Below are 54,070 nucleotides of genomic sequence, written 5' to 3'. Positions count from 1 at the left end.
GGTGGCGGCGGGCTAACGCCCTCCGACATCGCTGTCTCGCTTAGCCAGCAACAGATCGACGAATTGCAGCGCCAATATGCGGATCGCTGACGTACTGCCGTTGACGCCCCTGCAGCAGGGGCTGCTCTTTCATGCCAGCACCGCGCAGGCAAGCGACGACGTGTATGCGGTGCAGCTCGCTATCGCCGTGACAGGTCCGCTCGACCCGCACCGGCTGCGCGATGCACTGCAGACGGTGATCACCCGTCATCCCCAGCTGGCGGCCCGTTTCTACGAACGGTACGACGAGCCGGTGCAACTCATTCCCGCCGATCCGGCGCCGGGGTGGCGGTACGTCGAGCTGGGAACCGGCGACGTCGATATCGACGAGCGCATCGACCAGCTGTGCGCCGAGGAGCGTGCCGCAGTCAGTGATCTGGCCGACCGGCCGGCATTTCGAGCCGCCCTGATCCGCACCGCGCCGGATCGGCACCGGCTTGTGCTGACAAATCATCACATCGTCATGGATGGCTGGTCGCTGCCGATCCTGGTGCGAGAAATATTCGCCAGCTATTACGGGCAGCGACTGCCGGCGCCCCCGCAGTACCGCAGCTTTGTCACCTGGCTGACCGGTCGGGACCGCGCGGCCGCGCAGGCGGCGTGGAGTGAGGTGCTGACCGGCTTTGACACCCCGACCCTGGTGGGACCGCCGGATCGGTTGAGGCAGGGGCCCCGTGTCGTCGAATCGTTTCGGGTGCCCGAGGATCTCACGCAGGCGCTTCGCGAGTTGGCCCGCACCCTCAACACCACCGTAAACATCGTGCTGCAGGGCGCCTACGCGCAGCTGCTGATGTGGCTGACCGGCCAACATGATGTCGCCTTCGGCGCAGTGGTCTCGACTAGGCCCGCCGAGGTGCTCGGCGCGGAATCGATGGTGGGGCTGTTCATCAATACGCTGCCGGTGCGGGCGAAGGTCATGCCGGCAACCACCGCCACAGACCTGGTCGCCCAGCTGCAACGCGCCCATAACGACACTCTCGAGCACCAGCACATCGCGCTCAGCGAGATCCACCGGATCACCGGCCTGGACACGCTGTTCGACACCCTGTTTGTCTACGAGAACTATCCGATCGACGCCGCCGCGGTGTCGGTGGCCCACGAATTGTCCATCGGCGAGGTCTCCACCCGCGAGCACAACCACTACCCGCTGACCGTGCAAGCGCAGCCGGGCCGCGAACTGGGCCTTCGCGCCGAATACGACACCGACGTTTTCGAAGCGGAAACCATCGAAATGCTCATCGAGCGGTTAACGCGGGTGCTGATGGCAATGACGGTGGACCCCACACGGCGACTGTCATCGGTCGATCTGCTCGATGAGCGTGACCACGCCCAGCTGCATGAGCTCGGCAACCGCGCCGCGTTGACCCTGCCCGGACCGGCTACGAAGTCGGTTCCGGTGTTGTTCGCCGCGCAGGTCGCCCAGACCCCGGACGCGGTAGCGATCAGCTGCGGTGAGCGCTCGTGGACCTACCGCGAGCTCGACGAGGCTGCCAATCGGTTAGCGCAGCTGCTGGCTGCCCAGTGTGAATGCCCAGGACAGTGTGTGGCGCTGCTGTTGGAGCGTTCGGCTGAGGCGATCGTGGCGATGTTGGCGGTGCTCAAGACCGGCGCCGCCTACCTCGCGATCGACCCTGGGCTGCCGGCGGCCCGGGTCGGCTTCATGATGGCCGATGCCGCGCCGATCGCCGCGATCACCAACGCCGATCTGGCCGACCGGCTCGACGTGCAGGACCTACTGGTCATCGATGTCGACGACCCCGCGATCCACAACTATCCGTGCACAGCGTTGCCGGCGCCTGCGGCGGATCAGGTTGCCTACATCATCTACACCTCCGGCACTACTGGGGCGCCCAAAGGAGTGGCGGTCAGTCACCGCAACCTCACCCACTTGGCGGAGACACAACCTCTACGGCTGCCGGCAACGCAGGTGTGGACGCAGTGCCATTCGTATGCTTTCGACTTTTCGGTGTGGGAGATCTGGGCTGCGCTGCTCGGTGGTGGGCGGCTGGTAGTGGTGCCCGAATCGGTGGCGGGTTCACCGGAAGACTTCCACGACATGCTGATTGGGGAAGAGGTCAGCGTGTTGACCCAGACCCCGTCGGCGGTCGGGGCGCTCTCGCCCGAGGGGTTGGGGTCGGTGGCGTTGCTGCTTGGGGGAGAGGCGTGCCCGGCGGAGGTGGTGGATCGGTGGGCACCGGGGCGGGTGGTGATCAACGCCTATGGCCCGACCGAGGCCACGGTGTATGTGGCGATGAGTGCGCCGCTGACGGCGGGGTCGGGGGTGCCGCCGATCGGTGCGCCGGTTTCGACCGCGGCATTGTTTGTGCTGGATGGGTGGTTGCGCCCAGTGCCCGCCGGGTTGATCGGTGAGTTGTATGTGGCCGGTCGCGGGGTGGGGGTCGGGTATGTGCGCCGGGCCGCATTGACCAGTTCGCGGTTTGTGGCGTGCCCGTTCGGCGGGCCGGGACAACGGATGTATCGCACCGGCGATCTGGTGCGTTGGCGCGCCGATGGGCAGCTGGATTATCTGGGCCGCGCCGACGAGCAGGTCAAGATCCGCGGCTATCGCATCGAACTCGGCGAAATCCAGACCGCCCTCGCGGAATTGGACGGGGTGGAGCAGGCGGTGGTGATCGCCTCCGAAGCCCGCCCCGGCGACAAACGCTTGGTCGGCTACGTCACCGGGACAGCGGATCCGGGCCAGCTGCGCCGGGCACTTCGCGAGCGGCTACCGGCCTACATGGTGCCGGCAGCCGTGGTGGTGTTGGATGCGCTGCCGTTGACTGTCAGCGGCAAGCTCGACACCCGCGCTCTGCCCGCAGCGGGATACTCCGCTAGCCAGCACCGCGAACCGGGCAACGCAATCGAGGGAATCCTGGCCGGCATCTATGCCCAAGTGCTCGCAGTCGAGCGGGTCGGGATCGATGACTCCTTCTTCGACCTTGGCGGCGACAGCATTTCGGCGATGCGCCTGATCGCCGCCGTCAATGCCGGCCTGGGTGCCCGTCTTTCGGTGCGGTCTGTGTTCGAGGCGCCGACAGTTGCCCAGTTGGCGCTCCATGTCGGCGGGGATGAGGATCGGCTCGAGCCGTTGGTGCCGGTTGAGCGGCCCGCGGTGATTCCGTTGTCGTACGCCCAAAACCGGTTGTGGATCCTCGAGCAGTTGCAGGGGCCGTCCCCGGTGTACAACCTGGCGGCGGCGTTGCAGTTGCGTGGCCGTCTTGATCCCGACGCGTTGGGTGCAGCGCTAGCCGATGTGGTGGGCCGCCACGAGAGCCTGAGGACATTGTTCCCGGCGCCCGAGGGAGCGCCCAGGCAGGTGGTGATCCCGGTGGAGCGGGCCGACTTCGGCTGGGATGTCGTTGATGCCAGCAGCTGGTCGAGGGCCCGGCTGGAGGAGGCAATCGGCGCGACGGCCCGCTACACATTCGATCTTGCCAGCGAGATCCCCTTGCGCGCCAAGCTTTTCCGCGTTTCCGACGACGAACACGTGCTGGTGCTGACGGCACACCATATCGCCGCCGACGGCTGGTCGATCACCCCGCTGACACGTGATCTGGGAGTGGCCTACGCCAGCCGGTCTGCGGGGAACGCCCCTGACTGGGCGCCGTTGCCGGTGCAGTACGCCGACTACACGCTCTGGCAGCGCGAGCAACTCGGTGAACTCGACGACAGCGCCAGCCCGATCGCCGCGCAGCTGGCCTACTGGCAGGACACCTTGGCCGGGATGCCCGAGCGACTGCAACTGCCCGCCGACCGGCCCTACCCCACGGTCGCCGATCAGCGTGGCGCCAGTGTGATGATCGAGTGGCCCGCCGAGTTGCAGCAGCGGGTCGCGCGGATGGCCCGCGAGCACAACGCGACCAGCTTCATGGTGGTCCAAGCCGCACTGGCGGCACTGCTGTCGAAGCTCAGCGCCAGTTCCGATGTGACGGTGGGCTTCCCGATCGCCGGACGCCGCGACCCGGCACTCGATGACCTGGTGGGGTTTTTCGTCAATACCCTGGTATTGCGGGTGGATCTGGCCGGGAACCCCAACGTCGCCGAGTTGTTGGCGCAGGTGCGAGCGCGCAGCCTGGCCGCCTACGAGCACCAGGACGTGCCCTTCGAAGTGCTGGTCGAACGACTCCGCCCCAGCAGAAGTCTGACCCATCACCCTTTGGTGCAAGTGTCCTTGGCCTGGCAAAACCTCCCCGGGCAACATAATCACCCCATCGCCGGACTAACTTTGGAAGCCCTCGATGTCACGCCGCTAAACATCGAAACCCATTCTGCCCGGATGGATTTGACGTTTTCGTTGGCCGAACGCTGGACCGAGACCGGTGCGCCCGCCGGAATCGGGGGAGCGGTGGAGTTTCGCACCGATGTGTTCGACGCGGCCAGCATCGAGACACTGATCGAACGGTTGCGGCGGGTGTTGGTGGCGATGACCGCCGACTCGACTCGACGGTTGTCGGCGATCGATGTGCTCGACGAGGGTGAGCGCGCGCGGCTAGATGAGGTCGGGAACCGCGCAGCGTTGACTCGGCTCACCGTTGCCGCGGTGTCGGTTCCGGTGTTGTTCGCTGTACAAGTCGAGCGCGCGCCGGAGTCGGTGGCGATCAGCTGTGGTGAGCAGTCGTGGACTTACCGGCAGCTTGATGATGCGGCGAATCGGTTGGCGCACTTACTGGTTCGCTATGGCGCCGGCCGGGGCGAGTGTGTGGCGCTACTGTTGTCACGCTCGGCTGAAGCAATCGTGGCAATGCTCGCGGTACTCAAGTCCGGCGCGGCCTATCTACCGATCGATGTAGCGGCGCCGGCGGCGCGCCTCGAGTTCTTGCTTGCCGATGCCGCCCCGGTAGCGGTGATCACCACGGCCGAACTGGCCGAACGGTTCGACGGACGCAAGCTGGCGATCATCGATGTCCACGATGCCGCTGTGTGGAACCAACCCGACACCGCACTGCCCGCGCCCGACCCCGACGACGTCGCGTATCTGATTTACACCTCGGGCACCACCGGAATGCCGAAGGGGGTGGCGGTCGCCCACCGCAACATCACGCAGTTGTTGGGGTCGTTGGATGCGGGATTACCGGTGGCCGGGGTGTGGTCGCAGAGTCATTCGTTGGCCTTCGATGTGTCAGTGTGGGAAACGTTGGCGCCGTTGCTGCGCGGTGGCCGGGTGGTGGTGATCCCGGAGTCGGTAACCGCTTCCCCGGAGGACTTCCACGACCTGCTGGTCGCCGAGCAGGTCGACGTACTGACTCAAACCCCCTCGGCGGTGCAAATCCTTTCCCCCGAGGGATTGGAGTCGACGGCGTTGGTGATGGCCGGGGAGGCGTGTCCGGCCGGCGTGGTGGATCGCTGGGCGCCGGGCCGCGTGATGGTCAACGCTTATGGGCCCACCGAGACCACCATGTGCGTGGCGATCAGCGCGCCGCTCAGCGCGGGCTGCGGTGTGGTGCCCATCGGTTCGCCGGTGGCCGGCGCGGCGTTGTTTGTGCTGGATCAGTGGCTGCGTCCGGTGCCCGCCGGGGTGATCGGGGAGTTGTATGTGGCCGGCGCCGGGGTGGCCTACGGCTATCAGCGTCGAGCCGCACTGACCGCGTCGCGGTTTGTGGCCTGCCCATTCGGAGAGCCAGCACAACGGATGTATCGCAGCGGCGATTTGGTGCGCTGGCGCGCCGATGGACAGCTGGATTATCTGGGCCGCGCCGACGAGCAGGTGAAGATCCGCGGCTATCGCATCGAACTCGGCGAAATCCAGGCCGCCCTAACCGCTTTGGAAGGTGTCGAGCAGGCGGTGGTGATCGCCCGCGAGGACCGTCCGGGCGACAAACGCCTCATTGGCTACTTCACCGGCACTGCGGATCCGGCGGGCATCCGTGAAAAACTTGCCGACCGGATACCGGCCTACATGGTCCCCGCCGCGGTGGTAGCACTCGATGCAATGCCGTTGACACCCAACGGAAAACTGGACACCCGCGCGCTGCCCGCACCCGAATACACGGCTGGTGAATACTGCGCCCCGACCGATGCGGTGCAGGAGATTCTGGCCGACATCTATGCCCAAGTTCTCGGGCTTGAGCAGGTCGGGGTCGACCAGTCGTTCTTCGACCTTGGCGGGGACAGCATTTCAGCGATGCAGGTGGTGGCGCGCGCTCGGGCGGCCGGGCTGAGCTGTCGGCCGCGCGATGTGTTCGTCGAGCAGACCGTGGCCGGGCTGGCCCGCGCGGTCACGGTGGTCGACGGCGGGGCCGGAGTGGTCGATGAGGGTATCGGCCCGGTGGTCGCGACCCCGATCATGCACTGGCTGCAAAACATTGGGGGTCCGACGGATCAGTTCAACCAGGCGGTGCTGATGCAGGCGCCCCCGGGGGTGACTCCTCCCGATGTGGTGGTGCTAATACAGGCGTTGCTGGATCGGCACGCCATGCTGCGGGCACGGCTTGACGACGACGGCGCGCTATACGTTGTCGAGCCCGGCTCGGTGGCTGCCGAAAGCTGCCTACACGTAGTCGATGTGCTCTCCGACGAGGCGCTGAACGCCGCGCGGTCTCGATTGAACCCGGCGGCCGGGGTGATGCTAAGCGCGCTATGGGTGAGCGACAGCAGCCAACTGGTGATGATCGTTCACCATCTGGCCGTTGACGCGGTGTCTTGGGGAATTCTGTTGGAGGACCTCAACATTGCCTGGGCCCAGCATCACAGCGGACAACCCGCACACCTGCCGACGACCGGGACATCGTTTGCCCGGTGGGCCGCACTGTTAGCTGACCATGCCGAGCGCCCTGCCATCGTGGACCACGCCGACATCTGGCGACAGACGTTGAAGATCCCGCCTGCCCTGCCGGCACCGCAACCTGAGGCCGATACCTATGAAACCGCAGGGCATTTCGCGGTGTCACTGGATGCCGACACCACCGGCATGCTGCTCGGTGAGGTCTGCCCGGCGTTTCACGCCGGGATCCACGAGGTTCTGTTGATCGCCTTCGGGTTGGCGATAACCGAGTTCACCGGCGCCGCGGCGGTCGGGATCGATGTGGAGGGTCACGGGCGCCACGAGGAGCTGGCCGCCGATGTTGACTTGTCGCACACGGTGGGCTGGTTCACCACCAAATACCCGGTAGCCCAGGCCGTGGGCAGGCTGTCCTGGGCGCAGGTGGCCACCGGGGACGCGGGCCTGGGAGCATTGGTCAAGAACGCCAAAGAACGACTGCGCGCACTGCCAGACGGCCTGACCTACGGCCTGTTGCGGTATCTGAACCCCGAGGTGGAGCTGCCCGGATCTGACCCGGTAATCGGCTTCAACTACCTGGGACGCGTGGGCGCGGCGCCCGATGCTGCGGCTGGTGAGGGGTGGCGGCTGTGCGCGGACGGCGCATTGGCTATCGGCGCCGTCGGCGCGGTACCCACGCCGTTGGCGCACACCGTGGAGCTCAACGCCGCCACTGTCGACAGCGGCGACGGCGCACAGTTGCACGCCAATTGGACGTGGGCAACCTCGGTCCTCACTCACGATCAGATCAGCGAACTGAGCCAGTTGTGGGTTGAGGCGCTGGCCGGTATCTGCGCTCACGTGCAAAGCGGTGGGGGCGGGTTGACCCCGTCTGATATCGCCCCGGCCCGGCTAAGCCAGCAGCAGCTCGACGAGCTGCAGCAGCAATACCAGATCGCCGATATTTTGCCGTTGACGCCGTTGCAGCAGGGACTGCTATTTCATGCGACCACCGCGCAGGGCAGTGACGCCGCTGTCTATGCGGTGCAGATACAGATCACGCTCAGCGGTGCCCTTGACCCCGGTCGGCTGCGCGCTGCGGTGCACAGCGTGATCACTCGCCATCCCAACTTGATGGCCCACTTCTGCGACCAATTCGACGAACCGGTGCAGCTCATCCCCGTCGATCCCGTCGCGCCCTGGACGTATATCGAGCTCGACGGCGATGGCGATGTTGGTGTCGATGAGCAGATCCAACTGATATGTGCGGGCGAGCGCGCCGCTGTCGGCGATCTGGCTCACCAGGCTGGATTCCGAGCGGCTCTCATCCGCGTAGCCGACGACCGAAACCGGTTGGTGCTGACCAATCACCACATCGTGCTCGATGGCTGGTCGCTGCCGATCCTGCTGCACGAACTGTTTGCGAGCTATCGCGGCGATCGCCTGCCCGCCACCGGGTCTTATCGCCGCTTCGTGACCTGGCTGGCCGAGCGCGACGTCGATGCCGCTCGCGCGGCCTGGCGTGATGTGCTCGCCGGCTTGGAGACCCCCACCCTGGTGGCCCCGCCGCACAAACTGGGCCTGGGCACCCGCGGCATCAAAACATGTCAAATGCCCGCGGCCACCACCCGGGCTGTAACCGAGCTCGCCCGCTCACAGCACACCACCGTCAACACCGTGCTGCAGGGCGCCTTCGCCCGAGTGCTGATGGGATTGACCGGCCAGCACGATGTCGTTTTCGGGTCCGCGGTCTCGGGACGGCCACCAGAGGTGGCGGGTGCGGAATCGATGGTGGGCCTTTTTATCAACACGGTGCCGGTGCGCGCGACCGTCTCCGCGGCAACCACCACCGTCGACCTACTCACACAGTTGCAGCATGCGCACAACAACACCCTTGAGCATCAGCACTTGGCGCTCACCGAGATTCACCGCGTCACCGGCCACGAACAGCTCTTCGACACCCTGTTCGCCTACGAAAACTATCCAATCGACGCGGCCGCATTGGTGCCGGGCAACGACGAGTTGGCGGTCACCGATGTCGATTTCAGCGAATCCAACCATTACCCGCTGACCGTGCAAGCCGTGCCCGGACCCGAATTGGGACTTCGCGTCGAATTCGACACCGATGTGTTCGACGCGGCCGACATCGACGGGCTGATCGAGCGGCTGGGCCGGATATTGCGGGCGATGATCGCCGAACCCGCCCGGCCCCTCTCGTCGATCGATGTGCTCGACGATGCTGGACGCGCGCGCCTCGATCAAATCGGCAACCGCGCTACCTTGACTCGGCACGCACCTGCGGCGGTGTCGATTCCGGCGGCGTTCGCCGCCCAGGTGGTCCGCGTCCCCGAAGCAGTCGCGCTGACCAGCGGCGCGCGCTCCTGGACGTATCGGCAGCTCGATGAGGCGTCGAATCGGTTGGCGCACTTGCTGGCCGCTCAGGGTGTGGGCCCCGGTGACTGTGTGGCGCTGTTGTTGTCCCGCTCGGCCCCGGCGGTCGTGGCGATGCTGGCGGTACTCAAAACCGGGGCGGCCTACCTGCCGATCGACCCGGCGCACCCGGCGGCCCGCATCGAGTTCATGCTCACCGATGCCGCGCCGATCGCCGCAATCACCAGCGCTGACCTATCCGGGCGGTTAGCAGGCCGCGCGCTACTGGTCATCGATGTCGATGATCCTGTTGTGGATGCCCAAACCAGCACTGCGCTCCCGGCACCGGTACCGGACGAAATCGCTTACCTCATATACACATCCGGCACCACCGGTGTGCCCAAGGGTGTGGGCGTCACCCACCACAACGTCATGCAGCTGCTGGAAACTCTGGACGCCGACCTGGAATTGGCCGGGCAAGTATGGACGCAGTGTCACTCGTTGGCCTTCGACTTCTCGGTGTGGGAGATCTTCGGTGCGCTGCTCTACGGCGGGCGGCTGGTCGTGGTGCCCGACTCGGTGGCCCGCTCTCCCCAAGAACTCCACGAGCTGCTCGTCAGCGAACAAGTAACCGTCCTGAGCCGGACCCCTTCGGCGTTTTATGCGCTGCAGACCGCCGACGCGCTATCAGCCGAACAGGCCCGCCAGCTGAAACTCGAGACTGTCGTGTTTGGCGGCGAAGCGCTTGAGCCCCAACGTCTTCAGACGTGGCTGCACAACCACCCGGGATCGCCGCGCCTGATCAACATGTACGGCATTACCGAGACCACGGTGCATGTTTCGTTCCGGGAAATCGCCGGCGCGGACGCCCACATCAATGCCAGCCCGATTGGGGTACCGCTGGCGCATATGGCCTTTTTTGTGCTCGACGGTTGGTTGCGACAGGTGCCCGCGGGTTTGGTCGGTGAGTTGTATCTGGCCGGTGCCGGGCTGAGTTGTGGGTATGTGCGCCGGGGCGGGCTGACCGCATCGCGATTTGTCGCCTGCCCATTCGGCAAACCCGGGCAACGGATGTACCGCACCGGCGATCTGGTGCGGTGGCGCGCCGATGGGCAGCTGGATTATGTGGGTCGCGCCGACGAGCAGGTGAAGATCCGCGGGTATCGCATCGAACTCGGCGAAATCCAGGCCGCCCTCGCGGGATTGGCCGGGGTGGAGCAGGCGGCGGTGATCGCCCGCGAGGACCGCCCCGGCGACAAACGCATCGTCGGCTATGTCACCGGCACCGCCGACCCAGCCGGGATACGCGAAACGCTGGGGCAGCGGCTACCGGGCTACATGGTGCCGGCCGCGGTGGTCGCACTCGATGCGCTGCCGCTGACGGTCAACGGGAAACTCGACACTCGCGCCCTGCCCGCACCAGAATTCGCCGATACCGATCGATATCGCGCGCCAGACAACGCTATCGAGGAAATCCTGACGGGCATCTACGCCCAGATACTCGGACTCGAGCGCGTCGGTGTTGATGACTCGTTCTTCGATTTGGGCGGGGATTCTCTCTCGGCGATGCGCCTGATCGCCGCGGTCAACACCGGCCTGGATGCCCGCGTTTCGGTGCGCACCCTATTCGAGGCGCCCACCGTCGCCCAGTTGGCCCCCCGCGTCGGTGGGGAAGCGGGCGGGCATCAGCCGTTGACGGCGCTCGAGCGGCCCGCGGTGATTCCGTTGTCATTCGCCCAGTCTCGGTTGTGGTTCCTCAACCGTTTCGAGGGCGGGGTGGCGACCTACAACATGCCGACCGCGTTCCGGATCAGCGGGCCGCTGGATGCGGAAGCGCTGGGCGCGGCCATCGATGATGTCATCGCCCGCCATGAGCCGCTCCGCACCATCCTTCCCGACATTGACGGCGTGCCGTTCCAGAAGGTGTTGCCGGCCCAGCCGGGGATGTGGCGGCGCGGGGACGCCTCGGTCGTGTCGTTGCCGGAGCAGGACGCGGCCCGCGAGTTGATTGCATTGGCGGGCTACCGGTTTGACTTGTCGGCCGAGATCCCGATCCGTGCGCAAATCTATTCGATAGCGCCCGATCAGCATGTGGTGGGAATTGTAGTGCACCACATCGCTTTTGACGGCTGGTCGCTGGCTCCGATGGTCAAGGACATCGGCGAGGCGTATCGGGCGCGTCGGCAGGGCCTGGCGCCGCAGTGGGCGCCGTTGGCGGTGCAGTACGCCGATTACACACTGTGGCAGCGCGGACGGTTCGGTGAGCTCGACGACGGCAGCAGCCCGATCGCCGCCCAGTTGGCCTACTGGGAACAGGCACTGGCCGGAATGCCCGAGCGACTGCAGCTGCCCACGGATCGGCCCTACCCGCCGGTGGCCGATTATCGGGGCGCCACCGTGGCGATCGACTGGCCGGCCGAACTGCAGCAGCGGGTGCGCGACGTAGCTCAAGAGCATAATGCGACCAGCTTCATGGTGATCCAGACCGCGCTGGCAGTATTGCTGTCTAAGCTGAGCTCGAGTCCTGATGTGGCAGTAGGATTTCCGATTGCCGGGCGCGGTGACCCCGGGCTCGACGAACTGGTCGGGTTTTTCGTCAACACCCTTGTGCTGCGGGTCGAGCTGGCCGGAGATCCCACCTTTGCCCAGCTGCTGACGGAGGTGCGACGGCGCAGCCTGGCCGCCTACGAAAACCAAGAGGTCCCCTTTGAGGTGCTGGTCGATCGGCTGAACCCCACCCGAAGCCTCACCCATCACCCGATTTTCCAGGTGATGTTGGCCTGGCAGAACTTCGCCGCAGCGGACAACAACCCCGCCGACGGGTTGGCTTTGGATGATGATCTCGATGTCGCACCGTTGCCGGTCGAAACCCGTACGGCCCGCATGGATTTGGTGTTCCACCTGGCCGAACGCTGGAGCCGGGCCGGCCATCCGGCCGGGATCAGCGGAGAGCTGGAGTTTCGCACCGACGTGTTCGACCCTGCCGGCGTCGAAACGCTGATCGAGCGGTTGCAGCGGGTGCTGGTGGTCATGACCGCCGACCCTGCGCAGCGGTTGTCGTCGATGGACCTGCTCGATCCCGATGAGCATGCCGGGTTGGACAGGTGGGGCAACGTATCGGTGTTGGCCCGGCCAGCAGCGGCACCGGTGTCGATTCCGGTGGTATGGGCCGCCCAGGTCGCCCGCGCTCCGGACGCGGTGGCGGTGACCTTCGAAGGCCGCTCGATGACCTATCGCGACCTGGAGGAGGCCGCGAACAGGTTGGCGCACCTGCTGGCTGTTCATGGCGCAGGCACGGGACACTGTGTGGCACTGCTGTTTTCGCGCTCGATCGAAGCGATCGTGGCAATGCTCGCGGTGCTCAAGGCCGGGGCGGCCTACGTCCCGATCGACCCGGCGCTGCCGACGGCAAGGATCGCCGTCATCCTCGCGGACGCTGCACCGATCGCCGTGATCACCACCACCGGACTGGTGGGCCGCCTGGACGGACATGACTTGCTGGTCATCGATGTCGGCGACCCCGATGTCCAGGCCCAGCCCTGCACCGCGATGCCGGTGCCGGGCCCGGACAATATCGCTCACATCATCTACACGTCGGGGACTACCGGTGTCCCCAAAGGGGTAGCCATCACCCACCGCAATGTGACCCAGCTGTTCGACTCACTCGACGTGGACCTGCCTGCGGCAGGGGTGTGGTCGCAGTGGCATTCCTACGGTTTCGACGTCTCGGTGTGGGAGATCTGGGGTGCGCTTTTGCGCGGGGGGCGGCTGGTGGTGGTGCCCGAATCGATGGCGCGTTCACCGGAGGACTTCCACGCCTTACTGGTCGCCGAACACGTCAATGTCGTGAACCAGACACCCTCGGCTGTGGCGGTGTTGTCGCCCGAGGGTCTGGATTCGGTGACCCTGCTGGTGGGAGGGGAGCCCTGCCCGGCCGAGGTGGTGGATCGCTGGGCGCCCGGGCGGGTGATGATCAACGCCTACGGCCCGTCCGAGACGTGGTACACGGCGCTCAGTGCTCCGCTGACACCGGGGTCAGGGATGGTGCCGATCGGTTCGCCGGTGCCGGGCGCGGCGTTGTTTGTGCTCGACGGCTGGTTACGTCCCGTGCCGGCCGGGGTGATCGGCGAGCTGTATGTGGGCGGTCGCGGTGTGGCGTGCGGGTATTGGCGCCGGGCCGGATTGACCGGGTCGCGGTTCGTGGCATGCCCGTTCGCCGGCGCGGACTCACCGGGGCAACGTATGTATCGCACCGGGGACTTGGTGCGTTGGGGCGCGGACGGGCAGCTGCTGTATGTGGGCCGCGCCGATGAGCAGGTCAAGATCCGCGGGTATCGCATCGAGCTCGGCGAAATCCAGGCCGTCCTAGCGGGATTGGACGGGGTGGAGCAGGCGGCGGTGATCGCCCGCGAGGACCGTCCCGGCGACAGACGTCTCGTCGGCTATGTGACCGGCACCGCCGACCCGGCCGAGATCCGCGCCCAGCTGACCGAGCGGCTACCGGCCTACATGATCCCGGCCGCGGTGGTGACGTTGGAGACGTTGCCGTTGACGGTCAATGGAAAGCTCGACCGGAAAGCTCTACCGGCACCCGAATACACCACCGGTGAGTATCGGGCGCCGCAGACCGAGACCGAGAAGACCGTCGCCGAGGTGTTCGCCGAGGTGTTGAGCGTCGATCGGGTTGGCCTAGACGGCGATTTCTTCGCCCTCGGTGGGGATTCCCTGATTGCCACTCGGGTGAGCGCGCGGCTGCAGCTGGCGTTGGGCAGGCAAGTGCCGGTGCGGTACCTGTTTGAGGCGTCCACTGTCCAGGGTCTCGCACAGCATCTGGACCGGCACCGTGGCGGTCCTGCCGGCCCGCCTTTGCGGCCCGTCGCGCGTCCGGAGCGGATCCCGTTGTCGTATGCGCAGAGCCGGCTGTGGTTCCTCGACCAATTGCAGGGGCCCTTGCCGATCTACAACCTGGCGGCGCCGTTGCGGCTGCGCGGCAGACTTGATGCCGACGCGTTGGGCGCGGCGCTGGCCGACGTGGTGGGCCGGCATGAGAGCCTGCGCACCCGGTTTACCGCGCCCGACGGGATACCCCAACAGGTGGTGGTGCCGCCCGAGCAGACCGACTTTGGTTGGGACGTCGTCGACGCCACCGGGTGGCCGGCAGGCCAGCTGAGTGAGGCCATCGGCGCTGCGGCGCGGCACACATTTAACCTGGCGACCGACATCCCTTTGCGGGCAACGCTTTTCCGCGTCAGCGACGACGACCACGTGCTGGTGATAGCGGTGCACCATATCGCCGCCGATGGCTGGTCCATCACCCCGCTGGCGCGTGACCTCAATGTGGCTTATGCCAGCCGCTGCGCCGGGCGATCGCCCGACTGGGCCGAGTTGGCGGTGCAGTATGTCGACTACAGCCTGTGGCAGCGCGCGCAGTTCGGTGATCTCGATGACAACCAGAGCCCCATCGCCGCGCAGCTTGGCTATTGGGAGGAGACCCTGGCTGGGTTACCAGAACGCCTACAGCTGCCCACCGACCGGCCCTACCCGCCGGTTGCCGACTACCGCGGCGCTGACGTGACGGTGGACTGGCCGACCGAGCTGCAGCAGCGGGTCCGCGACATGGCCCGGCAGCACAATGCGACCAGTTTCATGGTGATTCAGGCCGCTCTCGCGCTGCTGTTGTCCAAGATCAGCGCGAGCAGCGATGTGGCGGTGGGGTTCCCGGTCGCCGGGCGCCGCGATCCGGCACTTGATGACCTCGTCGGTTGCTTCTTCAACACCTTGGTGCTGCGAGTCGATCTGGCCGGTGATCCGACGGTCGCCGAGCTGCTGGCCCAGGTGCGCAGACGCAGCCTGGCCGCCTACGAGCACCAAGACGTGCCCTTCGAGGTTTTGGTGGATCGGCTCAACCCAACCCGATCGCTCACCCACTCCCCGTTGGTCCAAGTCGTATTGGCCTGGCAGAACTTCCCCTGGCAGCACAACGGCCCGGCCACCGGGCTGGCGTTGGGTGACCTGCACGTCAGGCCGATGTCGGTGGAAACCCGTACCGCCCGCATGGATCTGGCCTTTTCGCTTGGCGAACGGTGGACGGAAACCGGTGAGCCCGCCGGCATCAGCGGCACGGTGGAATTTCGCACCGACGTGTTCGACGCGGCCAGCATCGAGGCACTGATCGAGCGACTGCGACGAGTGTTGGTGGCGATGACCGCCAACCCGGCCGGGGCGTTGTCGTCGCTGGATCTGCTCGACGAGAGTGAGCACTCCCGGCTCGATGAGTTCGGCAACCGCGCGGTGCTCACCCTGCCCGCGGTCACGCCCGTTTCGATTCCCACGCTGTCCGCCGCGCAGGTGGCCAGCACCCCCGACGCGGTGGCGCTGGTCTGCAACGAACAGTCGTGGACCTATCGCGAGCTCGACGAGGCGGCCAACCGGTTGGCACACCTGCTGGCCGCTCATGGGGCGCGCCCGGGCGAATGTGTCGCGCTGCTGTTTTCGCGTTCGGGTGAGGCGATCGTGGCGTTGGTCGCGGTGCTCAAAACGGGCGCAGCTTACCTCCCGATCGACCCGGCGCAGCCGACCGCACGTGTCGGGTTCATGCTTGCCGACGCCGCACCGATCGCCGCAATCACCACCACGGATCTCGCCGACCGGTTCGCAGGCCATGACCTACTGGTCGTCGATGTAGACGATCCCGCTGTGACTGCCCAAGCCAGTACGGCCCCACCGGCACCGGAGGCAAACAACGTCGCCTACATCATCTACACCTCGGGTACCACCGGCGCCCCCAAGGGCGTTGCCATCACCCACCACAACGTCACCCAGTTGATGGCGTCGTTGCATCCGGGGTTGGCAGCACCGGGACAAGGCTGGACGCAATGTCATTCGTTGGCGTTCGACTTCTCCGTGTGGGAGATCTGGGGAGCGCTGCTACATGGTGGGCGACTGGTCGTGGTGCCCGAGTCGGTCGCGGGCTCACCGGTCGACTTCCATGCCCTGCTGACGCGTGAGGAAGTCGGCGTCTTGAACCAAACCCCTTCTGCCGTCGCGGTGTTGGCGCCGCAAGGACTGGACTCGGTGGCATTGGTGATCGGCGGTGAACCATGTCCGGCCGAGGTGGTCGATCGCTGGGCGCCCGGCCGGGTGATGATCAACGCCTACGGTCCGACTGAGGCGACGGTGTGGGTGGCGATGAGTGCACCGCTGACACCGGGCACGGGGATGGTGCCGATCGGTTCGCCGGTGCCGGGCGCGGCGCTGTTCGTGCTGGATCGGTGCTTGCGTGCGGTCCCGACCGGTGTGATCGGCGAATTGTATGTAGCCGGCGCCGGAGTGGGGTGCGGGTATGTCCGCCGGGCCGGGTTGACCGCGTCGCGGTTTGTGGCCTGTCCCTTCGGCGGACCCGGACAACGCATGTATCGCACCGGCGACCTGGTGAGCTGGGGCGCGGACGGGCAGCTGCGATACCTGGGCCGCGCCGACGAGCAGGTCAAGATCCGCGGCTACCGCATCGAACTCGGTGAAATCCAGGCCGCGTTGGCGGGGTGCGACGGGGTCGAGCATGCGGTCGTGATGGTCCGCGAGGAGCAGCCCGGCGACAAGCGACTAGTGGGCTATGTCACCGGGACAGCGGACCCTGCCGAGATACGCGCCTCGCTGGGCGAGCGGCTGCCCGCCTACATGATTCCCACGGCGGTAATGGCTTTGGAGACTTTGCCGTTGACGGTCAACGGCAAGCTCGACCGGAACGCTCTACCGGCACCCGAGTACATCGCCGGTGAATATCGGGCCCCGTCGGACGCGGTCGAGGAGATCCTGGCCGGGATCTACGCTCACGTGCTCGGCCTCGAGCGCGTCGGCGTCGACGACTCGTTCTTCGACCTGGGCGGGGATTCTCTGTCGGCGATGCGGCTGATCGCTGCGATCAACACCAGCCTGGAGGCCGGCCTGTCGGTGCGCACGGTGTTTGATGCGCCGACGGTCGCTCAGTTGGCGCCCCGTATCGGTAAGGATCGCCGGCTCCCGCGGTTGGTGGCTGGTGAGCGGCCCGCGGTGATTCCGTTGTCGTTCGCCCAAAATCGGTTGTGGTTCCTGGATCAACTGCAGGGCCCCTCACCGATCTACAACATGCCGGTGGCGGTACGGCTGCGCGGTCGGCTCGACGCCGACGCGCTGGGTGCGGCGCTGGCCGATGTGGTGGGCCGCCACGAGAGTCTGCGCACGGAGTTTACCGCACCCGAGGGAATACCTCAGCAGCTGATTGTGCCCGCCGAGCGGGCCGAATTCGGTTGGCAGGTCATCGATGCCACCGGCTGGCCGGAAAGCCGGCTGGCGGAGGCCATCGACTCCGTGGCGCGTCACCCGTTTGACATCGCCTCCGAGATCCCGCTGCAAGCAAGGCTTTTCACTTTAGACGAGGACGACCACGTGCTGGCGGTGGTGGTGCACCATATCGCAGCCGACGGCTGGTCGATCACCCCGCTGACACGTGATCTGGGCGTGGCCTATGCCAGCCGGTGCGCGGGGCGAGCACCCGATTGGGCGCCATTGGCTGTCCAGTACGTCGATTACACGCTGTGGCAACGTGCGCAGTTTGGTGATCTGGCCGACAGCGACAGTCCCATCGCCGCGCAGTTGGCCTACTGGGAGGAAACACTGGCGGGAATGCCCGAGCGGCTGCAGTTGCCCACCGATCGGCCCTATCCGCTGATCGCCGATCATCGCGGCGCCAGTGTGACGGTGGACTGGCCGGCCGAATTGCAACAACGGGTGGCGCGGGTGGCTCGCGAGCGCAACGCGACCAGCTTCATGGTGGTGCAGGCCGCTTTGGCGGTGCTGCTGTCCAAGCTCAGCGCGAGTTCTGATGTGGCAGTGGGGTTCCCGATCGCCGGACGCGGCGATAGCGCCCTCGACGAGCTGGTGGGATTCTTCGTCAACACGTTGGTGCTGCGCGTCGATCTGGCCGGTGATCCGACGATGGCCGAACTGCTGGACCAAGTGCGGACGCGCAGCCTGGCCGCCTACGAACGGCAAGACGTCCCCTTCGAAGTGCTCGTGGAGCGGCTCAACCCTGACCGAAGCCTGACCCATCACCCGCTGTTCCAGGTGCTGTTGGCCTGGCAGAACTTCGCGGGGCAGGATAACGCCGCCGCTGGGTTGGCCTTTGGGGAGCTGGAGGCGACATCGTTGTCGGTGGACACTCAGACAGCTCGGATGGATTTGACGTTTTTCCTGGGAGAACGTTTCACCGAAGCCGGTGAGCCGGCGGGGATCGGTGGGGCAGTGGAATTTCGCACCGACGTGTTCGACGCGACCAGCATCGAGGCGCTGATCGAGCGACTGCACCGGGTGTTGATCGCGATCACCGCCGACCCGAAACGGCAGCTGTCGTCGGTAAGTCTGCTCGATGAGGCTGAGCAGCTCCGGCTGGAGGGCTGGGGTAACCAGGCGGTGCTGGCTGGGCCAGCGGCCACCCGCGTGTCGATTCCGGCGCTGTTTGCCGCCCAGGTGGCACGCACCTCGGAGGTGGTGGCCCTGACTTGCGGTGAGTGTTCGTGGACCTATCGCGAGTTGGATGAAGCATCTAACCGGTTGGCGCACTTGCTGTCTAGCCACGGAGCAGGGCCGGGTGAATCTGTGGCGCTGCTGTTTTCCCGGTCGGCTGAGGCGATTATCGCGATCTTGGCGGTGCTGAAGACCGGGGCGGCTTACCTACCCATCGACGCGGCCCAGCCTGCGGCGCGGATCGGGTTCATGGTTGCCGATGCAGCGCCGGTGGTCGCGATCACCACTACTGAACTGGCCAGCCGGCTCGATAGGTGCAACCTGCCGATGCTCGAGGTAGACGGCCTTGCGCCCCAGGCTTATCCGTGCACAGCGTTACCCACACCTGCGCCGGACGATATTGCTTACATCATCTACACCTCGGGCACGACCGGAAACCCCAAGGGTGTGGCCGTCAGCCACCACAACGCCACGCGACTTTTGGAATCGTTGTCGGCAGACCTGCAGCGCGAAGGCGTGTGGTCGCAGTGGCATTCGTATGCCTTCGACGTCTCGGTTTGGGAGATCTTCGGCGCGCTGCTGTCCGGCGGGCGGCTGGTGGTGGTGCCCGAGTCGGTGGCCGCTTCACCGGACGACTTGCACGCGATGCTGGTCGCTGAACAGATAAGCGTGTTAAGTCAAACTCCCTCTGCCGCCGGGATGTTATCGCCCGAGGGGTTGGATTCGACGGCGTTGGTGGTGGCCGGTGAGGCGTGCCCGACTGAGGTGGTGGATCGGTGGGCGCCCGGGCGGGTGATGATCAACGCCTACGGCCCTACCGAGACAACGGTGTACGCCGCGGTGAGTAGGCCTTTGACACCGGAAACGGGGACGGTGCCGATCGGTTCGCCGGTGCCGGGGGCGGCGCTGTTTGTGCTGGACAGCTGGTTGCGCCCGGTACCGGCCGGAGTGATCGGGGAGTTGTATGTAGCGGGTTCCGGTGTGGGCTGCGGATATTGGCGCCGGGCCGGGCTGACCGCGTCGCGGTTTGTGGCCTGTCCGTTCGGCGGCACCGGCGAAAGGATGTATCGGACCGGGGATCTGGTGTCCTGGGGTGCCGACGGCCAACTGCGGTATCTGGGACGCATCGATGAGCAGGTCAAGATCCGCGGCTACCGCATCGAACTCGGCGAGGTGCGCGCGGCGTTGGCCGGCTGTGATGGCGTCGAGCAGGCCGTGGTGATTGCACGCGAAGACCGCCCCGGCGACAAACGCCTGATCGGTTATGTCACCGGTGTCGCCGACCCGGCCGGGATACGCGAAACGCTGGGGCAGCGGCTGCCGGGTTACATGGTGCCGGCTGCCGTGGTCGCACTCGATGCGCTGCCGTTGACGCTCAACGGCAAGCTCGACGTCCGCGCCCTACCTGAACCCGATTACAGCGCTCACCAGTATCGGGCGCCGGCCACGCCGACCGAAGAGGTCCTGGCTGGCCTCTACGCCGAGATACTCGGCCTCGAACGCGTCGGGGTCGATGACTCATTCTTCGATTTGGGCGGGGACTCGCTTTCCGCGATGCGCCTGATCGCCGCGATCAACGCCAGGCTGGATGCGAAGCTTCCGGTGCGCAGCCTGTTCCACGCTCCGTCGGTGAGAAGCCTCAGCCGGCAGCTGGGCAACTGTGCCGGCGACGTGGAAGTAGTTCCTGTCGAAGTTCTCAAGGAGGCTACCGGCGTTCCGCTGTTCTGCATTCATCCCGGCGGTGGAATAGGTTGGGCGTACCAGGTTCTCGGCAATTACCTGGACTGCCCGATTATTGGAATTCAACAAACCCTGCACGGCGACGAAGCAGAACCCGGGTCAATTCGCGAGATGGCGAAAAACTATGCCGACAGAATCCTGGCAGTACATCCCAGCGGCCCTTACAACCTCCTCGGCTGGTCCTTTGGCGGTGTCGTCGCCCATGAAGTCGGCATCGAGCTCCGGCGCCGCGGATGCGCAGTCGCACGCCTCATTCTTCTGGACGCCCAACCCGGTCTCGACGGCAGCGTCACCGAACCACGCCCTGCCGCGGACGAGAAGGACATGCTGGAAGCAGTATTGCGATTCTATGGTGTAGCCACTCCGGAACAGGATGCTCCGCTCACCTACGAGCAGCTAGAAGAACTGGTCCTAGAGCGCGAGGCCGTGGAATTTCGTCAATACCAACAGCTTCTGGATTTGCTCGGTCGCAACCTCGACAAAAACCTTGCGTTGCAACGAGCGCACAAACCCGGTGTCTTCGATGGCGACATGATCCTGTTTTCCGCCGCACCGGGTGAGAGCGATCGCAGTTCGTCTTCTGTGGGCAGCTGGCGGCCTTACGTTACCGGCGCCATCACGGGTTACGCGGTCGACTGCCGACACGAAGACATGTTGACGGCCGAATCACTCAGTCGCTATGGCCAACAACTCAAACTTTCCTTAGCTCTTGTGACCGCCAACAGCACTGCCGATCAGCATGGGCCAGCGCACTTTTCGTGCTCTACGAGTGCAGCGGTGTCGCGACTGCAGCCGTATGCGGCCCCGGTGTTCGCCGACATGCCGGCGCTGGCGGCGCGCACAGGCGCGGTGGACCTCGGGATCGGTTATCCCGACGAGGATGGACCACCCGCGATGCTGAAGGCCGCCCAAGACGCGATTGCCGAGGGCTTCAATCAGTACCCGCCGGGAATCGGCATCGCGTCGCTTCGGCAGGCCATCGCCGCGCAACGGAAGCGGCACTTCGGCGCGGATTACAACCCGGACAGCGAGGTACTGGTCACGGTCGGTGCCACCGAGGCCATCGCGGCGGCAATGCTCGGCCTGGTTGAGCCGGGCTCGGAAGTGATACTGATCGAGCCGTTCTACGACTCCTATTCACCGGCGCTAGCGATGGCTGGTGCGCGGAGGGTGCTAGTGCAGCTAGTGCCCGACGGTCGCGGCTTCGCTCTTGACGTCGACGCGCTGCGGCGCGCGGTGACGCCTCGGACCAGGGCGTTGATCGTCAACTCACCGCACAACCCGACCGGCATGGTGCTGACCGCGGATGAACTCACCGCCATCGCGGACATCGCACTGGACGCCGATCTGCTGGTCATCAGCGACGAGGTCTACGAGCAACTCGTGCACCCGTGGCCCGAAGGACGTCGCCACCTCCCGCTGGCTGGTTTCGACGGCATGGCCGAGCGGACGATCACCGTCTCGAGCGCGTCAAAGACGTTTAACTGCACCGGCTGGCGGATCGGATGGGCCTGCGGCCCAGCGAGGCTCATCGCCGGCTTGCGGGCGGCCAAACAGCACCTGACCTACGTGGGCGGCGCGCCCTTCGAGCATGCGGTCGCATTGGCGCTGAACACCGAGGACGATTGGGTCGCTACGCGACGAACCGTGTTGCAGTCGCGGCGAAACCGGCTGGCGACGGCATTGGCCGAGATCGGCTTCGGCGTGCACGACAGTGCGGGCAGTTATTTCCTGTGCGCTGACCCGCGTCCGTTGGGCTACACAGACAGCACGGCGTTCTGCGCGACGCTAACCGAGAAGGTAGGAGTGGTCGCGATGCCGATGTCGGATTACTGCGATCCGGCGGCCGACCATGCCGCAGTCTGGAATCACCTGGTGCGCTTCAACTTTGCGAAGCGCGACACCACCCTCGACGAGGCCATCAGGCGGCTTGCGATGCTCCCGGGCGGGCGTCGTTACCGACGGGCACATCCTTCGAACCGACTGTATGGCCGACACCGCACACTTTCAGTCGAGACTTAGGCGGAGGGAAGAGCCCATGGGGTTGATACCAAATTTCTATGAACTGAAGGAGACCGCCGAGGAATCCATCGAGCTCCTCAGGCGTGCAGTCGCCGCACTGGAAAAGCTTGCGGCAGAACAGAAGCGCACCAACGATCTGTACGCCGAAGTGAATCAGGTCTCCGTGGTGCATGCTCGCAACTCGACGGAGCTGTAGCCATGAGCTCATGCAGCTCGGCGTCGGCGTCGAGTGTTTACTCACGTTGCCAGATCGCGCTGCGCGTACCCGTACACTCCGATCCCGGCCAGGATCGCGGCGACGAGCAGAAAAATTGCGGCCGCCCCCCAATTAGGCGGTGTGCCGGGTACGGCGGCGAGGTGCGTCCACGGCGACAAGTTGGCAACCCAGCTAGGGGCTTTCGTGGACTGCATGATCACGTTCACCAGGAATCCGCCCACAACCGGCAGTGCACCGATCGCGGCGGCAGCGGATGGCAGCCACCCGACGCCCACTGCGGCCGCCCCGGCGGCGAGCAATGCCATGGGAAGGGAATTCAGCGCTCCTGCAAGCGAAGCGCTCAACTGCAGTGAGATGCCCGTGATCTTGGTGCCAAACCAAACGGCGACTGCGGCCGAGCAATGCAGTGCGACGACTCCCCAAACCGTGACCATGATCTCAGTGGACATCAGGTGTGCCCGCGAAATCGGTTGGGCGAGCAGCAAGGTCCATAGACCGGCTTTCTCGTCGGCGACCATCGTGGCGAGACGCAGTGCGGCGTACAACCCGGTGGGAACTGTGAGCAAGCTGAACAGAGCCGCGGCAACCACATGCACCATGTCATGGCCGCCCATCCCACCTGCCCTGGCGAGTTCAGCGAGCCGCGGGTTTGTCTGAAACAACTCGATAATCGATGCGAGCACCGCGCCGACCAGAAAGAAGTATGCGGCGATGCCCGCCGCCCACCCCGACGTGGTCCGCCCGGTCCGGCGAAGGGCGAACCCAGCAGTGCTGTGCAACAAACGAGGTCGTGGAGGACGGCTGTGGTGCAGCACCACGATCCCGTCGCCCAAATCGCGGTGGCGTCCCGCGACGAGTGCCGCACCGGCCAGCACGATCGGAAACGCACCCGACACGATCAGCGGGGCGATGCGGTTGTCGGCGTATGGCGCCGCGCGGCCAATGAGCCCGAAAGGCGTCGCCCACGCCAGCCATGCCAGTTGATGCGAGCCGTCGGCGATCATGCGCAGCATCAGGCCAACGCCCAGGGCCGCGACCGCAAGTCCGGTGGCGCCGGATCGCCTCGGCATGACCTGTGCCGCGAGCAGAGCGGTGGTCGCGAAAGTCAAACCAACACACGTGATCCCGGCTCCATAGATGATGGCTCCGGCCGGTTCGGTGCGGGCCGCCAATAGGCCCGCCGCGACGGCCATGCCGATCAGCGTCGCGGATCCCACTAGGGCGGTCAGGCAGCGGACAACCACATCGGCCATCCGCAGGCGTCCCGCGAGCAGCAGATCCCACCGCCGGCCATCCTCCTCACCGCGGGTAATACGTGTGGCGGCCAGTAGGATCCAGACACCAACCAGAACCGAAACGGCGGGGCCGGTGCGCCACACAGTGAAACCGCCGGGATCGTCGAGGGCGACCGGTGGGCCCGACAAAATCCTTACGGCGGGATTCTCGCCAAGTGCGCGCAGGCCTGGTTCATCCAGCAAGTCGCCGATCGGCCGGTATTCGCTGGCGACCATCGCCGAGATACCCCCGCAGATCAAGGCGACCGCCACGGCACCAAGGCGGATCTGGCGCACGGCCAGCCGGCTCACAGCGCGCCGTGGCGCGAGTTGCGGCCCAGTTGTCATCGTGCGGCGGCTCCGTAGTAGTCGAGAAAGATCTCCTCAAGCGTCGGTTCGTGCATCGCCAGCGCGGTGATGTCAGCTGTGGCGAGCGCTCGAAGCGCGGCCACGGGCGAGCCAGTCAGGTTGAACCGCAACCGTTCACCGTCCAACTGCTCGACACTTGACACGCCCGCAACATCCTCGAGGGAAGGCTGAGCGCCGCGGCAGGACACCTCGACGACGGTTCGGCGCAACCGGCGTAAGTCGGCGATGCTGTCAATTTCGACCAGTCGCCCGGCACGCAGAATTGCTACCCGGTCGCATACGGCATCTACCTCCGCCAACTGGTGAGAGCTGAGGAACACAGTCTGGCCTCGCTCACGTGCTTCTGCGATACAGCTGCGAAATACTCTCTCCATCAACGGATCCAAGCCACTTGTCGGCTCGTCGAAAACTAGAAGGGGGGCGCGTGTCGCGAAGGCAGCAACAAGAGCCACCTTCTGCCGGTTGCCGGTCGAATAGGTCTTGGCCGGCTTGTCGAGCTCGAGATCGAACCGGTCGACCAACTCGTCGCGGTAGCCCGCATCGACACCGGGGCCCAGGCTGCCAAGCAGCTCAAGGATTTCGGCGCCCGTCAGTTGCGGCCACAGCGCGACATCGGCGGGCACATATGCGATGTGACGATGGGACCGACGGACGTCACCGGCAGCGCAATCGAAGATCTTCGCACTGCCTGCCGTCGGGCGAATCAATCCGAGCAGCAGGCGAATCGTCGTCGACTTGCCGGCACCATTGGGGCCCAAGAAGCCGAACACCTCGCCAGGAGCGACGGACATGGTCAGGTCCTCGACGGCCACCACCCGGCCGAACCGTTTGGTCAGACCGTCGACCCGGATGGCCGGGCGGAAAGCACCGGGACAGGAGCGTTCCACTCCTGAAGGGTAGGTCACCCAACCTTCTCAACAGGTCTTTTGACGCCTCTTCTCGCCAACGAGGCGGATCGGAACGTGCTCGGCTACAGCGGCCGCGTCGAGGTGGGCGAGACGATCCCCAATCAAGCCGGGAAAGTCCAACTGGCGTAGGCACGCATTTTGGACGAGTCAACGCGTCAGTGGATCGGTGTAGTATCGAAAGTATGTTCGATATCGACGCATCGGGACAGGCCAGCAACTGTTTTGCTGATGCAGACGACGCCGGTGTGGTTGATGCGATCACCGCGGCCGCGCGGGCGCAGAACGCGATGTGCGCGCAGGAACTGGCGGCAATTGGTGAGTTGTACGCGCGGCGGGCCCCTGAAGACGACGTCGATCGGGAAAACTGGGTCATCGACGGACACGAGAATCTGGTCGCCGAAGTCGCTGCAGCATTGGGGATCAGCCGTGGCCGTGCCCGGGGGCGCCTGCGGTATGCGATTGCGCTGCGTGAGCGGCTGCCCCGGGTGGCTGAGGCATTCGCGTCGGGGGCCATCGACTTCCGGGTGATGGCCGCGGTGGTGTGCCGCACCGAGCTTGTCGAGGATCCGACACTGATCGCCAAGATCGATGCCGCGATCGCCCGGCACGGACACAGATGGATGCGGCTATCGGCACCCAAGCTGTTCGAACGAATCGACATGTGGGTGGTCCGATTTGATCCGGCCGCACAGCGCGTACCTGGGGAGCGCAACCAGGATCGCTATGTCGAAATCGGGCCCGTCGAAACGGGCTTGGCCGGAATCTGGGCCCAGGTTCAGGCTCACGACGGCGCTGCGTTGGATCACAAGCTCGATGCGCTGGCCGCCACAGTGTGCCGGAATGATCCGCGGACCAAGGCGCAGCGACGTGCCGATGCGCTAGGTGCCCTGGCCGCCGGATTAGACGTAATGCGGTGCGAATGTGGGTCAACGGATTGTGCTGCGGCAGCGCGGAACCCGGGCACGGACGTGGTGATCCATGTGTTCGCCGACCAGTCGTCCGTAAAAGGCGGCTCGCAAGCGCCGGGCTTTCTGCCGGGGTTTGGGCCCGTTCCGGCGCCGGTACTGCGCAACTTGGCGACTAGTGCCAAACTCAAGCCCGTTGTTAAGCCCTCCGCAGATCCGGAGACGGGCTATCGTCCTTCGGCGGCGTTGGCAGAGTTCGTCCGGCTGCGGGATTTAACGTGCCGGTTTCCGGGGTGCGACCAGCCGGCCGAGGTGTGCGACATCGACCACACGGTCCCGTTTCCATTTGGTCCCACGCATCCCTCGAATTGCAAGCTGCTCTGCCGTTACCACCACCTTTTAAAGACCTTCTACACCGGTCTCGGCGGCTGGGCGGATCGTCAGTTGCCAGATGGCACCGTCATCTGGACGGCGCCCACCGGTCACACATACACCACCACACCCGGCGGTGCCGTGTACTTCCCGATATTGGCCGATCCCACAGGCGAATTGGTGTTGCCGACGGCGATAAGCCAGCCTGGTGAAAACCGGGGGTTGATGATGCCTACGCGGAAGCGAACCCGCGCCGCCGAACGATCCTCCCGTGTCGCAGCCGAGCGCCGCGTCAACGAAGAGCGCCTTGCCGAAGAACGTCGAAAACGTGCCGCCTGGCAGGCCGCCAACTATGAGCCGCCACCCTTTTAATACGCGGTTTTGCTGATGTTTTCTCCTATCCGGTGGCCGCATGCTGGCTACCATGAGCGAACTGCCGCTGGACTGGAGCGAGTTGGGCGTGAGCGAACTGCCGACCGGAACGGTCACGTTACTGCTGGCCGACGTTGAGGGCTCCACGCGGCTCTGGGAAACCCAACCGGATGAAATGACTGCGGCGTTCGCCCGACTCGATCGCGCTTTGAGTGAGCTCGTCACCGCGCACGAGGGTGTACGGCCCGTCGAGCAAGGCGAAGGCGACAGCTTCGTGGTGGCGTTCTTCCGCGCCAGCGACGCCGTCGCATGCGCTCTGGAGTTGCAGCGTGCACCGCTGGCCCCCATTCGGCTACGCATCGGTCTGCACAGCGGCGAGACACAGCTGCGCGACGAAAACAACTACATCGGTCCCACCATCAACCGCACCGCACGAATCCGAGATTTGGCCCACGGCGGTCAGACCGTACTTTCTGGCATTACCGAGGCACTGGTCATCGACAGACTTCCCATCGACGCCTGGCTGACCGACTTGGGCAGCTATTCGCTGCGCGGTGTGCCGCGACCCGAACGCGTCGTGCAGCTCTGCCATCCCGACATCTGCAACGAATTCCCTCCACTGCGGACACCGACGACTGTTGCAACACAACATCTTCCAGCACAGCTGACGACATTCATCGGCCGCGAGGCGCAGATCGACGACGTGCGGAGAGTACTTGCCGAAAACCGTGTCGTCACCTTGACCGGCGCGGGTGGCGCTGGCAAAACACGTCTCGCCGTGCAGATAGCGGCAAAGATGGCTGACGAGTTCGACGACGGCGTTTGGTACGTCGATCTGGCGCCGATCACCGAGCCCGATCTGGTGCCCGTCGCCGCCGCGCGCGCATTCGGCCTACCCGACCAGCCCGGCCGCTCCACGATGGACACACTGATCCGATCGATCGGCGAGCGCCAGATGCTGGCGGTACTGGATAACTGCGAGCACCTGCTGGATGCGACAGCAGCGCTGACGATCGATCTCCTGGCCGCCTGTCCCAAGCTGACCCTCCTAGCCACCAGTCGAGAACCAATCGGCATCGAGGGCGAGGTGATTTGGCGTGTGCCATCACTGTCGCTGGTCGACGAAGCCATCGAGCTTTTCGCCGACCGGGCTCGTCGGTCCAACCCTGACTTCCGAAGTACCGACTCCGCCACCATCGAAGAGATTTGTCGACGCCTCGACGGCATGCCACTCGCCATCGAACTGGCAGCAGCGCAGGTGCGCGCCTTGTCCCTCGACGAAATCCTCGGCGGTCTACGTGACCGATTCCGGCTCCTCACCGGTGGCTCACGCCGGGCCGTGCGCCGCCAGCAGACATTGCACGCGTCGGTCGACTGGTCACACACCCTCCTAACCGAGCCTGAACGCGTACTCTTCCGCCGGCTCTCGGTCTTCATGGGCGGCTTCGACCTCGAAGCCGCGCAGACTATAGCCGCCGATGGCGATATCAAAAGCCATCAGGTTCTCGATCAGCTCGCACTACTTGTAGACAAGTCGCTCGTCGTCGCCGAAAACCCAACGGGGCGAACGCGATACCGGCTGCTGGAAATGGTGCGGCAGTACGCAATGGAGAAGCTCGCCGACTCCGGTGAAGCCGATGCCGTGCGCACCCGTCATCGCGATCACTACACACTCATGGCCGCCCATCTCGACAATCCCACGCGCGATGGCCACGAGCAGACGCTGGAGAAGGCAGAAATAGAAATCGACAATCTGCGGGCCGCCTTCGCGTGGAGCCACGAAAGTGGCGACATCGAACAGGCGTTGAGTTTGGCATCGTCGCTTCTCCCGCTCTGGCTCGCCCGCGGCCGCATCGTGGAAGGAGTGGCCTGGTTCGACGCCGCCCTGGGCGAAAGAAATGTGGACGAGGTCGCTCGACCGGTATACGCACGTGCGTTGGCCGACAACGCACTTCTCAATGCCTGGGGCCTTTCACTGGACAGCCTTGGCCAAGCCGAGGAAGCCGTCGTGATCGCGCGCGACATCAACGATCCGGCGCTGCTTGCCAGGGCGCTCACCGCCTGCGTCGCCATTGCTGCCTACAACACGGAGATGGCAAGACCCTACTTCGCCGAAGCGATCGAGCTTGCCCGCTCGCTGGGTGACTTTTGGAGGTTAAGTCAGATTCTCGGTTGGCAGACATATGCAGGCGCCGTGACGGGTGATTTAGTCGCCGCCTACACAACCGGTGAAGAAGGCCGCCAGCTGGCCGATTCCATTGGCGACCAGTTCAACTCGCGGTATTGCCGCAATTGGCAAGGGATGGCAATCTACCTGCAAGGTGATCTGGCCGGCGAAATCGCGCGATGTCGCAAGATGATCGCGGAGGCCGACGCCGCTGGAGATCTAGTCAATCGGTACCTCGGCCTACAGAACCTCGCGCTCGCGTCCCTGTTCCAGGGCGAGACGAGTCAAGCCCAAGACGCCGTGGACGGGCTCATTGAAGCCGGCGCCGCACTTAGCCCCGTGCACGAAGGGGTCGCCTACATGGCGTCGGGCCTCGCGGCCCTGGCTCGTGGCGACGTCGCGGCAGCCGCAACTGCACAGGAGCGCATGTGGGAGCATATCGGTACCTACCGCGAAATAGCGGCCATCTTCCGTTGGTGCAGAGCCGAGACTGCCGCAGCAGCAGGCGATCTTGGCAGCGCGCAGCAATGGGCCGACGAGGGCGTCGCAGCATCGACCGGGTGGTACCGGCTCATGGGACTGGTGCCGCGTGCGCGTATCGCCATTGCCCGAGGTGAACCCGAACGGGCAGAGCGCGACCTCCACGAGGCACTTGCTATCGCCGCCGAAATCAAGGCACAGACAGGGGTTCCCGAAGTCTTCGAATGTCTCGCCGCCGTGGCGTTCAGCGCCGACAGTTATCCCGAAGCGGCCCGCCTATTCGGAGCGGCAGACGGCATCCGGCAGCGCATCGACACGGCCCGATTCAAGATTCACGACGCCGACTACGAATCTTGGGTAACCTCCCTCCGTAATGCTATGGACCCCAACGATTTCGAGATAGCCTGGGCGGAGGGCGCGGCGTTATCCAGCGAGGAAGCGATCGCCTATGCGCAGCGAGGCCGCGGTGAACGCAAACGACCCTCCAACGGTTGGGCTTCACTGACTCCCACCGAACTCGACGTGGTCCGCCTCGTCAGCGAAGGACTGCCGAACAAGGACATTGCCACAAGGCTTTTCGTCTCACCCCGCACCGTGCAAACGCACCTCACGCACGTCTACACCAAACTCGGGCTGACGTCACGCGTGCAGCTCGCACAAGAAGCCGCCCGCCGTTCTACCGCCTGATCGTCGCCTCGTCGCGTACCAGAGCGCACAGCAGCCAAGGGCCCGGTACGCCCTTGAGTTCATGCATGCCGCGCTCGACGAACCTGCGCCGCGAGCCGGCCACGATGTCGCGCACTGTCGAGGACATCAGCACCTCGCTGGGGCCGGCAAGCGCCGCAACACGGGCACAGATGTGCACGGCCAACCCGGCGACGTCCGAGCCGCGCACCTCGACCTCACCGGCGTGAAGCCCTACCCGCACCTCGATTCCGAGCACCCGCACGGCGTCCACAATGGCGTCTGCACACGCGAGAGCGGCACTGGGGCTGGTGAACGTGGCGACGAATCCGTCGCCGGCCCTGTTGACTTCGCGACCACCGAACCGCTCGAGTTGATGACGAACGAGCGCGTCGTGATTGTCCAGCAGATCTCGCCACCGATCGTCGCCGAGCGCGGCGGCACGCTCGGTCGAACCGACGATGTCGGTGAATACGATTGTGGTAAGCACACGTTCGGCGTCGAAGCCCCCGCGCACACCGGTGAGGAACTCTTCGATTTCGTCGAGCATCGGCGCCGTGTCCCCGACCCAGTACAGGGCATCCACGCCCGGGAGCTCGACATAACGCGACCCCGCAATGTGCTCGGCGAGGTATCGACCGTGCCCGACGGGGATGAAGTCCGCGTCCGTGCGGTGCAGGATCAACGTTGGCGCACTTATCCGTGAGAGCGTGTCACGTACATCGGCTGCCATCACGACCTCGGTGGCGGCCCGGGCCATGCTCGGCGACGCAGCGCGGTTGCCGGCAAGGTCCCACCACGCGCGGAACGCCTCGTCATCGGCAACGCTGGGTGCGACGATGCCCAGGATGTCGAAACCCCGCTCGAGCGCGTCGGGCTCTATCCCGTCCGTGGCGAACCGGCTGGCCTCGCTGAGATCGGCGCCGATCGGATAGTCGGGCGCCGACACCACACGCGCCGCGCCGTTGACGATCACCAGACTGCGCACCCGCTCGGGGTAGTCGGCGGCGAGCACCAGGCCGGTCATCGCGTTGAAGCTCGGTGCGAAGATCGACACCTGCTCGCACCCGACGGCATCCATCACCGCGATGGCATCCTCGGCCCAGTACCGCGGACCCTGCACATCCCGCGACGGCAAGCGGGACGATAAACCCATTCCGCGGAAATCGAAACGGATCACCCGGCTGAACGAAGCCAACCGCCGGTGGTAGCGATACATGGACGGCTCGGTGTCGATGGTGTCGATCGGGATTGACGGGCCCGGCAGCAGGAGCAGATCGGTCGGACCCTCGCCGAAAACTTGGTAGGCGATGTCGATATCGCCGCACTTGGCGTACCGAGTTCGCTGAGCCTGCGCCACGCGCTCAGATTAATTCAGGTCACCGACAGCAGTCTGTTCGGTGCCGAACCGCACCCCGGTGGCGTCCTTGCCGATCGCCGTCAGGAGCGCGACCGCGAGCAAGACGGGTGTAATCGTCGCCGCCAGGGCAAAGGGATAGCCATGGGACGCGGCCAGCCGTTCTTGGATGGGCAGGTTGAACGCCGCCAACAAGTTGCCGAGCTGATAGGTCACGCCGGGATAGAAGCCACGGATGGCATCCGGCGACATCTCGGTCAAGTGTGCCGGGATGACGCCCCACGCGCCCTGCACCACGACCTGCATCAAGAACGCGCCAAGACACAGCATCCCCGCGGCACGCGAGTATGCGAACAGCGGCACGATAGGCAGGCCCAGCGCCGCACAGAACACCACGGTGTAGCGGCGGCCCAACCGTTGCGAGAGTGTGCCGAAGGTCAGGCCGCCGATGATGGCGCCGACGTTGTAGAGCACCACGATCGATTTGGTGGTCGCGGGGGACAGGCCGGCGCCGGCCGACAGGAATGTCGGGTAGACGTCCTGGGTGCCATGGCTCATCCAGTTGAACGCGGTCATCAACAGCACCAGGTAGACGAACCGGCGCACAATCGCAGCGTCTGCCACCACGTCGCGAATCCGCGTGTGGGTCAACCGCATTCGGTCCTGGGTTGCCTCCCACACCTCGGATTCCTTGACCCGGTAGCGGATGATCAGGCTGACCAGCGCCGGGATGATGGACAGGCCGAACAGCCACCGCCACGACAAGCCCAGCCAGTTCATCACCACCAGCGACGCCACCGTCGCCAACAGATAGCCGAACGCGTAGCCCTCTTGCAGCAGACCGGAGAAAAACCCGCGTCGCTGTACTGGAACCTTCTCCATCGCCAGCGCGGCGCCCAGTCCCCACTCGCCGCCCATGCCGATGCCGTACAGCAGCCGAAGGATAACTAGCACAGTGAAATTGGGCGCGAACGCACACAAGAAGCCGACGACGGAATAGAACGTGACGTCCACCATCAGCGGCAGCCGCCGGCCCACCCGGTCGGCCCACAACCCGAACAGCAGCGCGCCCACCGGGCGCATCACGAGGGTGGCCGTCGTCAGGAATGCGACTTCAGTCTTGGTGTGGTGGAACGTTTTTGCGATATCGGCGTAGACCAGCACCACCAGGAAGTAGTCGAAGGCATCCATCGTCCAGCCCAGCAACGCCGCGATGAATGAGTTGCGCTGGTCGGCGGTGAGCCGTTGTGCACTCACTTCTTTTCGGCGTCGTCCCACACCTCGATGATGGTGCGCAGAATCTCCTCGGCGCGGCCCAGCCCGGCCAGATGGCTTTCGCCGGGCAGGTGGTACAACTCGGCGTCGGGCAGCCGGGAAACGACGTGTTGGCCATGCGCGAACGGGACGATGTGGTCGCGGTCGCCGTGCCACCAGCGCACCGGCACCTTGACCTGGTCGAGCCGAAATCCCCAGTCCCGTGCGAACACCACGACATCGGCGAACGGGGCCGCCAGTTGCTTGCGGCTGCCGTTGAGCAGGTCGTCGAGGAACATCGCCTTGAACTCGGGCCGGACCAGCAGCCGCCGGTCGGCTTCGGGTGAGATACGCGCGTAGGCGTACAGCGCGGGCTCGGCCACCGGGCGGATCATCCAGATCAAGGCGACCGCGGCCAATCGGATCGGCAGACCGACCCGCTGGAGCAGCGGCGCCACCAGAGTTCCCAGTGCCATCACTCCGCCATGGGCGGCATCCGTGCCGACGGTCGGCGCAACGCCCCCGAGGACCCCGGCCACCACCACCCGATCCGGCATCGCCGCCGCGCAGCCCAGGGTGTAGGGACCGCCGCCGGACAGGCCGATCACCGCCATCTTGTCGATGCCCAGGGTGTCCGCGACGGTGCGCAGGTCGTCGGCGAACGCGACGACGGTGTCGTACTGGTAGGGCGTCGAGGAACCGATTCCCGGTCGGTCGACGCCGATCAGCCGAATGCCGTTGTCTTCGGCGTAGACACGGGCCTCGGTCGGGATTTGTCGGCGCGCGCCCGGGGTGCCGTGCAGCCAGAAGATGGCGCGGCCCTGCGGGTCGCCGAACTCGGCGAACCCGAGTTGACGGTCATCGCCGACGGCGATGTTGCCTTCCAGCTTGGGGCGGGCGATAGCGATAACCATGACGAGAGTGTTTCATGTGCGGAGTACGTCGAACCGCAGATTGCTGTAGGAGCGGAGCAAACATGCGAATCATCGACGCCGACGGCCACGTCGCCGAGAGCCCCTCGCTCGCGATCGAAGCGATGGAGCGCTGGCCGGAGCACATCACCGCCAGCGCCGACGGCCGGCCGCGGCTGCGAATCGAGGGCCGCTACTACCCGGAGGACCACGGGCCGGGTGCCGGAGTGCCCGTCGAGCACGGGCTGAGCACGGCGGCGGGCCTCAATTGCCGGTCGGCCGAGGGTGTGCTCGGCGACGCCGACCGCGACTACATCGACACGATGGTCCTCTATCCCAGCCTCGGCCTGTGCGCGCCGACGCTGGAGGATCCCGAGTTTGCCGCGGGGTTCGCGCGGCTTTACAACCAGTGGGTGGCCGACTATTGCGGCCCGACGAACGGCCGGTTGCGCGGCGTCGCGGTGACTCCGATCGAGCACGGGCAGGTGGCCGTCGACGTCATGCGTGAGGCCAAGGATCTGGGGCTGGCCGCCATGCTGCTGCCGCCGGCGCTGAAAACCCGCAACCTCGACCACCCCGACCTCGACCCGTTCTACGCCGCAGCCGTCGAACTTGAGATGCCGCTCGGCATACACGGCGTGCCCGGTTTCCATCTACCGAAGATCGGCGTCGACCGTTTCACGAATTACATTCAGGTGCACTGCATCAGCTTCCCGTTCGACCAGATGACGGCGATGACCGCGCTGGTTTCGGGCGGCGTCTTCGATCGGCATCCGGGGTTGCGGGTGGCGTTTCTGGAAGCGGGTGTGGGCTGGGTGCCGTTCTTCATCGACCGGCTGCACGAACACTTCGAGAAACGCGGCGACTGGATCGACGGTGGCTGGCAGCGCGATCCGCAGGAGTACGTGCAGGCCGGCAACATCTGGGTGACCTGTGAGCCGGAGGAGCCGATCCTGCCGGGGGTGATCGACGTGCTCGGCGCCGACTTCATCATGTTCGCCAGCGACTACCCGCACTGGGACGGCGAATGGCCGGAGAGCACCAAGCATCTGCGTACGCGGGCCGACATCAGCGACGACGCCCGGGCCAAGATCGGCGGACTCAACGCCCAGCGTTTCTACGGGCTCGATTAACCGGTTCGCCCGGTTGCGACACGGTCACGGATTCATACCTATCGCGGCTCAGTGGTCACAGGAACCACATTGATCACTATCGTCACATGAGCCAGCTGCGGATGCCAAGTCGGCGTCCTGCCACGCGGAAAGGTGTGACGTGTCGCCGGTTCCTCGAATCCTGTCGCTATCGGTGGTGTCGGCGGCCGTAGTCGGACTCATCCTTCCGGTAGGCCTCGCGCCGCCTGCGGCCGCGTTGCCCTGCAGCGCGCCCGAAGCGAACGTCGAGCCGCCTCCCATGACACCTCAGGTGCCGATGCCTGGGCCGGTCGTGCGACCGCCGACGGGGCGCAAGCCGCGCGGTGCCAATGAGCAGGCGCCGCTGCCCAGACTCGGACCGCTGATTTCGTCGTTGCTTCACCCCGGCGGCCGCGCGCCGGTGCGACAGCAGGCGGCGGTGGTCCCGCCCGGACCCAATCCACCGGGCAACCCGCAGCAGCCCAATGCGGTTCAACCGGTTCCGAATGCGGCCCCCGAGCAGGCGCCGCCGGATGCAGCACCGCCCGCCGGGATCGCAGGGGCTCCGACGTCGCTGGTCGAGTGGGTGACCGGGCCGAACGGCCCGAACCAGACCCTTCAACGTTTCGGCATCTCAGGCACCGACCTCGGAATCCTTTGGGACAACGGCGATCCTGCCAACCATCAGGTCTTGATGGCGTTCGGTGACACGTTCGGCTATTGCAGCGTGAAGGGCCAGCAATGGCGGTACAACACGTTGTTCCGCAGCGCGGACCGCAATCTGGCCGATGGAATTGCCGTGGCGCCAGGCGTAGTCAACGACAGATACTCCGGCTCGCCGGTATGGCAAACGGGGATGTCCAAACAGGTCATCAACAGCATCAAAGCGGCGCCGCACGAGACCGGGATCATTCCCACCGCAGGCATCTCCGTCGGCCGCACCCAGTACGTCAACTTCATGTCGATCAGGGAATGGGGCCGCGACGGCGAGTGGTCGACGAACTACTCGGCAATCGCGATGTCTCCCGACAATGGCCAAAGCTGGGGCGTCTACCCAGGGACCGTCCGCTCAGTCTCGCAGGAGAGCGTTCCGGGTGCCCGATACGTCCCTGGAAATGAGAATTTCCAGATGGGCGCGTTCATGCGTACCGGCGACGGTTACGTCTATTCGTTCGGGACGCCGTCCGGCCGCGGCGGTTCGGCGTATCTGGCGCGGGTTCCGCAAGGGTTTATCCCGGACGTCACCAAATACCAATATTGGAACGGCGACTCGAACTCCTGGGTCCCCAACAACCCGGGCGCGGCCACCCCGGTTATCCCGGGTCCGGTCGGCGAAATGTCGGCGCAATACAACAACTATTTGAAGCAGTACTTAGTGCTTTACACCAACGGTGCCAACGACGTGGTGGCGCGGACCGCCCCGGCTCCGCAAGGACCGTGGAGTCCGGAGCAATTGCTGGTGTCGTCATTCCAGGTGCCCGGCGGCATCTACGCGCCGATGATGCATCCGTGGTCGACGGGCAAGGACCTGTACTTCAATTTGTCGCTGTGGTCCGCCTACGACGTGATGCTGATGCACACCGAGCTGCCCTAGCCGCGGCGCGTCGTGTAGGGCGCTTGCCGGAAGGGTATTGCATGAGAACCGCTGACAAGAGGAACTCTCATGACGCCCGTTTCCACACCAGCACGACCATTGATCGACGCGCTCGAGCGCGCCGGCATTCTTGACGCTCCGGCCCAGGCCCTCGCTAAAAAGCTGCGTGAGTTATTCGCGCCGGAGCCCTTCAAAGACGCGATCAGCGGGACGTGGCTGGGTCACCCGGCTCACCCGCCGATGACAGATCTGGTGATCGGGTCGTTCCTGTCCGCGACGTTGTTGGATGTGCTCGCACCGCGCGCCGGTGCCCGCGCGGCGCGGCGGTTGATCGCGCTGGGTGTTGCCGCAGCGGCGCCCACGGCGGTGACCGGGTTCAGCGATTGGGCCGACACCGAGTTGTCCGACGAAGGTGTCCGCCGCGTCGGATTGGTTCACGCCCAGGCGAATGTTTCCGCGCTGCTGCTCTACTGCGCCTCGCTGCTCGCCCGTCGCCGGGGCGCACGCGTCAAAGGCACGCTGCTGGCGCTGGCGGGCGCCGGATTGCTCGGCGCCAGTGGCTATCTCGGCGGCCACATGGCCTATGTCCGCGGCGTCGGCGTCAACCAGACCGCCTTCGATCCCGGTCCGGGGGAGTGGACCGCGGTCGAGGGTGTCGAACTGGCCGAGGGACAACCACGTTCGGCGGACGTCGAAGATACGCCGGTGATGCTGGCCCGTCTCGACGGCCGCGTGTACGCGATCCACGATCGCTGCGGGCACCGCGGGTGTCTGCTCAGCGATGGCGATCTCGACGGTCACGTCGTCACCTGCTCGTGCCACGGCTCACGCTTCGATATCCGCGACGGCACCCTGCTGCGCGGTCCGGCGACGGTCAGCCAGCCGGCGCTCGAGGTGCGTGAAACCGACGGACGGATCGAGGTTCGCCGGGTCTCGCGCGGCTAGCGCAAAATCGGTACCGCATATTGTTGCCTCGGCACCCTTACCGATACTCTCGTCCGTGCAGTCGACGACGGACACCACACAGAATTGAGGGGCCATGGGCGAATTCGACCCGAATGAAGGCGAAGCGCAAGTCATTGTCAGTCTTGCCGAGGCCGCGATGCACATGTACCGGGCTGCCATTGATTCTTTGCCTTTTCCTGAGGACAAGAAGTTCCAGAAACGGGCCGAGGTGGTTCTTTCCGGTCTGCGTAAACTGCGCGCGGGTTTGACTGATGCAGCAACTCAAAGCAGGTCCACATCCTCGGTCATCGTGGCGCTCAGCGATGTTCGGCGACGCTACGACGACCTGATGGCACGCGCTGCGTCTGCGCCCGGATCGAGTCTCGGCCAACAGCTCTACACCGCGCGGATTCGCGCCAAGTTGTCGGCCGAGGAAGCGGCCCGCGGCGTCGGGCTGCGTCCCGAGCTGCCAGACGAGCTGGAAGCCGGCGCGACTCCCACCGAAGAAGAGGTCGTGAAGGTCCACCAGTTGATCGCCGCGCTGCGCGAGGTGGTCGGCGACGAGGACGTCGAGCCGCCGGCCGAGACGCATCTCAATGGCTGGGACGAGGAACTGACCGTCAACGGCGCCGAGCACGACGAGGCTGAGGCCGCGGCACACTGATCGCTGACCCGGCGCCGTTCGGCCCCACCGTGACCAAGGCCGAACGGCGCCGTGTCGTGGGCCCGGGGGTCAGCGGATCGTGAGACCGGTCAGCGCCCTGCCGATGACGAGTCGCTGGATCTCGCTGGTTCCTTCGAAGATTGTGAAGATCTTGGCGTCTCGATGCATCCGCTCGACGGGATAGTCACGGGTGTAGCCGTTGCCGCCGAGAATCTGGATGGCTTCGTCGGTGACGTAGACCGCGGTTTCGCTGGCGTACAGTTTTGCCATCGAGCCCTCGGCTGAGCTGAACGACTTGTTGTTTCGCTGCATCCAGCCTGCCCGCCACACCAGCATCCGGGAGGCGTCGAGGCGGCTCTTCATGTCGGCCAGCTTGAACGCGATGGCCTGGAATTCGGCGATCTTCTTGCCGAATTGCTCGCGCTGGCAAGCATATTCCAGCGCGTACTCGTAGGCAGCGCGGGCAATACCCAACGCCATGGCACCCACCGCCGGGCGCGTGCGCTCGAATGTCATCATCGCGGCCTGGCTGGAAGTCCGTTCACCCGAACGGATTTTCGCCAGCCGACGCTCGAAACGTTCTCTGCCGCCGAGGATCAGCTCACCCGGAATGTGCACGTCGTCGAGCACCACCTCGGCGGTGTGGGACGCGCGAATGCCGTGCTTCTTGAACTTCTGGCCTTGCGACAGGCCTTTCGTACCGGGCGGCACGATGAAGGTGGCCTGGCCGCGAGTGCCCAGCTCGGGATCCACCGACGCAACCACCACGTGCACGTTGGCGATGCCGCCGTTGGTGGCCCAGGTTTTGGTGCCGTTGAGCACCCACTCATCGGACGCTTCGTCGTAGACGGCCCGGGTGCGCACCGCTCCGACGTCGGATCCGGCGCCGGGCTCCGACGAACAGAACGCGGCCAGCTTCGGGTCGTCCGGAGTGCCGAACATCTGCGGCAACCACTCGGCGAGCTGCTCCGGAGTCCCATTGGCTGCCAATGCCGCCGCGGCCAGCCCGGTGGCCAAAATGGACAACGCGATTCCGGCGTCGCCCCAAAACGTTTCCTCGAACACGGTCAGCAGGCCGAGTCCGCTCGGCTCGGCGGCCATCTGCGCGAACAAATCCGGGGTGTACAGCCCGACCTTGGCGGCCTCCTGGATGATCGGCCACGGCGTTTCCTCCCGCTCGTCCCACTCGGCCGCCGCCGGCCTGATCACTGACTCGGCGAACTCGTGTACCCAGTCACGGACGTGCACGACCTCCTCGGGCAGTTCCATCGAGAACGTGGCGTCCATCAGGGCTCCTATCAGGTGTGCGGGCACGCGCCAGTGTAGACCGACCGCGCACACAGTAAACGCTTGTATACTCAACGCACAAATCATCGGGGAGGGGACCTGGACACGTTGGGGGTGTGACGATGCAGCGCAGCGACATCCGCGCAGTTGGCGAGCTGGCCGGGGAGGCGTCCGCAGTCGTGACGGCGCTCGTGCGGGGGATGCATGCCGGGATCGCCGAGCGGGTCTTCGCGTCGATCGGGCCGCCCGCGGCACCGACCAGGGCGGTGCACAACGCGCTCGCGCACAACATCTATCGCGGCGTGGACAGCGGCATTCGCGGCGCGGCTCGCGCAGCGAGCTCGGTGGCCTCCGAGGTGTGGGGCGACGACGGCGACGACGAGTTGGTAACACGCCGCAGAATCGCCAAGGCCATTGCGGCTCTCAACGGACTCTACGGCGATCAGTTGGCCGATCACGGAAACAAATTCGCCGGCGAGATGCAAATCCGCCACTGCGGCAACCCGATTCCCGTCACAGCCGAGTCGATGGCCACAACGTTTCCGGCGGCCACCGGCCGGGTCGTCGTCTTCCTGCACGGCTGGTGCCTGACCGAGTGGTCCTGGTCTCGCGCGCCGCGAGAGGGCGACGACGGGCGCAGCTACGGCGAACGCCTGCGCGACGATCTCGGATTCACGCCGATTTACCTGCGGTACAACACCGGGCTGCACATATCGGTCAACGGCCGCACGCTCGCCGACTTGCTGAACCGCCTGCATACGCAATGGCCTGTTCCCGTCGATGAGCTGGTGCTGGTGGGCCACTCGATGGGGGGTCTGGTGATACGAAGCGCATGCCATTACGGCGCGCAGCAACAACATCAATGGACCGGCGCGGTGAGTCATGTTGTCTGCCTCGGCTCACCGCATCTGGGCGCCGATTTGGAAAAGGGCGTCAACGTTGCGTCGTGGGCAATGGCGCGGCTGCCCGAAACACGTGCGATTGCAGGCTTTTTGAACACCCGCAGTGCCGGGGTCAAAGACCTGCGCTTCGGCTCCTGCCTCGACGAGGACTGGTGCGACGCCGATCCGGACGAGTTTCTGCGGGATCGCTGCCGGGAAGTACCGTTTCTTCCCGGCGCCACTTACCATTTCGTGGCGACGACGTCCGCGCCGGCGCTGGTCGGAATTGTCGCCGGCGACTACCTGGTGCGGCCGGCAAGTGCCGCGGGCCGCGGCACGTCGCGGTCGATTCCGTTCGAACCCGAGCATGGGGTGACCCTGGCCGGATTGCACCATTTCGATCTGCTGCACCACCCGCAGGTCTACGCAAAGCTGCGGGACTGGATTGCCCAGCCTTAACGCGCGATCCCGGCTGCGGCAGCGATGCGGGCGGCCACATCGGACGCGACGGCCAACGTGTCGCGGTCCTGGCCGGGCGAATAGCGGTCTGCGACAGGGTCGTAGCCGGCGCCGGCGATCGAGCCGTGGTCGGCGGCGAGCTCGACCAACTCCACCGGCCAGTCATTCTGCTCGAGCGCCGATGCGAAGTCGCGGCTGGTCGCGACCGGAACGGCGTGGTCGGCAACGCCGTGCAGCAACGTGAACGGCGAGCGGTTCTGCGCATCGGGCAGCCACGCGGCCGGCTGCTTTCCGGTGATCGGGTCGGGCACCATGAATGCACCGGCCAGACAGACGGTGTGGGCGAAATGCACGCCGTAGCGGTGTGCCTGCGCGGTCAGCCCGGCCGCTGCAGCGCCGCCCAGCGACCAGCCGACGAGCACGAGCTTGTCGGGCTCCGTCGTTCGCTGCCGGGCGAACTCCACCGAGCGGAGCAGATCGTCGCGGCCGCCGTCGTCGGCGTGGGAATTCCAGTCGGGCGCCACCACGGCCAGCCCATGGCCGGCCACCAACTCGGCCAACGGGCGAACGGCGGCGCGGGCATTGCTCTGCTGTCCGTGCCACAGCAACACGGTCCGCCGGTCGGCATCACCGACGAGGTCGACGAGCCTGCGGGGTGCGTATTCGACGGTTTCCATGCCGCAATCAGGACTTCGGCGGTTGCGCTCCGTTGAGGATCCCGTTCAGGATGTCCATCCCCGCCTTGGTTTCCGCGGGCGATCGGCCGGTATCGGGAGTTGCCGAGTCGTTCTTCTGCCAGGGCTGGCAGCCGTCGGTCTTGAACGCCTTGTCGCTCGCCTCGATCTGCACGACCTGAGGCTTCTTGGTCATCGCGCTGTCGAGGATCTCGCTGCCGTTGTCGCCGGCTCCGAGCCGCTTCCAGTAGCACGCGCCCTTGTTGACGGGGCCCGCGGAGGTGTAGACGCCGGGGGCGATGTCGGTGCCCACGACGTACTTGCCGTCGTGGTCGATGGTGGTCTTCGGCTGCCCCTGCGCCTGCGGTTGGCCTGGCTCCGGCTGCGCCGGCCCGGGACCTGGACCCGGCTGCTTCGGACCCGGCTGGTGAGGCTGCGGCGACGGCGTCGGGTCGGCGGTCGCAACACCGGAGGTCGCGCCCCAACCCGCGAGAAGAAGCGCCGCGGCGGCAAGCGCTAATGGTTTCGACGTCACGACCAGCAGCATACCGAGAAAAGTGCAGCGGCGCGGTGGCCTGCGGCGTTACGCCGTCTTGTGCAGCAGCGGCATCAGCAGCCGACGGCGCGCCGCGATGGCGTCGGCGAAGTAGTGCAGTGCTTCGTGCGCCGACTCGGCGACGGGAAACATGCCCTCATCGTTGGTGATCTGCAGCACGCGGCTGACCGCCGGGCTTGCGACCAGAGCCCACTCGACTCCGGCGGTGCGGCAGTCGTCATCGATGCGGTACAGCAGGCGAATGCCTTCGGAGGCCAGACAATCCACACCGCTCAGGTCCAAAACAATGGGCTTGTCGGACAGAACGAAATGCCTGCTGTACTCAGTGACCCGCTCGACGTTCATCGCGTCGATGGCACCGCTGATCGTCACCACAGTCGCCAAGTGGCGGCACTGCGCCCGGACTTGCGCGCCGGCGCAGTCGATCGCCGGACTGCCGTAGCGCGGTGTGAATGAGGAACCTGCCGTGCCAAGCGATTCGGTCATTAGCGGCCTCACTTCTCAATCAGGTTGCTGAAATACGCGGGCAAGGAATTGACCTCAACCTGATCGCGACGCTAATGGGCTACTCTAAGGTCACCGGGTGCAACGCTTAATACTTTGCTAAGAAAGAACTTTCGGATAACCCGTGGGGATTCTATGCACGGCACCCCGCGAGCCTGCTTAGCTCGCGGGGTGCCGCTGGTTAAGGCGCCGATCAGGCGAGGTCGAACCGGTCCAGGTTCATCACCTTGTCCCACGCGGCCACGAAGTCGGCCACGAACTTCTCCTTCGCGTCGTCGGCGGCGTAGACCTCCGACAACCCGCGCAGCTGCGAGTTCGAACCGAACACCAAGTCAACGGCCGTGGCGGTCCACTTGAGTTGGCCCGTTGAGCGGTCACGAACCTCGTAGACGTTCTCCGTGGACTCCGAAACCTTCCACTCGTTGTTCATGTCGACCAGATTCACGAAGAAGTCGTTGGTCAACGTCTCGGGCCGGTCGGTGAACACGCCGTGCTTGGTTTGGCCGAAGTTGGCGCCCAGTGCACGCAAGCCCCCGATGAGGACCGTCATCTCCGGAGCGGTCAGGTTCAACATGTAGGCCCGGTCCACCAGAAGGGTCTCCGGCGACAACTTCTCGCCGCCTCGCAGATAGTTGCGGAACCCGTCGGCCTTCGGTTCGAGCACGGCGAACGACTCCACATCGGTCTGCTCCTGAGTGGCGTCGGTGCGCCCAGGCGCAAACGGCACCGTGATGTCGAACCCGGCCTTCTTCGCCGCCGCTTCGACCGCTGCGCATCCACCCAGCACGATCACGTCGGCCAGGGAGACTTTCTTGCCGCCGGACAGCGAGGCGTTGAAGTCCTGCTGGACCTTTTCGAGCACCGGCAGCACCTTGGCCAGCTCAGCTGGGCTGTTGATCTCCCAATCCTTCTGCGGCGCAAGGCGAATCCGAGCACCGTTGGCGCCGCCGCGCTTGTCGGTGCCGCGGAAACTTGCCGCCGAGGCCCACGCGGTGGACACCAGCTGCGGGATGGACAACCCGGACTCGAGCAACTTGCTCTTCAGAGCGGCAATGTCCTTGTCGTCGATCAACTTGTGGTCGACGGCGGGTACCGGGTCCTGCCACAGCTGCGGCTCGGCAACCCAGGGGCCGAGGTAGCGGCTGATCGGTCCCATGTCGCGGTGCAACAGCTTGTACCACGCCTTGGCGAACTCCTCCTCCAACTCCTCGGGGTGGTCCAGCCAGCGACGGGTGATCTTGCCGTAGATCGGATCCATCCGCAGCCCCAGATCCGTCGTAAGCATTGTCGGGAGGCGCTTTACCGACGGGTCGAACGGATCGGGGATCACCGGCTCGGCGTCCTTGGCAGTCCACTGCCAGCAGTCGGCGGGGCTCTTGGTCAGCTCCCACTCGTAGCCGTAGAGGGTCTCCAGGAAACTGTTGTCCCACTTCGTGGGGGTAGGCGTCCAGACCACCTCGAGGCCACTGCCGATCGCGTCCCGGCCCTTGCCGCTGCCGAACGCGCTCTTCCAGCCCAGGCCCTGCTGCTCGATCGGGGCCGCCTCCGGCTCGGGACCCACCAGGTCGGCAGGACCGGCACCGTGGGTCTTGCCGACCGTGTGCCCGCCGACGATCAGCGCGGCGGTCTCGACATCGTTCATCGCCATCCGGCCGAATGTCACACGGGTGTCGATGGCCGCCTTGAGGGGATCAGGCTCGCCATTGGGCCCTTCCGGGTTGACGTAGATGAGGCCCATCTGGGTGGCGCCGAACGGTGGGTGAAGATCCTCCCGCGCGCCGGCGTACCGCTCGTCGCCGAGCCAGGTGTCTTCGGGACCCCAGAAGATCTCCTCGGGTTCGTAGATATCCTCTCGGCCGAAGCCGAACCCGAACGTCTTGAATCCCATGGCTTCATAGGCACAGTTGCCGGCGAAGATGATCAGGTCGGCCCAGGAGATCTTCTTGCCGTACTTCTTTTTGACCGGCCACAGCAATCGACGGGCCTTGTCCAGGATCACGTTGTCCGGCCAGCTGTTCAGCGGTGCAAAGCGCTGGGCGCCTTCGCCGCCGCCACCGCGGCCGTCGTGGATGCGGTACGTGCCTGCCGCATGCCAGCTCATCCGGATGAACATCGGCCCGTAGTGGCCGTAGTCCGCCGGCCACCAGTCCTGCGACGTCGTCATCACCTCGACGAGGTCACGCTTGAGCGCCTCAAGGTCGAGCTTCTTGAACTCCTCCGCGTAGTTGAAGCTCTCGCCCATCGGATTTGCCTGCGGCGCATGCTTTTTCAGAACCGACAGATCCGGCTGGTTGGGCCACCAGTCCCGGTTGGTCAAGGGCCGGTGCGCCTGCGGAGTAGGGGAGGGGATTGCCGGGTTTTCACTTTCTGACACCGGGGTGCTTCCTTTCGGGGGTAGGTGAATCGGTGATCAAGATGTCGAGCAGTCGGGGCACAGGCCCCAATAGATGACCTCGGCCTCGTCGAGGTCGAAGCCGTTGTCGTCCGACGGGATCAGGCAGGGCGCCTCACCGACGGCACAGTCGACGTCCGCGATCGCTCCGCATGAGCGGCAGACGAGGTGGTGGTGGTTGTCGGCGACCCGCGACTCGTAGCGGGCAACGTGGCCGGACGGCTGGATTCGTCGCACCAGGCCCGCGCCGGTCAGCGCGGCCAGGACGTCGTAGACGGCCTGACGGGACACCTTGGGCAGGTCGAATCGGACCGCTTCGAAGATCGTGTCGGTATCGGCGTGCGGATGCGCCTGCACGGCCTCCAGAACCGCCAGCCTGGGGCGAGTCACGCGCAAATCGGCCATACGCAGTTGCTCCGCGTAATCCCGACTCGAGGACACAGTAGGAATATTGCCCCTTTTCTGGAATGAGTCAATACTTTGCGGGGCTGTGTCCCGGCGTTCCGACGCGGCATTCGGGGCATCGCACTGATACTCTCCTCACGCTGCCGCGTGAGAGGCGGCCCTGTCCGGCCGGCCGACGCAGTGGCGCGAACGAAACCAGCAGCGACGTCCCGGAAAGAGTGTTGTGCGCAGCGGAGACATCAAGGCCCTCACCGGTCTTCGCATCATCGCCGCCGTGTGGGTAGTGCTGTTCCACTTTCGCCCGCTGCTGCGGGAATCGGCACCCGACTTCAGCGACGCCCTCGCACCGGTGCTCAACTGCGGCGCGCAGGGCGTCGACCTGTTCTTCATCCTCAGTGGCTTCGTGTTGACCTGGAACTATCTGGACCGGATGGGCTGGTCATGGTCTACCCGCGCCACACTGCACTTCCTGTGGCTGCGGCTGGCCCGGGTCTGGCCGGTCTATTTGGTGACCTTGCACCTGGCAGCCGCGTGGTGGATCTTCACGCTGCACGTCGGCCACGTGCCATCGGAGGACATCAGCCGGCTGACCGCCGTCAGCTATGTGCGCCAGGTTCTGCTGGTGCAGCTGTGGTTCCAGCCGTACTTCGACGGATCGAGCTGGGACGGCCCGGCATGGTCGATCAGCGCCGAATGGTTGGCCTATCTGCTGTTTGGTGCGCTGGTGCTGGTCATCTTCCGGATGGCGCACGCCACCAGAGCCCGAAGCCTGGTCTTCCTGGCCTTCGGCGCGTCGCTGCCGCCGGTCTTCCTGTTGTTGGCCAGCGGCCAGTTCTACACGCCGTGGAGCTGGTTGCCGCGCATCGTCATGCAATTCACGGCGGGAGCACTGGTTGCCGCCGCCGTCATGCGGCTGCGCCTCACTGACCGTGCAAGGCGCGGTGCCGGGTACGTTTCGCTGCTGCTCACCGCCACCATCGTGGGGCTGTTGTACCTGCTCGACGCATTCCCGATACCGGGAGTCATCGACAGCGACGGCCTGGTCGACGTGCTGTTCGTGCCGCTGGTGATGACGCTCGCGATGGGCACCGGAAGCCTGCCCCGGCTGCTGTCGCTGCGGGCCATGGTTTTCGGCGGCGAGATCTCGTTCTGCCTGTACATGGTTCACGAACTGGTGCACACCGCCTGGATATGGGCCGCGCGCCAGTTCGAGCTCACGTTGCAGGGCTTCGGAGGCAAGCTGATGGTCGTCGGCCTGCTCGCGATCGCCACGGTCATTGCGATCGTGCTGTTCCATTTCGTGGAGGAGCCCGCGCGCCGGTGGATGCGCCGGATGGTCGACGTCGGGGCTCCGGGAGCGGAGCCGCACATCGACCTGGGCGCCGGCCCGGTGAAGGCCAAACTCCAACCGATCGACGGCGCCCGTGAAGAGCGCAGCAAGGCGATTGCCATGCGCGCTGGCTAGCTGATCGCGTCGAATTCCAGACTTTTCCTCATACGATGCCGCTAACACGGGGCATTGCTCGACGACGTTTTGAACAGTGGAGGTAACGGTGGGTCGCCTGGCCGCGTTGGTCGTCTCACTGACCTTTGCGATCGGCATGATCGGCATGGTCAGCGGATACCGGGCGCCAGCGCCCTACCGAACGCTCACTCGGGGTTCTTCGGTCAACCACGTCGCGGTCATCGGGGACTCGTACACCACCGGGACCGACGAGGGCGGCCTGGGATCGAAGGCGTGGACCTCACGCGCATGGGTCAGCCTTTCCCGGCAGGGCGTCCAGATTGCACCCGATGTGGCGTCCGAAGGCAGAGCCGGCTACGCGGTACGCGGCGACCACGGCAGCGTTTTCGAGGACCTGACCGCCAGGGCGGTGCGCCCCAACGACGCGCTGGTGGTGTTCTTCGGCTCGCGCAACGACCAAGGCGTCGAACCCGAGCTCCTCGGCCAAATGGCCCACGACACACTGGATCTGGCGCACCGCACGGCGCCGGCGGCGAGACTTCTGGTGATCGGTCCGCCGTGGCCGACCGCGGATCCGCCCGAGGCCGTGCTGCAGGTTCGCGACATCATCGGCGATCAGGCCCGGGCCATGGGCGCCACGTTCGTCGATCCGATCGCCGAGCACTGGTTCGTCGGCAAGCCCGACCTGATCGGCCCCGACGGCGTACACCCCACCGACGCCGGGCACGAGTACATGGCCGACAAGATCGCGCCGCTGATCCGTGCGCAGTTGCCCCGGCTGACCTGAATTACGCTGCGGCGGCGTCACTCTCTCGCTGTCGTGCGGAACCTGTCCCGGTAGGCCTTCGGTGACACGCCGAGACGGCTGACAAATACCCGCCGAAGCGTCTCGGTGCTGCCGAACCCGGCCATGCGAGCGGTTTCGCTGATGCTCCGGCCGGCGTCGAGCGCGGCACGGGCGGCGTCAATGCGGACCATTTCGACGTGGCGGGCCGGGGTGGTGCCCAGCTCGGACTGAAACAGTCGAGTCAGCTGCCGCGTGCTCAAAGACGCCCGCGCGGCAAGGGTTTTCACGTCGTGGTCGGCGGCCGGGTCGGCGGCGATCGCGTCGGTAACCGCGCGAAGCGGCGACTGCGCCGGCGGATGTGCTTCGACCAGCGCCGAGAACTGCGATTGCCCGCCCGCGCGTTTGAGATACACGACCAACCACCGCGCCACATCGCGGACCAGCTCTGTGCCGTAGTCCATTTCGACCAATGCGAGTGCAAGGTCGATGCCCGACGAGATTCCGGCCGAGGTGAAGACATCGCCGTCGCGCACGAAAATCGCGTCTGGCTCGACGCTGACATCGGGGAAAGCGCGGGCAAGTAACCGAGCGTCGCGCCAATGTGTGGTGGCGCGTCTGCCATTGAGCAAGCCGGCCTGCGCGAGGACGAATGACCCGGTGCAAATGGACGCCAGCCGCCGGGTCCGGTCCGCCACCGCTCTGACGGCCTCGACAAGTCCCGGATCGAGCGGCCGCCTGGCCAGATCATCACTGCCGGCGACCATTACGGTGTCAGCGGATTCGATCGACGCAATGCTGTCGGTGACGCCCAACCGGGTCCCGATCGACGTCGTCACGTCGCGCCCGTCCAGCGACGCGACTTTGATGCGGTAGTCGCCGCCGAAACGGTTGGCTTCGGCGAAGACCTCGGCCGCACCGGCGACATCCAGCAGCGTCACTTCGTCGAAGACGACGATCACTACGACCCGCGAATCCGCCCGGACATCTGCCACGAACCCATTGTGTCGCTTTCTGTGGGAAAGGCGGCTCGATAGCCGTGTCTCGATCGCGTTTTGACCCCGCAGACTGGCTTCAGGCCACCCACCCGAGGAGCATTGATCATGGCTGCGCAATCGATTGATACCGTTGCCGGTATCGCGATACCTGACACCGCGCTGGTACGCGACGCCACCGACTTCATTCGTGATGCCGAAGACGATCTGCTTTTCAACCATTCCCGGCGGGTCTTTCTCTTCGGGGCGCTTCACGGCCGCCGCCGAGGTCTGCAGCCAGACCTGGAGTTGCTCTACGTCGGGGCGATGTTTCATGACCTGGGCCTGACCGAGCGCTACCGCGCCTCCACGCTGAGGTTCGAAATCGACGGCGCCAATGCGGCGCGAGAGTTCCTGCTGCAGCGTGGTGTCGATAAGGCCGAGGCCGACAAGGTGTGGCTGGGCATCGCCCTACACACCACCCCGGGAATACCCGAGTTTCTCGATCCCGAAATCGCCTTGGTCACAGTCGGTGTCGAAACCGATGTGCTGGGCATCGGGCGCGATGACCTTTCGCCCGAGGCTCTCGCGACGGTCACCTCTGCCCATCCGCGTCCGAATTTCAAAAACCGTATCCTGCAGGCATTCAACGACGGCATGCGGCACCGTCCGCAAACGACCTACGGGACCATGAACGCCGACGTGCTCGCGCACTTCGATCCCGCATTCGTCCGCGACAACATGGTCACCGCGATCCTCAACAGCGGCTGGCCCGAATAGTCCACATCCGAACACCCAAGGAAGGCAAGAACAACCATGACACCAGCCAAGGGCAGAGAAACGTTGGATGTTTTCGGAGCCATCGTTGAGTTCATGACGCCGGAGGACAACGGAGAGTTCTGTGTCATGCGGGTGGTCATGCCGCCCGGCGTCACCGTGCCGCTGCACAGTCACAAGGATTTCGGGGATTTTTACATCCTCGCCGGCAGTTTCCAAGTACTCATCGAGAACGACGGCGGCATGAAATGGCGCGATGCCCACGCCGGCGATTACATCCGGGTGCCCGGCGATGTTCCACACGCACTTCGCAACGTGTCCGACGAACCCGCCGTCGACCTGGTCATCACAACGGCACACATGGGCAACTTCTTTCGTGAAGTTGGCCGACCTGTCGGTTCCCCGCCACCTACTGCCCAAGATGCGGCCCGCTTGGCCGAGATTGCGGGGCGTTACGGATACCGACTGGCAACACTGAAGCTGTGACTGCACGACGACACAACCGTGGATCGATTGCTGCTTTTGCTGATTGACAACGGAAGGACTTGCGATGACCACCCGAATTCTGGCCTTGATAGGCAGCTTGCGCGCCGGTTCCTACAACCGCCAGCTCGCCGAGGCAGCCGTCAAGCTCGCACCGGATGGCATTGAGGTCGAAATCTACGAGGGCCTGGGCGATGTGCCGTTCTACAACGAAGACATCGATGAGCCGGCCACCATTCCGTCGTCGGCCGACGCGCTGCGTGCCGCGGTGCGCTCCGCCGACGCGCTGCTACTGGTCACTCCGGAATACAACGGAACCGTCCCGCCTGCGCTCAAAAATGCGATCGACTGGGCCTCACGCCCCCAGCCTCGGGGAGCGATCTTCCAAAAGCCCGTCGTCGTCATCGGCACATCCGGCGGACGCTACGGCGGGGCATGGGCACATGATGATGCCCGGAAGACAGCCCGCGTCGCGGGAGCGACCGTGCTAGAGGAGGCCACTCTCTCAGTGCCGCGCGCGGCGACGCGATTTGCCGATACGCCTCCCGTGTGCGACGAGGAAATCATCGCCAAGCTGCCCGCCATCCTGACCACGCTGGCCGCCGCAACCTAGACCCAATCCACTCGTTAAGGAGTCCGCTATGACAACTTCACTGTCCACCAATCGCCGTGCGGCCGACACGGTCCAGCCGTTTCGCGCCCCGGCCAGCTTGTTCACGGACCTGCAAGCGGTGCTCGTCGACTTGATCGAATTACACCTGCAGGGCAAGCAAGCGCACTGGAATCTGGTCGGCACGAACTTCCGCGACCTGCATTTGCAGCTTGACAGCATCGTTGATACCGCGCGCCAAGCCAGCGACACGATCGCAGAACGGATGCGGGCGCTGGACGGGGTTCCAGATGGGCGCTCCGACACAGTCGTTGCCACCACAACGGTTCCCTCCGTACCGCCCGGTTTACTCAACGCCGCCGAAGCCGTCGACATGATCACCAACCGGATCTACGCCGTCGTGGGCACCCTGCGCACCGTGCACGACGATGTCGATGCCGCCGATCCTTCGACCGCCGACTTGCTGCACGCCATCATTGACGACCTCGAAAAAGAGGCCTGGCTGCTCAATTCGGAAAACGGCACGGCGTAAGCCAACAGGAGGCATGCGAGATGACTGATGTGTTCCGTACCCAAGTCACCGTGGTGCAGCCGGGGCAGGGAGAAACGGTGGCGTTGCCCGGTTTTGGCGCGGTGTTCAAGCTGTCGAGCTTCGACAACGGCGGCGAGGTGGCGATCGTCGAGCATCCATTCGAGGTGGGGGCGATTACCGCACCGCACCGGCACTCTCGCGAGGACGAGCACTCGATTGTCATCGCGGGCAAGATCGGCTTTCGCTCCGACGACACCGAGGTGGTCCTCGAGCCAGGTGGTTACATCACCAAGCCGCGAGGAGAAATGCATGCGATGTGGAACGCGGGCAACGAGCCTGGTCGCATCATCGAGGTCATCACTCCGGGCGGTTTCGAGAACTACTTTCGGGAGCTGAGTGAACTGATGGCCTCACATCCAGCCGGCAGCAAGCTGCACGAGTTGCCCGAGTTCCTCAGCCTGGCAGAGAGATACGGAATCACTTACGGGACACCGGACTGGCTGGACGACGTCATAGACAGATATGGACTCAAGCAGCCCACCCACTGACTCGTTACCAGAAGACCCGCAACAACTGTCCGAGATGGTCCAGCGCAACCGGGTATTCCGTTTCCAGCGGCGTGCCGTAGCCGAGCACAAGGCCTTGTGCGCCTTGGCTTTCGGAATGCCAGAACGGCGCCAGGCCGCTGAGCGCGATGTGTCGTTTATTGGCGGCCGCCAAGACGTCGGCCTCCGCGATGGCTTCGGGGAGTGACACGACGGCATGCAGACCCGCGGCGACCCCATGAACCGGCAGCGCGGGTGCATGACGAGAAAGGGTTGCCAGCAGCGCATCCCGTCGTTGGCGGTAGTGGCGGCGCATCCGCCGGACATGGCGATCGAGAGCGCCCGAGTCGATCAATTCGGCGAAGGCCAACTGGGCGAGGACGTCGGTGCCGCGATCGGCTCGTCGCTTGGCCTCGACCACGGCGTCCAGCAGGTCGGCCGGCACGGCGAGCCAGCCCAGCCGGACTCCCGGAGCCAGGCTCTTGCTGGCACTGCCCGCGTAGATGACCTGTTCGGGGGAGAGCCCCTGCAGCGCCCCGACGGGATGGCGGTCGTAGCGGAACTCCCCGTCGTAGTCGTCTTCGATTAGATAGGCGCCCCGTTGTGCAGCGATCCGTAAGAACTCGACGCGTCTGTGGGCCGCGAGCGTCACGCCGAGCGGCGCCTGGTGCGCCGGCGTAAGCAGCGCCGCCGCAACAGATTTGGCGGTGAAGCCGTCCGGCTGGGCGCCGCTGCCGTCGACGTCGAGCGGGACGACATCGAGGCCGGTAGCCATCACCGTCGCGCGGTGGTCCGGTAGGCACGGGTTCTCCAGGGCGATCGAACGGGCGCCGGCGGCAGCCAGCGCATCACAGACCAGCCGCAGCCCCTGCGTGAACCCACTGCAGATCACCAAACGCTCGGGCGTGGTGAGCACACCGCGCGCTCGGCCCAGGTAGCGGGCCAGCACGGTGCGCAACCGCAACGATCCCCGCGGATCCAGCGGCCCGAGGTCCGAATGCGGCGTGACCGCAAAAGCTCGTCGCAGCGCGCGCAGCCACTCCGCGCGCGGAAACATGCTGAGATCGGGCCGGCCGAGGCGGAAATCGGCGACGATGCGCGGAGGAACCGGTTCCGCAGCACCCGACGGGGTCAGAGCCGGTCCGCGAGCAACCTCCGTCACCGCGCCGGGCCGGCTGCGCAGATAACCCTCGGCGGTCAGCTGCGCATAGGCCTCGACGACCGTTCCCCGCGCCACCCCGAGTTGAGCAGCAAGCGCACGCGAGGACGGCAGCCGCTCGCCGGCCGTTAATCGGCCCTCCCGAATCGCTTGGCGCAGCGCATCCTCGAGCGCCGCGCGCCGGCCATGGCCGGGCGGCAGCTCGAGATGCAAGTCGACGCCGCCGTGCCAACTGGTCCATAAATCTGGCATTGAATTGGACCATACATCCGAACCGGTGATGTCGTAGCCTCAAGCGCATGGCCGGCCGTCGTCTGGACCGTAAGGCGAGTTTGACCGCACAGATCAACGCTGCGCAACGGGCGGCGGAGACGCTGCAGCAGTCCGGGCGGCGGCTGCTCGACGACCCGTACTCGCGTCATTTTGTCCGCTACCCGGTATTGCGGGCGATGTTGGTGCACCGGATAGTCGCCGGCGCGGCCCTGCGGATGTTCGATCGGCGGTGGGGCGGGTTGCATGCGCACATCGTGTTGCGGGTGCGCTATGCCGACGAGGCATGCGAGGCGGCCATCCGCGACGGCATCGGTCAGATCGTGCTACTCGGCGCCGGATTCGACACCACCAGCCTGCGGATGGCCGAGAAGCCGGTGACGATCTTCGAAGTCGACGCGCCGGCAACCCAAAAGGACAAGCGCCCGGTGACCGAGCGGCTGCTTCCGGTGCCAGCTGTTGCTGAAACAGTCTGGGTGCCATGCGATTTCGAAGAAAACGTGCTGAAGAAGCGGCTGATCGAGAGCGGATTCGATCCCGCGCGACCCAGTGTCGTCGTCTGGCTTGGCGTCAGCATGTATCTGACCGGCCATGCGATCGACGCGACGCTCGCCGACCTGGCAGAGTTGTGCGCTCCGGCCAGCCGCCTCGTGGTCGACTACATCGACGCCGGGGTCATGACCGCACGTCCTGTTTGGAAAAGCGCCCGCCGAGTGGCCCGCATGGTGGCGCGGCGCGGCGAACCGTACCGCAGTGGCTTCACCGCGATCGAGCTGGATGAACTGTTTGCCACGCATGGCTTCAAAGGCGCCGATCACGCGACAGTGTCCGCGCTTTTGCGGCGTTACGATCCAGCGGGCACGCGCGGTCTCTCGGACGACGATTGGCTCGGAATCGCCACCGCCCAGCGAATCTGACACCACACTTCGCGAATTTGCTTGCGACACAAGCCACGTGATCAAACGTGGCTGATCGGCAAGCAGCGCAACCAAAAGTGCGATAGAAACGGATGGCCGGTTACACGTTTTGTCCTTGCACATCGCGGGTACAGACAGCCCGGCTTGAATTGACAGTGCGAGCTAGAGACGAGAGTGAGGGCCTGATGAAATCCCAACCGAGAATCGCATTCGCGCTGTTCGGCGGTGCCGCCGCGCTTTCGCTGGCAGTGGGCTGTGGCCACGGCGAAAAGGGTGGCCCGACAACCACCACGACCACGACCACACCGACGACCACGACGAGCGTGAGCCTGATCCCGCCGTCTTCGGCGCCGGCGCCTGCACCGGGCGGCCCGGGTGGCGGCGGAGGCGTCCCTGGTGGTCCGACCGGTGGCGGCGGCCC

At 65.5% G+C, this 54,070-nt stretch carries 29 protein-coding genes and 3 pseudogenes; 19 read left to right on the top strand and 13 right to left on the bottom strand.

The window, feature by feature from the left end; translation table 11 throughout:
- Positions 1-22: 22 nt before the first annotated feature.
- The 3 genes and pseudogenes from MFM001_RS23130 to MFM001_RS23125 all read left to right on the top strand — a co-directional run.
- Positions 23-21,043, top strand: a pseudogene (locus tag MFM001_RS23130) (non-ribosomal peptide synthase/polyketide synthase); the annotation flags it as partial.
- A gap of 18 nt (positions 21,044-21,061) precedes the next feature.
- A pseudogene (locus tag MFM001_RS25005) lies at positions 21,062-22,291 on the top strand (pyridoxal phosphate-dependent aminotransferase); the annotation flags it as partial.
- Positions 22,292-22,388: 97 nt separating this feature from the next.
- On the top strand, positions 22,389-22,568 hold the full coding sequence (locus MFM001_RS23125) for a hypothetical protein (RefSeq protein WP_116377594.1): 180 nt from the start codon (positions 22,389-22,391) through the stop codon (positions 22,566-22,568).
- Positions 22,569-22,609: 41 nt separating this feature from the next.
- Here MFM001_RS23125 and MFM001_RS23120 read toward each other — a convergent pair whose 3' ends face one another.
- Together MFM001_RS23120 and MFM001_RS23115 are read right to left on the bottom strand one after the other, a co-directional pair.
- On the bottom strand, positions 22,610-24,211 hold the full coding sequence (locus MFM001_RS23120) for an ABC transporter permease (protein ID WP_116377593.1): 1,602 nt from the start codon (positions 24,209-24,211) through the stop codon (positions 22,610-22,612).
- Entirely contained in the window at positions 24,208-25,047 is an 840-nt protein-coding gene (locus MFM001_RS23115) for an ABC transporter ATP-binding protein (protein ID WP_238159354.1), read from the bottom strand. The genes MFM001_RS23120 and MFM001_RS23115 overlap by 4 nt, the downstream gene beginning before the upstream one ends.
- Positions 25,048-25,322: 275 nt before the next feature.
- Between MFM001_RS23115 and MFM001_RS23110 the strand changes: the two genes are divergently transcribed.
- Both MFM001_RS23110 and MFM001_RS23105 read left to right on the top strand, forming a co-directional pair.
- On the top strand, positions 25,323-26,789 hold the full coding sequence (locus MFM001_RS23110) for an HNH endonuclease signature motif containing protein (RefSeq protein WP_116377592.1): 1,467 nt from the start codon (positions 25,323-25,325) through the stop codon (positions 26,787-26,789).
- A gap of 52 nt (positions 26,790-26,841) precedes the next feature.
- On the top strand, positions 26,842-30,123 hold the full coding sequence (locus MFM001_RS23105; RefSeq protein WP_371685612.1) for a LuxR C-terminal-related transcriptional regulator: 3,282 nt from the start codon (positions 26,842-26,844) through the stop codon (positions 30,121-30,123).
- Here MFM001_RS23105 and MFM001_RS23100 read toward each other — a convergent pair.
- The 3 genes from MFM001_RS23100 to MFM001_RS23090 are packed head-to-tail and all read right to left on the bottom strand — an operon-like array spanning position 30,113 to position 33,645.
- On the bottom strand, positions 30,113-31,480 hold the full coding sequence (locus tag MFM001_RS23100) for an adenylate/guanylate cyclase domain-containing protein (RefSeq protein ID WP_116377591.1): 1,368 nt from the start codon (positions 31,478-31,480) through the stop codon (positions 30,113-30,115). The two genes, MFM001_RS23105 and MFM001_RS23100, sit on opposite strands and share 11 nt — an antisense overlap.
- Before the next feature lie 9 nt (positions 31,481-31,489).
- Positions 31,490-32,734 carry a sialate:H+ symport family MFS transporter gene (locus tag MFM001_RS23095; RefSeq protein ID WP_116377590.1) on the bottom strand — a complete coding sequence of 415 codons (1,245 nt, stop codon included), beginning with the start codon at positions 32,732-32,734 and terminating at the stop codon, positions 31,490-31,492.
- Entirely contained in the window at positions 32,731-33,645 is a 915-nt protein-coding gene (locus tag MFM001_RS23090; protein WP_116377589.1) for an alpha/beta fold hydrolase, read from the bottom strand. Before MFM001_RS23090 ends, MFM001_RS23095 begins: the two co-directional genes overlap by 4 nt.
- Before the next feature lie 62 nt (positions 33,646-33,707).
- Here MFM001_RS23090 and MFM001_RS23085 point away from each other — a divergent pair, with 62 nt between their 5' ends.
- The 4 genes from MFM001_RS23085 (at position 33,708) to MFM001_RS23070 (ending at position 37,975) form a co-directional block, all read left to right on the top strand.
- Positions 33,708-34,775, top strand: coding sequence for an amidohydrolase family protein (locus tag MFM001_RS23085; protein WP_116377588.1), 1,068 nt, complete (start codon positions 33,708-33,710; stop codon positions 34,773-34,775).
- Between the two features lie 139 nt (positions 34,776-34,914).
- Positions 34,915-36,366 carry a DUF4185 domain-containing protein gene (locus MFM001_RS23080; protein WP_116377587.1) on the top strand — a complete coding sequence of 484 codons (1,452 nt, stop codon included), beginning with the start codon at positions 34,915-34,917 and terminating at the stop codon, positions 36,364-36,366.
- Positions 36,367-36,435: 69 nt separating this feature from the next.
- Positions 36,436-37,311 carry a Rieske 2Fe-2S domain-containing protein gene (locus MFM001_RS23075; protein WP_116377586.1) on the top strand — a complete coding sequence of 292 codons (876 nt, stop codon included), beginning with the start codon at positions 36,436-36,438 and terminating at the stop codon, positions 37,309-37,311.
- A 94-nt stretch (positions 37,312-37,405) separates the two neighbouring features.
- Positions 37,406-37,975: an XRE family transcriptional regulator gene (locus tag MFM001_RS23070; RefSeq protein ID WP_116377585.1), complete on the top strand. Its 570-nt coding sequence runs from the start codon at positions 37,406-37,408 to the stop codon at positions 37,973-37,975.
- A gap of 69 nt (positions 37,976-38,044) precedes the next feature.
- Here MFM001_RS23070 and MFM001_RS23065 read toward each other — a convergent pair whose 3' ends face one another.
- Positions 38,045-39,262, bottom strand: coding sequence for an acyl-CoA dehydrogenase family protein (locus MFM001_RS23065; RefSeq protein WP_116377584.1), 1,218 nt, complete (start codon positions 39,260-39,262; stop codon positions 38,045-38,047).
- 122 nt (positions 39,263-39,384) lie between these two features.
- Between MFM001_RS23065 and MFM001_RS23060 the strand changes: the two genes are divergently transcribed.
- Positions 39,385-40,602 carry an alpha/beta fold hydrolase gene (locus tag MFM001_RS23060; RefSeq protein ID WP_116377583.1) on the top strand — a complete coding sequence of 406 codons (1,218 nt, stop codon included), beginning with the start codon at positions 39,385-39,387 and terminating at the stop codon, positions 40,600-40,602.
- On the opposite strand, the gene MFM001_RS23055 is transcribed toward MFM001_RS23060, so the two are convergent.
- The 5 genes from MFM001_RS23055 to MFM001_RS23035 all read right to left on the bottom strand — a co-directional run bounded on the left by MFM001_RS23055 (position 40,599) and on the right by MFM001_RS23035 (position 45,169).
- The gene (locus tag MFM001_RS23055; RefSeq protein WP_116377582.1) at positions 40,599-41,279 is read right to left on the bottom strand and encodes an alpha/beta fold hydrolase; all 681 of its coding nucleotides are present in this window, start codon (positions 41,277-41,279) and stop codon (positions 40,599-40,601) included. The two genes, MFM001_RS23060 and MFM001_RS23055, sit on opposite strands and share 4 nt — an antisense overlap.
- Before the next feature lie 7 nt (positions 41,280-41,286).
- Positions 41,287-41,823 (bottom strand): hypothetical protein, encoded by a 537-nt coding sequence (locus tag MFM001_RS23050; RefSeq protein WP_116377581.1) that lies wholly within the window; start codon positions 41,821-41,823, stop codon positions 41,287-41,289.
- Positions 41,824-41,859: 36 nt separating this feature from the next.
- Entirely contained in the window at positions 41,860-42,318 is a 459-nt protein-coding gene (locus MFM001_RS23045; RefSeq protein WP_116377580.1) for an STAS domain-containing protein, read from the bottom strand.
- Positions 42,319-42,529: 211 nt separating this feature from the next.
- The gene (katG, locus tag MFM001_RS23040; protein WP_192887033.1) at positions 42,530-44,710 is read right to left on the bottom strand and encodes a catalase/peroxidase HPI; all 2,181 of its coding nucleotides are present in this window, start codon (positions 44,708-44,710) and stop codon (positions 42,530-42,532) included.
- A 36-nt stretch (positions 44,711-44,746) separates the two neighbouring features.
- Positions 44,747-45,169, bottom strand: coding sequence for a Fur family transcriptional regulator (locus MFM001_RS23035; RefSeq protein WP_116377578.1), 423 nt, complete (start codon positions 45,167-45,169; stop codon positions 44,747-44,749).
- A gap of 187 nt (positions 45,170-45,356) precedes the next feature.
- On the opposite strand from MFM001_RS23035, the gene MFM001_RS23030 reads away from it, so the two are divergent.
- Positions 45,357-46,598, top strand: a complete 1,242-nt coding sequence (locus tag MFM001_RS23030; protein ID WP_192887032.1) for an acyltransferase — start codon at positions 45,357-45,359, stop codon at positions 46,596-46,598.
- A gap of 88 nt (positions 46,599-46,686) precedes the next feature.
- Positions 46,687-47,385, top strand: coding sequence for a GDSL lipase (locus MFM001_RS23025; protein WP_238159353.1), 699 nt, complete (start codon positions 46,687-46,689; stop codon positions 47,383-47,385).
- Between the two features lie 17 nt (positions 47,386-47,402).
- Here MFM001_RS23025 and MFM001_RS23020 read toward each other — a convergent pair whose 3' ends face one another.
- Positions 47,403-48,377: a GlxA family transcriptional regulator gene (locus MFM001_RS23020; RefSeq protein WP_116377576.1), complete on the bottom strand. Its 975-nt coding sequence runs from the start codon at positions 48,375-48,377 to the stop codon at positions 47,403-47,405.
- A 108-nt stretch (positions 48,378-48,485) separates the two neighbouring features.
- On the opposite strand from MFM001_RS23020, the gene MFM001_RS23015 reads away from it, so the two are divergent.
- The 5 genes from MFM001_RS23015 (at position 48,486) to MFM001_RS22995 (ending at position 51,306) form a co-directional block, all read left to right on the top strand.
- The gene (locus MFM001_RS23015) at positions 48,486-49,136 is read left to right on the top strand and encodes an HD domain-containing protein (RefSeq protein WP_116377575.1); all 651 of its coding nucleotides are present in this window, start codon (positions 48,486-48,488) and stop codon (positions 49,134-49,136) included.
- Between the two features lie 36 nt (positions 49,137-49,172).
- A complete protein-coding gene (locus tag MFM001_RS23010; RefSeq protein WP_116377574.1) occupies positions 49,173-49,619 on the top strand; it encodes a cupin domain-containing protein in 447 nt (148 codons plus the stop codon).
- A 64-nt stretch (positions 49,620-49,683) separates the two neighbouring features.
- Positions 49,684-50,229 (top strand): NAD(P)H-dependent oxidoreductase, encoded by a 546-nt coding sequence (locus MFM001_RS23005; RefSeq protein ID WP_116377573.1) that lies wholly within the window; start codon positions 49,684-49,686, stop codon positions 50,227-50,229.
- A 28-nt stretch (positions 50,230-50,257) separates the two neighbouring features.
- Complete coding sequence (locus MFM001_RS23000; RefSeq protein WP_116377572.1) at positions 50,258-50,758, top strand: Dps family protein; 501 nt, start codon at positions 50,258-50,260, stop codon at positions 50,756-50,758.
- A gap of 20 nt (positions 50,759-50,778) precedes the next feature.
- Positions 50,779-51,306 carry a cupin domain-containing protein gene (locus MFM001_RS22995; protein WP_116377571.1) on the top strand — a complete coding sequence of 176 codons (528 nt, stop codon included), beginning with the start codon at positions 50,779-50,781 and terminating at the stop codon, positions 51,304-51,306.
- 4 nt (positions 51,307-51,310) lie between these two features.
- On the opposite strand, the gene MFM001_RS22990 is transcribed toward MFM001_RS22995, so the two are convergent.
- Positions 51,311-52,714 carry a PLP-dependent aminotransferase family protein gene (locus tag MFM001_RS22990; RefSeq protein ID WP_116377570.1) on the bottom strand — a complete coding sequence of 468 codons (1,404 nt, stop codon included), beginning with the start codon at positions 52,712-52,714 and terminating at the stop codon, positions 51,311-51,313.
- Between the two features lie 47 nt (positions 52,715-52,761).
- Between MFM001_RS22990 and MFM001_RS22985 the strand changes: the two genes are divergently transcribed.
- Both MFM001_RS22985 and MFM001_RS25000 read left to right on the top strand, forming a co-directional pair.
- On the top strand, positions 52,762-53,649 hold the full coding sequence (locus MFM001_RS22985; RefSeq protein ID WP_116377569.1) for an SAM-dependent methyltransferase: 888 nt from the start codon (positions 52,762-52,764) through the stop codon (positions 53,647-53,649).
- Positions 53,650-53,834: 185 nt separating this feature from the next.
- Positions 53,835-54,070, top strand: a pseudogene (locus MFM001_RS25000) (hypothetical protein); the annotation flags it as partial.

Source organism: Mycobacterium sp. MFM001, from assembly GCF_003402475.1.
Classification (GTDB): Bacteria; Actinomycetota; Actinomycetes; order Mycobacteriales; family Mycobacteriaceae; genus Mycobacterium.
This window is presented reverse-complemented; position numbering and strand designations above follow the sequence as displayed.

Bases quoted from the DNA above. Each gene is read 5' to 3' on its own strand.
- MFM001_RS23065 (WP_116377584.1), bottom strand. From the start codon at position 39,262: ATGGACGCCACGTTCTCGATGGAACTGCCCGAGGAGGTCGTGCACGTC.
- MFM001_RS23010 (WP_116377574.1), top strand. From the start codon at position 49,173: ATGACACCAGCCAAGGGCAGAGAAACGTTGGATGTTTTCGGAGCCATC.
- MFM001_RS23075 (WP_116377586.1), top strand. From the start codon at position 36,436: ATGACGCCCGTTTCCACACCAGCACGACCATTGATCGACGCGCTCGAG.
- MFM001_RS23060 (WP_116377583.1), top strand. From the start codon at position 39,385: ATGCAGCGCAGCGACATCCGCGCAGTTGGCGAGCTGGCCGGGGAGGCG.
- MFM001_RS23055 (WP_116377582.1), bottom strand. From the start codon at position 41,279: ATGGAAACCGTCGAATACGCACCCCGCAGGCTCGTCGACCTCGTCGGT.
- MFM001_RS23045 (WP_116377580.1), bottom strand. From the start codon at position 42,318: ATGACCGAATCGCTTGGCACGGCAGGTTCCTCATTCACACCGCGCTAC.
- MFM001_RS23105 (WP_371685612.1), top strand. From the start codon at position 26,842: ATGAGCGAACTGCCGCTGGACTGGAGCGAGTTGGGCGTGAGCGAACTG.
- MFM001_RS22990 (WP_116377570.1), bottom strand. From the start codon at position 52,714: ATGCCAGATTTATGGACCAGTTGGCACGGCGGCGTCGACTTGCATCTC.
- MFM001_RS23125 (WP_116377594.1), top strand. From the start codon at position 22,389: ATGGGGTTGATACCAAATTTCTATGAACTGAAGGAGACCGCCGAGGAA.
- MFM001_RS23005 (WP_116377573.1), top strand. From the start codon at position 49,684: ATGACCACCCGAATTCTGGCCTTGATAGGCAGCTTGCGCGCCGGTTCC.
- MFM001_RS23085 (WP_116377588.1), top strand. From the start codon at position 33,708: ATGCGAATCATCGACGCCGACGGCCACGTCGCCGAGAGCCCCTCGCTC.
- MFM001_RS23050 (WP_116377581.1), bottom strand. From the start codon at position 41,823: ATGCTGCTGGTCGTGACGTCGAAACCATTAGCGCTTGCCGCCGCGGCG.
- MFM001_RS23000 (WP_116377572.1), top strand. From the start codon at position 50,258: ATGACAACTTCACTGTCCACCAATCGCCGTGCGGCCGACACGGTCCAG.
- MFM001_RS23090 (WP_116377589.1), bottom strand. From the start codon at position 33,645: ATGGTTATCGCTATCGCCCGCCCCAAGCTGGAAGGCAACATCGCCGTC.
- MFM001_RS22995 (WP_116377571.1), top strand. From the start codon at position 50,779: ATGACTGATGTGTTCCGTACCCAAGTCACCGTGGTGCAGCCGGGGCAG.
- MFM001_RS23110 (WP_116377592.1), top strand. From the start codon at position 25,323: ATGTTCGATATCGACGCATCGGGACAGGCCAGCAACTGTTTTGCTGAT.
- MFM001_RS23015 (WP_116377575.1), top strand. From the start codon at position 48,486: ATGGCTGCGCAATCGATTGATACCGTTGCCGGTATCGCGATACCTGAC.
- MFM001_RS23070 (WP_116377585.1), top strand. From the start codon at position 37,406: ATGGGCGAATTCGACCCGAATGAAGGCGAAGCGCAAGTCATTGTCAGT.
- MFM001_RS23120 (WP_116377593.1), bottom strand. From the start codon at position 24,211: ATGACAACTGGGCCGCAACTCGCGCCACGGCGCGCTGTGAGCCGGCTG.
- MFM001_RS22985 (WP_116377569.1), top strand. From the start codon at position 52,762: ATGGCCGGCCGTCGTCTGGACCGTAAGGCGAGTTTGACCGCACAGATC.